This window comes from Rossellomorea yichunensis, assembly GCF_032337515.1.
Classification (GTDB): domain Bacteria; phylum Bacillota; class Bacilli; order Bacillales; family Bacillaceae_B; genus Rossellomorea; species Rossellomorea yichunensis.
The window spans coordinates 2824-60494 of the sequence record NZ_JAVYAD010000011.1 but is presented as its reverse complement, the minus strand read 5'-3'; the positions used below and the strand labels follow the sequence as shown (position 1 = coordinate 60494).

General features: G+C 42.7%; 50 protein-coding genes (1 of these 50 running past the window's edge). 39 read left to right on the top strand and 11 right to left on the bottom strand.

Annotation, left to right across the window (positions count from 1 at the left end; translation table 11 throughout):
- From RSX31_RS21915 to RSX31_RS21830, 18 genes are all read left to right on the top strand, one after another.
- On the top strand, window positions 1-1286 hold the 3' portion of the coding sequence (locus RSX31_RS21915; RefSeq protein ID WP_315636023.1) for an adenine deaminase C-terminal domain-containing protein. It extends 454 nt beyond the left edge of the window; the window shows 1286 of its 1740 coding nt (coding positions 455-1740); its start codon lies off the left edge, out of view; its stop codon occupies window positions 1284-1286.
- Window positions 1287-1339: 53 nt separating this feature from the next.
- Complete coding sequence (locus RSX31_RS21910) at window positions 1340-2377, top strand: DUF3048 domain-containing protein (protein ID WP_315636022.1); 1038 nt, start codon at window positions 1340-1342, stop codon at window positions 2375-2377.
- 19 nt (window positions 2378-2396) lie between these two features.
- A complete protein-coding gene (locus RSX31_RS21905) occupies window positions 2397-2696 on the top strand; it encodes a YerC/YecD family TrpR-related protein (protein WP_148967203.1) in 300 nt (99 codons plus the stop codon).
- 166 nt (window positions 2697-2862) lie between these two features.
- Window positions 2863-3549 (top strand): heptaprenylglyceryl phosphate synthase, encoded by a 687-nt coding sequence (locus tag RSX31_RS21900; protein ID WP_315636021.1) that lies wholly within the window; start codon window positions 2863-2865, stop codon window positions 3547-3549.
- Between the two features lie 83 nt (window positions 3550-3632).
- A complete protein-coding gene (gene pcrA, locus RSX31_RS21895) occupies window positions 3633-5855 on the top strand; it encodes a DNA helicase PcrA (RefSeq protein ID WP_315636020.1) in 2223 nt (740 codons plus the stop codon).
- Between the two features lie 80 nt (window positions 5856-5935).
- Window positions 5936-7942, top strand: coding sequence for an NAD-dependent DNA ligase LigA (ligA, locus tag RSX31_RS21890; protein ID WP_315636019.1), 2007 nt, complete (start codon window positions 5936-5938; stop codon window positions 7940-7942).
- A gap of 15 nt (window positions 7943-7957) precedes the next feature.
- The gene (locus tag RSX31_RS21885; RefSeq protein ID WP_315636018.1) at window positions 7958-9109 is read left to right on the top strand and encodes a CamS family sex pheromone protein; all 1152 of its coding nucleotides are present in this window, start codon (window positions 7958-7960) and stop codon (window positions 9107-9109) included.
- Window positions 9110-10112: 1003 nt separating this feature from the next.
- Entirely contained in the window at window positions 10113-11621 is a 1509-nt protein-coding gene (gene putP / locus RSX31_RS21880; protein ID WP_148995104.1) for a sodium/proline symporter PutP, read from the top strand.
- 263 nt (window positions 11622-11884) lie between these two features.
- Window positions 11885-13477: a malate synthase A gene (gene aceB / locus RSX31_RS21875; RefSeq protein ID WP_315636017.1), complete on the top strand. Its 1593-nt coding sequence runs from the start codon at window positions 11885-11887 to the stop codon at window positions 13475-13477.
- Window positions 13478-13673: 196 nt separating this feature from the next.
- Window positions 13674-14954 (top strand): isocitrate lyase, encoded by a 1281-nt coding sequence (gene aceA, locus RSX31_RS21870; RefSeq protein WP_148967210.1) that lies wholly within the window; start codon window positions 13674-13676, stop codon window positions 14952-14954.
- Between the two features lie 222 nt (window positions 14955-15176).
- Window positions 15177-16211 (top strand): N-acetyl-gamma-glutamyl-phosphate reductase, encoded by a 1035-nt coding sequence (gene argC / locus RSX31_RS21865; protein WP_315636016.1) that lies wholly within the window; start codon window positions 15177-15179, stop codon window positions 16209-16211.
- 14 nt (window positions 16212-16225) lie between these two features.
- Window positions 16226-17455, top strand: coding sequence for a bifunctional ornithine acetyltransferase/N-acetylglutamate synthase (gene argJ / locus RSX31_RS21860; protein WP_315636015.1), 1230 nt, complete (start codon window positions 16226-16228; stop codon window positions 17453-17455).
- On the top strand, window positions 17418-18227 hold the full coding sequence (gene argB / locus RSX31_RS21855) for an acetylglutamate kinase (protein ID WP_315636014.1): 810 nt from the start codon (window positions 17418-17420) through the stop codon (window positions 18225-18227). Before argJ ends, argB begins: the two co-directional genes overlap by 38 nt.
- Window positions 18224-19384: an acetylornithine transaminase gene (locus RSX31_RS21850; protein WP_148995100.1), complete on the top strand. Its 1161-nt coding sequence runs from the start codon at window positions 18224-18226 to the stop codon at window positions 19382-19384. Before argB ends, RSX31_RS21850 begins: the two co-directional genes overlap by 4 nt.
- 75 nt (window positions 19385-19459) lie before the next feature.
- Complete coding sequence (locus tag RSX31_RS21845; RefSeq protein WP_315636013.1) at window positions 19460-20524, top strand: carbamoyl phosphate synthase small subunit; 1065 nt, start codon at window positions 19460-19462, stop codon at window positions 20522-20524.
- Window positions 20517-23594 (top strand): carbamoyl phosphate synthase large subunit, encoded by a 3078-nt coding sequence (locus RSX31_RS21840; RefSeq protein WP_315636012.1) that lies wholly within the window; start codon window positions 20517-20519, stop codon window positions 23592-23594. Before RSX31_RS21845 ends, RSX31_RS21840 begins: the two co-directional genes overlap by 8 nt.
- Complete coding sequence (gene argF / locus RSX31_RS21835) at window positions 23594-24544, top strand: ornithine carbamoyltransferase (protein ID WP_315636032.1); 951 nt, start codon at window positions 23594-23596, stop codon at window positions 24542-24544. Before RSX31_RS21840 ends, argF begins: the two co-directional genes overlap by 1 nt.
- 145 nt (window positions 24545-24689) lie before the next feature.
- Complete coding sequence (locus tag RSX31_RS21830) at window positions 24690-25145, top strand: YueI family protein (RefSeq protein ID WP_397548120.1); 456 nt, start codon at window positions 24690-24692, stop codon at window positions 25143-25145.
- On the opposite strand, the gene RSX31_RS21825 is transcribed toward RSX31_RS21830, so the two are convergent.
- Window positions 25142-26209 (bottom strand): AbrB family transcriptional regulator, encoded by a 1068-nt coding sequence (locus RSX31_RS21825; protein ID WP_315636010.1) that lies wholly within the window; start codon window positions 26207-26209, stop codon window positions 25142-25144. The genes RSX31_RS21830 and RSX31_RS21825 overlap by 4 nt on opposite strands.
- Before the next feature lie 291 nt (window positions 26210-26500).
- Between RSX31_RS21825 and gatC the strand changes: the two genes are divergently transcribed.
- The 4 genes from gatC (at window position 26501) to RSX31_RS21805 (ending at window position 31650) form a co-directional block, all read left to right on the top strand.
- Window positions 26501-26791 (top strand): Asp-tRNA(Asn)/Glu-tRNA(Gln) amidotransferase subunit GatC, encoded by a 291-nt coding sequence (gatC, locus tag RSX31_RS21820; RefSeq protein ID WP_113968770.1) that lies wholly within the window; start codon window positions 26501-26503, stop codon window positions 26789-26791.
- Between the two features lie 12 nt (window positions 26792-26803).
- Complete coding sequence (gatA, locus tag RSX31_RS21815; RefSeq protein WP_148967218.1) at window positions 26804-28264, top strand: Asp-tRNA(Asn)/Glu-tRNA(Gln) amidotransferase subunit GatA; 1461 nt, start codon at window positions 26804-26806, stop codon at window positions 28262-28264.
- A 12-nt stretch (window positions 28265-28276) separates the two neighbouring features.
- Window positions 28277-29707, top strand: a complete 1431-nt coding sequence (gatB, locus tag RSX31_RS21810; protein ID WP_148967219.1) for an Asp-tRNA(Asn)/Glu-tRNA(Gln) amidotransferase subunit GatB — start codon at window positions 28277-28279, stop codon at window positions 29705-29707.
- Window positions 29708-30024: 317 nt separating this feature from the next.
- Window positions 30025-31650 (top strand): M4 family metallopeptidase, encoded by a 1626-nt coding sequence (locus tag RSX31_RS21805; protein ID WP_148995185.1) that lies wholly within the window; start codon window positions 30025-30027, stop codon window positions 31648-31650.
- 133 nt (window positions 31651-31783) lie between these two features.
- On the opposite strand, the gene RSX31_RS21800 is transcribed toward RSX31_RS21805, so the two are convergent.
- Window positions 31784-31939 carry a hypothetical protein gene (locus RSX31_RS21800; RefSeq protein WP_187443599.1) on the bottom strand — a complete coding sequence of 52 codons (156 nt, stop codon included), beginning with the start codon at window positions 31937-31939 and terminating at the stop codon, window positions 31784-31786.
- A 101-nt stretch (window positions 31940-32040) separates the two neighbouring features.
- Here RSX31_RS21800 and RSX31_RS21795 point away from each other — a divergent pair, with 101 nt between their 5' ends.
- From RSX31_RS21795 to RSX31_RS21770, 6 genes are all read left to right on the top strand, one after another.
- Window positions 32041-32469: a DUF4257 domain-containing protein gene (locus tag RSX31_RS21795; RefSeq protein ID WP_148967220.1), complete on the top strand. Its 429-nt coding sequence runs from the start codon at window positions 32041-32043 to the stop codon at window positions 32467-32469.
- On the top strand, window positions 32435-32599 hold the full coding sequence (locus RSX31_RS21790; RefSeq protein ID WP_187443184.1) for a hypothetical protein: 165 nt from the start codon (window positions 32435-32437) through the stop codon (window positions 32597-32599). The genes RSX31_RS21795 and RSX31_RS21790 overlap by 35 nt, the downstream gene beginning before the upstream one ends.
- Before the next feature lie 430 nt (window positions 32600-33029).
- Window positions 33030-33596, top strand: coding sequence for a thioredoxin family protein (locus RSX31_RS21785; RefSeq protein ID WP_315636008.1), 567 nt, complete (start codon window positions 33030-33032; stop codon window positions 33594-33596).
- 182 nt (window positions 33597-33778) lie between these two features.
- Window positions 33779-34159 carry a helix-turn-helix domain-containing protein gene (locus RSX31_RS21780; protein ID WP_148967222.1) on the top strand — a complete coding sequence of 127 codons (381 nt, stop codon included), beginning with the start codon at window positions 33779-33781 and terminating at the stop codon, window positions 34157-34159.
- Between the two features lie 355 nt (window positions 34160-34514).
- A complete protein-coding gene (locus tag RSX31_RS21775) occupies window positions 34515-35294 on the top strand; it encodes a class I SAM-dependent methyltransferase (protein ID WP_315636007.1) in 780 nt (259 codons plus the stop codon).
- A gap of 14 nt (window positions 35295-35308) precedes the next feature.
- Window positions 35309-36106: an arylamine N-acetyltransferase gene (locus RSX31_RS21770; protein ID WP_315636006.1), complete on the top strand. Its 798-nt coding sequence runs from the start codon at window positions 35309-35311 to the stop codon at window positions 36104-36106.
- 176 nt (window positions 36107-36282) lie between these two features.
- Here RSX31_RS21770 and RSX31_RS21765 read toward each other — a convergent pair whose 3' ends face one another.
- The gene (locus RSX31_RS21765) at window positions 36283-36642 is read right to left on the bottom strand and encodes a DUF2269 family protein (RefSeq protein WP_315636005.1); all 360 of its coding nucleotides are present in this window, start codon (window positions 36640-36642) and stop codon (window positions 36283-36285) included.
- A gap of 277 nt (window positions 36643-36919) precedes the next feature.
- Here RSX31_RS21765 and RSX31_RS21760 point away from each other — a divergent pair, with 277 nt between their 5' ends.
- From RSX31_RS21760 to RSX31_RS21735, 6 genes are all read left to right on the top strand, one after another.
- Window positions 36920-37834: a diacylglycerol kinase gene (locus tag RSX31_RS21760; protein WP_148967225.1), complete on the top strand. Its 915-nt coding sequence runs from the start codon at window positions 36920-36922 to the stop codon at window positions 37832-37834.
- 657 nt (window positions 37835-38491) lie between these two features.
- Window positions 38492-38797, top strand: a complete 306-nt coding sequence (locus RSX31_RS21755; RefSeq protein ID WP_148995094.1) for an antibiotic biosynthesis monooxygenase family protein — start codon at window positions 38492-38494, stop codon at window positions 38795-38797.
- The gene (locus RSX31_RS21750; protein ID WP_315636004.1) at window positions 38797-39168 is read left to right on the top strand and encodes a hypothetical protein; all 372 of its coding nucleotides are present in this window, start codon (window positions 38797-38799) and stop codon (window positions 39166-39168) included. Before RSX31_RS21755 ends, RSX31_RS21750 begins: the two co-directional genes overlap by 1 nt.
- Window positions 39169-39843: 675 nt before the next feature.
- On the top strand, window positions 39844-41220 hold the full coding sequence (gene rlmD, locus RSX31_RS21745) for a 23S rRNA (uracil(1939)-C(5))-methyltransferase RlmD (RefSeq protein ID WP_148995092.1): 1377 nt from the start codon (window positions 39844-39846) through the stop codon (window positions 41218-41220).
- A gap of 16 nt (window positions 41221-41236) precedes the next feature.
- Window positions 41237-41467, top strand: a complete 231-nt coding sequence (locus tag RSX31_RS21740) for a helix-turn-helix domain-containing protein (RefSeq protein WP_315636003.1) — start codon at window positions 41237-41239, stop codon at window positions 41465-41467.
- Window positions 41468-41503: 36 nt separating this feature from the next.
- Window positions 41504-41698, top strand: coding sequence for a YwbE family protein (locus RSX31_RS21735; RefSeq protein WP_044339059.1), 195 nt, complete (start codon window positions 41504-41506; stop codon window positions 41696-41698).
- Window positions 41699-41831: 133 nt separating this feature from the next.
- Here RSX31_RS21735 and RSX31_RS21730 read toward each other — a convergent pair whose 3' ends face one another.
- The 3 genes from RSX31_RS21730 to pxpB are packed head-to-tail and all read right to left on the bottom strand — an operon-like array spanning window position 41832 to window position 44775.
- Complete coding sequence (locus RSX31_RS21730; RefSeq protein ID WP_315636002.1) at window positions 41832-43022, bottom strand: NRAMP family divalent metal transporter; 1191 nt, start codon at window positions 43020-43022, stop codon at window positions 41832-41834.
- A 35-nt stretch (window positions 43023-43057) separates the two neighbouring features.
- Window positions 43058-44059, bottom strand: coding sequence for a 5-oxoprolinase subunit C family protein (locus tag RSX31_RS21725; RefSeq protein ID WP_315636001.1), 1002 nt, complete (start codon window positions 44057-44059; stop codon window positions 43058-43060).
- Complete coding sequence (gene pxpB, locus RSX31_RS21720) at window positions 44056-44775, bottom strand: 5-oxoprolinase subunit PxpB (protein WP_315636000.1); 720 nt, start codon at window positions 44773-44775, stop codon at window positions 44056-44058. The genes RSX31_RS21725 and pxpB overlap by 4 nt, the downstream gene beginning before the upstream one ends.
- Before the next feature lie 497 nt (window positions 44776-45272).
- Here pxpB and RSX31_RS21715 point away from each other — a divergent pair, with 497 nt between their 5' ends.
- Window positions 45273-46466, top strand: a complete 1194-nt coding sequence (locus RSX31_RS21715) for an MFS transporter (protein ID WP_262371844.1) — start codon at window positions 45273-45275, stop codon at window positions 46464-46466.
- 247 nt (window positions 46467-46713) lie between these two features.
- Window positions 46714-49458 (top strand): GTP-binding protein, encoded by a 2745-nt coding sequence (locus RSX31_RS21710; RefSeq protein WP_315635999.1) that lies wholly within the window; start codon window positions 46714-46716, stop codon window positions 49456-49458.
- A gap of 543 nt (window positions 49459-50001) precedes the next feature.
- On the opposite strand, the gene RSX31_RS21705 is transcribed toward RSX31_RS21710, so the two are convergent.
- Complete coding sequence (locus RSX31_RS21705; RefSeq protein ID WP_315635998.1) at window positions 50002-50865, bottom strand: STAS domain-containing protein; 864 nt, start codon at window positions 50863-50865, stop codon at window positions 50002-50004.
- A gap of 258 nt (window positions 50866-51123) precedes the next feature.
- Between RSX31_RS21705 and RSX31_RS21700 the strand changes: the two genes are divergently transcribed.
- From RSX31_RS21700 to RSX31_RS21690, 3 genes are all read left to right on the top strand, one after another.
- Window positions 51124-51933, top strand: a complete 810-nt coding sequence (locus RSX31_RS21700) for a basic amino acid ABC transporter substrate-binding protein (protein WP_315635997.1) — start codon at window positions 51124-51126, stop codon at window positions 51931-51933.
- Window positions 51934-52091: 158 nt separating this feature from the next.
- Window positions 52092-52748 (top strand): amino acid ABC transporter permease, encoded by a 657-nt coding sequence (locus RSX31_RS21695; protein ID WP_148968133.1) that lies wholly within the window; start codon window positions 52092-52094, stop codon window positions 52746-52748.
- On the top strand, window positions 52745-53467 hold the full coding sequence (locus RSX31_RS21690) for an amino acid ABC transporter ATP-binding protein (protein ID WP_315635996.1): 723 nt from the start codon (window positions 52745-52747) through the stop codon (window positions 53465-53467). Before RSX31_RS21695 ends, RSX31_RS21690 begins: the two co-directional genes overlap by 4 nt.
- A gap of 43 nt (window positions 53468-53510) precedes the next feature.
- On the opposite strand, the gene RSX31_RS21685 is transcribed toward RSX31_RS21690, so the two are convergent.
- Genes RSX31_RS21685 through RSX31_RS21670 form a run of 4 tightly spaced genes read right to left on the bottom strand, consistent with a single transcriptional unit; the run spans window position 53511 to window position 57296 of the window.
- Window positions 53511-54044, bottom strand: a complete 534-nt coding sequence (locus tag RSX31_RS21685) for an RNA polymerase sigma factor (RefSeq protein WP_148995083.1) — start codon at window positions 54042-54044, stop codon at window positions 53511-53513.
- Between the two features lie 25 nt (window positions 54045-54069).
- Window positions 54070-56040 (bottom strand): DUF6449 domain-containing protein, encoded by a 1971-nt coding sequence (locus RSX31_RS21680; RefSeq protein ID WP_148995082.1) that lies wholly within the window; start codon window positions 56038-56040, stop codon window positions 54070-54072.
- The gene (locus RSX31_RS21675) at window positions 56012-56914 is read right to left on the bottom strand and encodes an ABC transporter ATP-binding protein (RefSeq protein ID WP_148995081.1); all 903 of its coding nucleotides are present in this window, start codon (window positions 56912-56914) and stop codon (window positions 56012-56014) included. Before RSX31_RS21675 ends, RSX31_RS21680 begins: the two co-directional genes overlap by 29 nt.
- Window positions 56901-57296 carry a GntR family transcriptional regulator gene (locus tag RSX31_RS21670; RefSeq protein ID WP_148967241.1) on the bottom strand — a complete coding sequence of 132 codons (396 nt, stop codon included), beginning with the start codon at window positions 57294-57296 and terminating at the stop codon, window positions 56901-56903. Before RSX31_RS21670 ends, RSX31_RS21675 begins: the two co-directional genes overlap by 14 nt.
- Window positions 57297-57671: the final 375 nt, after the last annotated feature.

Below are 57671 nucleotides of genomic sequence, written 5' to 3'. Positions count from 1 at the left end.
TGGAGAATGAAGAGGTAACCTTTTCCAATGGTGAAGTAAAATCATGGCTGGAACATGACTCCGTGCTTCAAGGAGGAGAGTTGACCGCCTGGCCGAGACTGCTTCAAGGAGATGATCTGATTCTCCACTGGATGCAGGAAGCGAAGAGAATGGGCAAGGTCGTTGAAGGACATCTGCCAGGAGCATCTGACAAAACCATTGCCAAGCTTGGCTTACTGGGGATCGATGGTGATCATGAAGCCATGACCGGAGGAGACGTCTATAAGCGGCTTATTCAAGGGCTGACCGTCACATTGCGTCATTCCTCCATCCGGCCGGATTTGCCGGTTCTATTAGACGGGTTAAAAGAAAAGGGCATCGATTCGTATGATTCATTACTGTTTACAACGGACGGATCGACACCAGGCTTTTATGAACAAGGTGTATTGGATTTCATGATAAAAATGGCGATCGATAAGGGCATACCCCCAATCGAAGCATATAATATGGCTAGCTACAACGTCGCCAATTACTATCACATCACTCATTTGCATGGGATGATCGCTACAGGCAGAGTGGCTAATATTAACTTCCTTTCGGCAATAGATGACCCAACTCCTAAGTCCGTCCTCTCAAAAGGGGAGTGGGTACAGAGAGATGGGGAGCAAATAGAAGATTCCACTGAAATAAATTGGGAAACAAACGGATTTAAACCATTATCCCTGAATTGGGAAGTGGGCCACGATGATCTTCAGTTTTCCATGCCCTTTGGAATTGAAATGGTGAACGATGTCATTACCAAGCCTTATTCCATATCCATCAATCCATCTACGGAGGAGCTGGATCTTAATCACGATCAATCGTTCCTCATGCTGCTGGATCGAAAGGGAGAATGGAGAATCAGCACAATGATCAAAGGATTCTCAACGGGTGTCATGGGCTTTGCTTCCTCCTATTCAAATACAGGGGACATCATTCTAATTGGTAAGAACAAGTCTGATATGATAGCTGCCTTTAAACGGATGAAGGAAATCGGAGGCGGAATTGTTTTGACAGAGAAGGGTGAAGTCATTCACGAAATACCACTTCCATTAAGCGGCCTGCTCTCTCATAAAGAGATGCCGGAGCTTATTGAAGAAGAAAAAACACTTAAAGGTTTGTTAAAAGAAAGAGGATATCGATTCTCGGATCCCATTTATACCTTACTGTTCCTTCAGTCGACTCATCTGCCTTATATACGGATGACACAAAAGGGAATCTATGATGTAATGAAGAAAACGGTACTCTTTCCAACGATAATGCGTTAAAATAGTAAAGTATAAGGAAAAAGATTTCTATATAAATAGGGGTGTCTAAAAACATGCTGAAAAGAGCTTTGATCATTGCTTTAAGCTCGTTTACACTTGTCGCATGTAGTTCAGATAAAGAGATAAAGAAAGAATCTGATAAAGAAGCTGCAACTCCAGTTGTGAAAGAAGAGACAGACGTAGAAACGGAAGAGAAAAACCAATCACCGTTAACAGGTGAGGTACAAGAGAAAGAATCCACGGCGCGAGCGGTTGCTGTCATGGTGAATAATCACCCTAAGGCGCGTCCCCAATCAGGCCTTTCAAAAGCAGACATTGTGTATGAAGTCCTGGCAGAAGGGGATGTCACTCGATTCCTGGCCATATATCAAAGCCAAAAGCCTGAAGAAATCGGTCCTGTACGAAGTGCCAGAGATTACTATGTGGAGCTTGCCAAAGGATATGATAGTCTATATGTTGCCCATGGATATAGTCCAGAAGCACAGGAAATGCTGACCAGCGGTTTCATTGACAATATAAACGGCATGAAATATGATGGAACGCTGTTCAAGCGTGCAAGCTTCCGTAAGGCTCCTCATAATTCCTATATCTCCTTTGAGCATATCAAAGAGGGAGCGGAGCAGAACGATTTTGATATGGAACGTCCGCCGGAATCATTAAACTTTAGTGATAAGGGGCCGATAAGCGGAGAAGTATCCCGATCTGTCATGATTTCATATAACAATAATCCGCTGTTTAACGTAGTGTATGATTTCAACGAAGAAGAGGGCAAATACGAGCGTTACTCAAATGGTGAACAGACCATCGATTACGATTCCAAAGACCCTGTTTTAGTAGAAAATCTCTTTATAGTGGAAGCGTCTCATAAAATAGTCGACGATGCAGGCAGACGAAACATTGATTTTGAATCAGGCGGGAATGCGTACCTGATCCAAGAAGGAAAACTCCGGGAAGTTCAGTGGAAGAACGTAGATGGCAGAATCCTTCCTTTTGAAAATAATAAACCTGTCAGTTTGAGAAAAGGATCTACGTGGATCAATATCATTCCAAGTTCTGAAGGCTTGGCCGGGTCTGTATCATTTCAAGAATAGATGAAAAAGGAGTCTTTTTATGCAAATAAATAAACTAAGAGGCAAGGAGCTGGATCAGTTATTCAATGCTGTTCTATCTCTACAAGATCTTGAAGAATGTTATCGTTTCTTCGATGACCTTTGCACAATCAATGAAATTCAATCTCTTGCTCAGCGCCTTGAAGTAGCTCGCATGCTGCAGGATGGGAAAACCTATCATAAGATTGAAACAGAAACTGGTGCAAGCACCGCAACCATTTCTCGTGTGAAGCGTTGCTTAAACTACGGAAATGATGCCTACGAACTGGTATTGGATCGTGTGCATCAGGGGGAAAAATAATAGAAGGGACCGCTGTCATCATGATGAGCGGTCTTTGTTTTTGTGTGGGGATTTCATCTGTCTGCTCCTTCGACTCATACAAACTTTAACAATAGACGAGGTGATGCGGCTCCTTCTTACAAATGATATAATACGTTAGATGGATGTATGAATGGAGGAACAAAGCATGTATGATGTCCAAAAGTGGAGCCATGTATTTAAACTAGATCCGAATAAGACAATCGATGATGGAGATTTAGAAGCTATATGTGAATCAGGGACTGACGCCATTATTGTAGGGGGAACGGACGGTGTAACCCTTGAAAAGGTTCTTGATTTGATGGCACGGGTGAGACGATATACTGTTCCTTGTATTCTGGAGGTATCTAATTTGGAGTCGATTACTCCGGGCTTCGATTTATATTTCATTCCGATGGTGATGAACAGTTCGAACATGAATTGGGTGACAGGATTGCATCACCAGGCTGTAAAGGAATATGGGGAAATCATGAATTGGGATGAAATCCTTGTAGAAGGATATTGTATATTAAACAAAGACTGTAAGGCGGCACAGGTTACGGAGGCCGATACAGATATTTCAAGTGAAGACGCGGCAGCATATGCCATGATGGCAGAAAGAATGTTCAACCTGCCAATCTTTTACTTGGAGTACAGTGGTACATATGGGAATGTTGAAACGGTGAAAGAGGTAAGAGATTCACTGGAAAACACAACATTATTCTACGGTGGCGGTATTAAAACCGTCCAACAGGCGAAGGAAATGGCTGCGGTGTCAGATGTTGTCGTAATAGGAAATGCTGTATATGACAATTTGAAGGAAGCGTTAAAAACAGTAAAAGCAGTGAAGGGATAAGGATTAAACTGGAGGTCCGTCCCTAAGTAGGATATAATGAAATACAAATATAGAACGTACGTTCGTTATGGTGGTGTGAGAATATGCAATTTTTGACTGATCGATTGTTGAATGGAATGAATCCTGAGCAGGCAGAAGCTGTGAAGGCGACAGAAGGGCCGTTACTGATCATGGCAGGGGCAGGCTCCGGTAAGACAAGAGTATTGACGCATCGAATAGCGTATCTGATGGTGGAAAAAGGGGTCAATCCTTATAATATTTTAGCGATTACCTTTACAAATAAAGCAGCGAGAGAGATGAAGGATCGTATTCATAACATACTGGGTGGAGCTTCTGATAACATCTGGATCTCGACCTTCCACAGCATGTGTGTAAGAATCCTGCGACGTGATATTGACCGGATCGGGATGAACCGTAATTTTACGATTCTTGATTCTACCGATCAGCAGTCGGTGATTAAAGCGATTTTAAAAGAAAAAAATATTGATCCGAAAAAATTTGATCCCCGTTCGCTTTTGGGATCCATCAGCTCTGCGAAGAATGAGCTGACGACTCCCGAAGAATTATCCAAACAGGTAGGGGGATATTACGATCAAGTTGTCTCTGATGTGTACACAGAATATCAGAAGCGTTTACGTAAGAATCAGGCGTTGGATTTTGATGATCTCATCATGACGACGATTCAACTGTTTCAGCGTGTACCGGAAGTCCTGGAGTTGTATCAAAGGAAGTTCCAATACATCCATGTCGATGAGTATCAGGATACGAACAGAGCTCAATATATGCTCGTGAAACTGCTGGCTTCCCGCTTTCAGAACTTGTGTGTAGTCGGGGATTCCGATCAATCGATTTATCGCTGGCGCGGTGCGGACATTGCCAATATCCTTTCTTTTGAAAAGGATTATCCAAGAGCAACCGTTATTTTCCTTGAACAAAACTATCGTTCAACGAAGAGGATCCTGCAGGCGGCGAATGAAGTGATCCAAAAGAACTCGAATCGTAAACCGAAGAATCTTTGGACAGAAAATCATGATGGTGAAAAGATTTCGTATTTCAGAGCGGATACCGAGCAGACCGAAGCTCAATTTGTGACAGGTAAAATCAAAGAAATGACGGAAAGCGGTAAGAGGAAATATTCCGATTTCGCCATCCTTTATCGAACAAACGCCCAGTCCCGTGTGATGGAGGAAGTTCTTTTAAAATCAAATATTGAATACTCCATCGTCGGCGGCATCAAGTTCTATGACCGTAAAGAGATCAAAGACATATTAGCTTACCTGAGACTCATCTCGAATCCGGATGATGACATCAGCCTAATACGTGTCATTAATGTTCCGAAGCGGGGCGTAGGGGCAACCTCTGTAGACAAAATTGCCCGTTATGCACAGGATCATGATATTTCCATGTTCAGAGCGTTGGAAGAAGCGGATTTTATCGGGCTCAGTCCGAAAATAACGAAAGCCGTCATAGAATTCAAGGAAATGGTGAAAGGCTATACGGCCATGCAGGAATATCTGTCCGTAACCGAGCTCGTAGAAGAAATACTGGAGAAATCCGGTTACATCGATATGTTAAAAGCAGAAAAGTCGATTGAGTCTCAAAGTCGCTTGGAGAACTTGGACGAGTTCCTGTCTGTAACCAAAAGCTTCGAGCAGTCCAACGATGACAAGAGTCTTGTCGCATTTTTAACGGATCTGGCATTGGTAGCGGACATTGATAAGCTTGATGAAGATGATCAGCCAAAAGACTCGGTCATTCTGATGACCCTTCATGCTGCAAAAGGTCTTGAGTTCCCTATCGTGTTCCTGATGGGGCTGGAGGAAGGGGTTTTCCCACACAGTCGTTCCCTTATGGAAGAAGATGAGATGGAAGAAGAACGCCGTCTGGCTTATGTAGGGATCACCCGTGCAGAAGAACAGCTCTATTTAACAAATGCTCAAATGAGAACACTCTTCGGGCAAACGAAGATGAATCCTGTGTCCCGATTCATTCAGGAGATTCCAGCTGAATTGCTGGATGACGTGATGGCAGAGAAGAAGAGTGCCTTCACACCTTTCGGGAAATCAGCGAAAGCACCAACTCGTCCTGCCCCGCGTAAGCCTGTTTCACGACCGGTTCAAATGACAACCGGTGGTGAGTCTGTTGCATGGCAAGTAGGGGACAAAGCACAGCATAAGAAATGGGGTACAGGGACGGTTGTTAGTGTGAAAGGATCCGGAGACAGCGTAGAGCTCGACATTGCGTTCCCGAGTCCGATGGGAATCAAACGTCTGCTTGCCAAATTCGCTCCTATAGAAAAAGCGTAACAATCTAAAGTCGGGTGGGTAGTTCACTCCCGGCTTAAACTCAATCAATCTGAACACTTTAGCAAGAAAGGGTTGTGGAAATGGATCGACAATCAGCCGGAAAACGAATAAACGAACTACATGAACTGTTAAATCAGTATAACTATGAATATCATGTTCTTGATAAACCATCAGTTCCCGATTCTGAGTATGATCAGCTGCTGAGAGAACTCATCGAACTGGAAGATCAATTTCCTGATCTAAAAACATCCGATTCACCTTCTCAGCGTGTAGGAGGAGCGATATTGGACGCATTTGAAAAAGTGGAACATCGGACGCCGATGCTCAGCTTGGGGAATGCCTTCAATGAAGAGGATCTCCGGGACTTTGATCGTCGTGTCCGTCAAGCCATTGGAGATGATTTTTCCTATGTATGTGAGCTGAAGATCGATGGGCTGGCTGTTTCTCTTCGTTATGAAGACGGCGTCTTCGTTCAAGGGGCGACAAGGGGAGACGGATCGATAGGAGAAGATATTACATCGAACCTAAAGACCATCCGTTCCATTCCATTGAAGATTTCTGAAAAGATTTCCTTTGAAGTTCGTGGAGAAGCCTTTATGCCTAAAGGTTCCTTCGAAGCGTTAAATAAGATCAAAGATGAAAAAGGGGAAGAGCCTTTTGCCAATCCCCGCAATGCAGCGGCAGGTTCCCTCCGTCAGCTCGATCCTAAAATCGCAGCATCAAGAAATCTCGATCTCTTCTTATATGCATTAGCGGATGTTGGAGATACAGGGATCGACTCTCACAGTGAAGGGTTAGATAAATTAGAAAGTCTCGGATTTAAAACGAATCCTGAACGGAAGCAATGTGCGACAATTGAAGAAGTCATTGATTTTGTCGGCAAATGGACCGATCAACGTCCGAATCTGTCATATGACATTGACGGGATCGTGATTAAAGTCAATTCACTGGAGCAGCAGAAACAGCTCGGAACGACTGCGAAAAGTCCACGCTGGGCGATTGCATTCAAGTTCCCTGCTGAAGAAGTGGTAACTGTGTTAAAAGAGATTGAATTAAGCGTAGGCCGTACCGGGGTGGTGACACCGACAGCGATTTTGGAACCGGTCCGTGTCGCTGGTACAACCGTTCAACGCGCGTCCCTTCATAATGAAGATCTTATTAGAGAAAAAGATATTAAAATCGGCGATCATGTCGTTATAAAAAAAGCCGGTGATATCATCCCTGAAGTGGTTAACGTATTAGAAGACAAGAGGACGGGTGACGAACAGGAATTTCATATGCCCACTCATTGTCCTGAATGTGAAAGTGAGCTGGTCAGACTTGAAGGTGAAGTCGCCCTTCGCTGTATCAATCCTAAATGCCCTGCTCAGATCCGGGAAGGTCTGATTCACTTTGTATCCCGAAACGCCATGAACATCGATGGTCTCGGAGAAAAAGTGATCAGTCAGTTATTCAGGGAGAAATTGATTGAAGATGTGGCAGATTTATACCGTTTAGAGCGAGAGCAGCTTCTTCGACTGGAACGAATGGGTGAAAAATCCGCAGATAATCTATTGGATGCCATTCAAGCCTCAAAAGCCAATTCTCTGGAAAAATTGCTCTTTGGACTTGGGATCCGTCATGTTGGAGCAAAAGCGGCGAAAACATTGGCTCAAGAGTTCGGATCAATGGACAAGTTAATGAACTTGGGCAAAGAAGAGCTGACCAATGTAAACGAAATCGGTGATAAAATGGCAGATGCCATTGTGGCCTACTTTGAAAATGATGAAGTGAAAGAACTGATCCAGGAATTGAAGGTTGCCGGTGTCAATCTTGAATACAAAGGACCGAAGCCGGTAGCTGCAAGTGAAGTCGACTCTTATTTTGCAGGGAAAACCATTGTGTTAACCGGAAAAATTGAACGATTAAGCAGAAATGAAGCAAAAGAAAAGATCGAATTGCTAGGTGGGAAAGTCACTGGCAGTGTCAGTAAGAAAACCGATCTTGTCATCGCAGGGGAAGAAGCGGGATCAAAACTTACGAAAGCAAATGAGTTGAACATCGAAGTATGGGATGAGGACAAGCTGATGGAAGAACTTAACCGATAAGAGGTGTAACCAGTAATGAAAAAAGGGATTTCGGTCGCTCTCTCCGCACTATTGATATTAGGGGGCTGTGCTCCGACATTTGAAAAGCAGGATCAGGTCGTTCAGGAAAATCAAGATAGCGAAGCAAAAAAAGCGATCATTCCAAGCTTCCAGATATCCAAGGAATACTACAAGACGATGCTTCCGTATGAAACGAGTAAAACCCGTGGAGTCGTCGTCAATGATTTAGGATCAAGATATGATATCAATGAAATCGAAACGGGCTTGCTAAGGGTAGCCCAAAATCGCTTCTCAACGGATGAATACTTCTTCAAAGAGGGCCAATTCCTCACGAAGAAAACAGTTGATAGCTGGCTTCAACGAAAATATACAAGCGAACAGCTGGAAGAAAAAGGACTTCAAGAATCTGAGAATGTGGGGCTCAACCCTGTCCAGACAAAGGGTGAGAACGCACCAATCTACTTAGCCCATGTGATTGAACATAATTACTTAATGAAAAAAGAAGACAACAAGGTCCATCTGGGTGGAGTAGCAATCGCGCTGTCGTTGAATTCTGTTCAGTATGAAACCAATCTCTCATCTGGCACAAGAACAGTCAAAAACATTAGCAATGAAGTCTTAAAGGAACAAGGAGCGAGAATTGCCGACGAAGTCCTCAAACGTCTTCGTCAGAAAAAAGAACTTCAAAACGTTCCGATCATGATCTCGCTTTATAAACAGGCTCCAAAGGAACAGGTCGTGCCTGGCCATTTCTTCGCCTACACAACCGTTGAAGCAAACGAAAGCAGCATCCAAAACTGGGAAGGAATCAATGAAGATTTCTACTTATTCCCTTCTCCGGAAGCACAGGAGAATCATCCAAACGATTACAAAGTATTTAACGAGCTGAAAACGGATATCGAAAAATATTTTCCTGTTTACACGGGTCTGACGGGACAAGCACTATACCAAAACCAAAAGCTGTCCAATATGAAATTCGAGGTAGCACTGTCCTTCCAAGGAAAAGCTGAAACCATCGGATTTGCACAGCATCTTTCCGGCATGATCAGCAAGCAGACACCAGACACCTGGGATGTGGAACTCCTCGTGTCATCGTCCTATGGACCGGAAGCTCTGATCGTGAAGAAGCCTGGAAGTAAAGAAACGTATTTGCACATTTATGAATAAAAGAGGAAAAGGACTAATCTTATAGGTTAGTTCTTTTTTTGTTGAGGGATAGGACTGTAGAGGTATCACAGAAATTAGTCGGATCCTGTAGAACGGTTCATAAAATGAAAATAAGGTTGGTATATTGAAAATACGGTCGATAAATCTTTTTAAAGGTTGATAAAACTGAATAAAGGTTGATAAATTTCAATAACGGTCGATAAACCTGATCCTCCCATCGTCATGTACTTCACGATATTTACAAAAAACGAAACCAAGTGTGACGGATATACGTAATGCATATATAGATTGAAGACAGGAAAGGGGAAAAGGCTGATGGAAATAATCGCATTTGTTTTAGCCGGAGGGGCTTTCTCGATTGTCATGATCCTTCTTGAACAAAACAAGAAATTAGAAAAGAGAGTGAAGAAATTGGAGGACAAAATGTAATCGGTAAAAAGCTTGGGGAATCTCAGGCTTTTTTGTTTGGCTTTTACAGAGAAATGACCTATCTGCATCAGCGACAATTAACCAGTTTCAAAAAGCCATCCATGAAATTTTCTATTCCCCACCGTCTCATCATGTATATGAATGTATCATTTGTTGCAAAATAATGATGCTAACGTTAGTGAAATAACTGTAATCTCGACGGATTTATGAACGAAAAGTAACTTAATTTTATAAATTTTTATGAATAGATATAGCTAAAAAAGCGCTTTTATAAAAATATATGCACTTAATATGAATAATTATTCATATAGGTAAATGTATTTAGAAAATTCTGTCTGTTAACCTTGTGAATGTATGTTACTATTAATAACGTTGTGAACTTGTTACGGAACGTCGCTTCGCAGAATAAACTTTTTCAAACATTATTGAGTGAATAAGTTTACAACCCGTATGCATGGGGTAAAGAACTGTTGGACTTACAATTCGACATGTCTTTTAGCATGGTTCGAAAGTTAGATTAAGCACCTAACGAAAAGCAATACAAATTTATTGAAAGGAGAATGCTAACTACACAATGGATATAGCTACTTTAGTCACCTTTATCGTATATTTAGTTGGAATGCTCGCAATCGGTATTATTTCTTACAAATTAACAAGTAATTTATCGGATTACGTTCTTGGAGGACGTAGTTTAGGACCGGGGGTAGCAGCATTAAGTGCTGGTGCTTCAGATATGAGTTCATGGTTATTACTGGGACTGCCCGGCCTTGCTTATGCAATTGGTTTAGGGTCGATCTGGTTAAGTATTGGGTTAGTAATTGGTGCTTATTTAAACTGGAGATTCGTTGCTTCAAGACTACGCGCTTACACGGAGGTAGCAAACGATTCTATTACGGTTCCGGATTTCTTTGAAAATCGTTTTAGAGATGGTTCCCGTCTCCTTCGTGTCATTTCAGCAGTTATCATCTTGGTATTCTTTACCTTTTACACATCTTCAGGTCTTGTAGGCGGAGCGCTATTATTCCAGGAAACGTTCGGAATGTCTTACAATCAATCACTTTGGATTGGTGCAGCAGTAATCATTTCTTACACATTCCTTGGAGGATTCTTAGCAGTAAGTTGGACTGACTTCGTACAAGGTATTCTAATGTTCCTTGCATTGATCATTACACCAATCGTTGCGATCGCAGAGTTAGGTGGATGGAATGCTACAGTTGATGCTGTTCGTTCTGTAGACCCGGCGAATCTGGACACAATGAACACGATGACGGTTATGGGAGTCATTTCACTCCTTGCATGGGGACTTGGTTACTTCGGTCAGCCGCATATCATTACCCGCTTTATGGCACTTAAATCCACTAAAGATGTACCAAAGGCACGTTGGATTGGTATGAGCTGGATGACGTTATCAATGATTGGTGCTGTACTGGTCGGTTTCTCTGGTATCGCCTATTTCGCTGATATGCCATTAATCACAGGTGATGTTGATAATTCTGAGAAAGTATTCATCTTCTTTACAGATGTTCTATTTAACCCGTGGGTATCCGGAATTCTGTTAGCAGCGATTCTATCTGCTATCATGAGTACAATTGATTCCCAATTACTCGTTTCTTCCAGTGCACTAGCGGAGGATTTCTATAAAGCGATCATCCGTAAGAATGCTTCTGACAACGAGCTTGTATGGGTAGGTCGTATCGGAGTGCTTCTAATCGCATTCATCGCGATCGTGCTTGCCATTCAAGGTAACCCTGCCAATGGCGGCGGTACGAAGATTCTAGATCTGGTAAGTTACGCTTGGGGCGGATTCGGTGCCGCATTCGGACCAATCATCCTGTTGTCACTTTACTGGAAAGGTATGACACGAAACGGTGCTTTAGCTGGTATGATCACTGGTGCTATAACAGTCGTTGTTTGGAAACAGCTGACTGCAGCGGGAGTTATTCCATTCGAACTGTATGAAATTGTTCCAGGATTCTTCCTTGCTATGCTGGCAATCGTGATCTTCAGTAAGGTTGGACCACAACCAAGTGCTGAGATCCAAGCTGAATTCGACGAAGCAGTTGCCAAAGACATCGTAAAATAATGACAATATCGATAAGAGGTCCGTCCCTCGTCACTTAAAAGTGGCTGAGGGACGGACCTCTTTTTTGTTGTGCTTTATTTTTTTAAAGAAAGGAGAAATTGTGATGAATGTCCTCTTTGATAGTGTTACGAAATTTGTCGAAAGAAAATTATCAGAAAGTTGTTCCAAATTAAAATACTCTGTTATATAATACAAACATGCTAAATAATCTGTATTATAACAATAGTGATTTGTTTAATACTGCTAAGGAGTGATGGTGTTTAATGTCTACAAAAATGGTTGGTATCAAGGTAACTGGTGAACTTCAGCCAGGCTTTGATGAAATTTTATCCCAGAAAGCATTGCAGTTTTTAGAACAACTGGAGCGCCGATTCGGAGCAAAACGGAGAGAGCTGTTACACAACAGAGAGAAACTGCAGGAACGGATCAATGGAGGGGAACTTCCTCGCTTCTTAACTGAAACAGATTCGATTCGACAAAGTGAATGGAAAGTGAGTCCGATTCCTCAAGCCTTACAGGATAGAAGAGTAGAGATCACTGGACCTGTTGACCGGAAAATGGTCATTAACGCATTGAACTCAGGCGCAAAATGTTTCATGGCATGCTTTGAAGATGCCACTTCACCTACATGGACGAACCTCATTGAAGGACATATCAACCTCAGAGATGCAGTACATCAAACAATTGACTTCACGAATCCGAATGGGAAGCGTTATGAATTAAACAAAGAACATGCCGTACTAATTGTTCGGCCCAGAGGATTACATCTGGAAGAGAAACATATCGAATTGGATGGGAAATCGATATCAGCAAGCCTTGTCGACTTTGGATTATTCTTTTTTCATAATGCAACTCATTTAACCTCAACGAACAAAGGCCCTTATTTCTACTTACCTAAATTAGAAAGTCACGAGGAAGCGCGCTTCTGGAATGGCGTGTTTATATTTGCTCAGGAATATATCGGGATTCCTCAAGGAACGATCAAAGCAACGGTCCTGATTGAAACCATCACAGCGGCATTTGAAATGGATGAAATCCTTTATGAATTAAAGGAGCATTCGGCAGGATTGAACTGTGGAAGATGGGATTATATTTTCAGCTATATTAAAAAACTTAGGGAACAAAAAGATGTGATCCTGCCTGACCGTTCAACGGTGACGATGACAGCACCATTCATGAGATCGTATTCTTTGCTCACGATTAAGACCTGTCACAGGAGAGGTGCACCAGCAATTGGAGGAATGGCAGCTCAGATCCCTGTTAAAAATGATCCTGTTAAAAACGAAGAAGCGTTTAACAAGGTGAGAGCAGATAAAGAAAGAGAAGCGCGGGATGGTCATGATGGCACATGGGTAGCTCATCCTGGTCTCGTACCTGTTGCCATGGACGTTTTCAATCAGGAAATGAAACATGATAACCAAATTGCAGAGAAAACATTAGATGATTTGGAAGTGTCTGAGCAGGATCTTCTTGAAGTTCCTCAAGGGACGATAACAGAAGAAGGTGTCCGATTAAACATTAACGTCGGTATTCAATATATTTCTTCCTGGTTGAGCGGGCAAGGGGCAGCACCGATCCACAACTTAATGGAGGACGTGGCAACGGCTGAAATTTCCCGGGCTCAGTTATGGCAATGGATCCGTCATCCGAAAGGAATACTCGACGACGGGCGAAACATCACCATCGATCTCTATGAGCAGCTGAAGCAAGAAGAACTGACCAAACTCAAAAGCCAATTGGGAGAAGAACAGTACAAAAATCGCCGGTTCTCAGAAGCCGTCCAGCTATTCGATCAACTCATCCAGAACGAACAATTCACAGACTTCCTCACGATCCCGGGCTACCGAATCCTTTAGAGGGACGGACCTGCAAAAAGTATCGTCAAAGCAAAATAGGTTGAATACACAAGCCTGATTACTATATTTAATCACCTCTGCAGTGAATAGAGGGACGGACCTCAAACTAACTGCACATCGGATAAATACAACTTCACCAAAGAAATTAGCTTAATGCTTAGAATCAAAACCAAAAAACAAAAGGGAGAGATTATTAATGGTAAAAGCAAATAACGAGCGCGTAAAAGCACTACAGGAGAATTGGGAGATGGATCAAAGATGGCAAGGGGTATCTCGACCTTATTCAGCTGAAGATGTCATCCGTTTAAGAGGTTCAATTGATATAGAGCATACACTTGCCCGGCACGGATCTGAAAAGCTATGGAATCTTCTTCACAAAGAAGATTATATCAATGCACTTGGTGCCTTGACAGGAAACCAGGCTGTCCAACAAGTCAGAGCCGGTTTGAAAGCGATCTACTTAAGCGGATGGCAGGTAGCGGCGGATGCTAACCTTGCCGGGCAAATGTATCCCGATCAAAGTCTGTACCCGGCGAACTCTGTACCATCCGTCGTGAAAAGAATCAACCAGGCTCTTCAGCGTGCTGATCAGGTTCACTATGTTGAAGGTGATGAATCGATCGATTGGTTTGTCCCGATTGTAGCCGATGCAGAAGCTGGCTTTGGAGGACAGCTTAATGTATTTGAACTCATGAAGGGTATGATCGAAGCGGGGGCTTCAGCCGTCCACTTTGAAGATCAGCTTTCTTCTGAGAAGAAGTGCGGACACTTGGGAGGTAAAGTATTACTGCCGACACAAACGTCAGTGAAGAATTTAATTTCAGCACGTCTGGCGGCAGATGTAATGGGTGTACCAACATTAATCGTAGCCCGTACAGATGCGAATGCCGCAGATTTAATTACGAGCGATGTTGATCCGTACGATGCGCAGTTCATTACAGGGGAACGCACTCCTGAAGGGTTCTTCCGTACAAGAGCGGGCTTGGATCAGGCGATTGCAAGAGGTTTGGCTTATGCTCCTTATGCAGATCTTGTGTGGTGTGAAACATCTGAACCGAGTCTTGAAGAAGCCCGCCAATTTGCTGAGGCGATTCATGCTGAACATCCAGGGAAATTATTGGCGTATAACTGCTCACCATCCTTTAACTGGAAGAAGAAACTGGACGATGAAACGATCGCTAAGTTCCAAAAGGAGCTTGGAAAAATGGGCTATAAGTTCCAGTTTGTAACGCTTGCAGGATTCCACGCCCTGAACCATAGCATGTTCGAGCTTGCGAGAGGGTACAAAGAGCGCGGGATGGCTGCTTATTCCCAGCTTCAAGAAGCGGAATTCGCCAGCGAGAAATATGGCTATTCAGCTACGAGACATCAGCGCGAAGTAGGAACAGGCTATTTTGACGAAGTATCGATGGTGATTTCAGGTGGAACATCATCTACAACAGCCCTTAAAGGTTCAACAGAGGCTGCTCAATTCTAAAAATTAAATGGCATAAAAATATAAATGAAGGTCCGTCCCTCGGGGGTTGCTATCCCCTGAGGGACGGACCTTTCTTTAGGTGATCCGCAATGTAGTACTATCGATGCAAATTTGTGAATAGTTTAACTTTATAGAATTTATTTATAAATATACTATTGATTTTATTAATATACATACATATAATTAGAGCTAATTTAAATTTAATCTGTGTGGTGATTAGTTATGAATGTTGGTATTGTTGGTAGTACGGGTTATGGTGGAGTGGAGTTGCATCGATTGTTATCAAATCATCCGAATGTAGATAATTGTATTTTGTATTCATCTTCTTTGGATGGGGAACCATATGCAAATCAATATCCACACCTCTTTAACCTGTCACATGAAGTAGTGAATCCTATTAATATCGAGGAAATGAAGCAGCTTGATTTTGTTTTTTTGGCTGTTCCTTCCGGTGTATCGAAGGAATTATCCCATAAGCTTCTCGGTGAAAAGGCGAAAGTGATCGATCTTTCAGGGGACTTGCGTTTGAAGGAGCCTCAAGAATATGAAGAGTGGTACAAAGGGGAATCTGCATCTACAGATATTCTACAGAAAGCGGTGTATGGCCTCACAGAATGCAATCGACAATCCATTCAAGAGGCGGAACTGATCGCGAACCCAGGCTGCTTTCCGACAGCCACCCTACTGGGATTGGCTCCGCTTTTCCATCATGAGCTTATAGAACCCCATTCCATCATTATCGATGCCAAAACGGGATTATCGGGAGCAGGGAGAAAAGCGACTCAATCCAGTCACTTTTCAGAGACTCAGGAGAATCTACGAATCTATAAGGTTCATCAACACCAACACACTCCTGAAATAGAGCAACAATTGCAGGAATGGAGCAGCGAAGCGGGACCGATTACCTTTACGACACACCTTATTCCCATGACCCGCGGGATTATGGCTACGATGTATACGGAATTGAAAAGCACATACACCACTGCTCAGTTGCACAACATCTACCAGGACTATTACGAGAAACATCCTTTCATCAGGATTCGTCCTGTTGGCCAGTTCCCAAGTACAAAAGAAGTGTTCGGGACGAATTTCTGCGATATCGCGATAAAAGTGGATTCGCGGACGAATCGGGTCACGATTGTGTCTGTGATCGATAACTTGCTAAAAGGAGCTGCCGGCCAGGCGGTTCAAAATATGAATATCATGCTGGGGTTGGACGAAACGACAGGACTCTATCACTATCCAATTTATCCATAAGAGGGGGAGAATCAATGAAACTAGTAAAAGAAAAGGCTATTCAACACATAGCGGGAGGAACGATTCTTTCACCTCTCGGGTATAAGGCAGGGGGGATGCATACCGGTCTTCGATACGCTAAGAAAGACTTCGGGGTCATATACAGTGAAAAGCCTGCACAAGTCGGAGCGGTTTATACGCAAAGTCACTTTCAGGCTGCTCCCCTAAAGGTCACACAAGAAAGCATCTTGAAATCTCACACTCTGCAAGCGATTGTGGTGAACAGTGCGATCGCAAATGCCTGTACGGGTGAACAAGGATTAAAAGATGCATATCAAACAAGGGAGTGGACGGCCAAACGATTTCAAATTCCGGAAGAGTACGTAGCCGTTGCTTCGACAGGTGTCATTGGTGAGTGGCTTCCTATGGAGAAGATTGAAAAGGGCTGCAACGAAATCGAGGTCGATTCAACAGAGGAGAGTGCCCAATCTTTTCAACTGGCGATCCTAACGACGGATCTTATCGAAAAGACTTCATGCTATGAAGTGAAAATAGAGGGAGAAACGGTCACGATCGGAGGATGTGCGAAGGGATCAGGCATGATTCATCCAAATATGGCGACGATGCTTGGATTCATTACAACGGATGCATCGATTTCATCCACCGTCCTGCAAAAAGCACTTAAAACAGCGATCGATCAATCCTTTAATCAAATCACTGTAGATGGAGAAACGTCTACGAATGATATGGTCATTGCGATGGCAAACGGGATGGTAGAGCATGACACATTGCATGAGAACCATCCTGATTGGAATCACTTTCAAGAGGGATTAATTCACGTATGTCAAGATCTGGCCAAACAGATTGCCCGGGATGGTGAAGGAGCAACCAAACTCGTAGAAGTGAACGTCACAGGTGCTCAGTCCAATCAAGACGCCAATATTTTGGCAAAAAAAATCGTCGGATCCAATTTAGTCAAAACGGCACTCTTTGGCAGGGATCCAAACTGGGGAAGGATCGTCGGTGCCATGGGACACAGTGAGGTGACGATTGAGCCCCATCAATGTGACATTTATATTGGAGAGACACTCGTGTTTTCGAATGGTACTCCTCAGCCATTCAATCAAGAAGGTGTAAGTCAGTATATGCAAGCTGAACATGTGATCATATCTGTCGGATTGCATGGAGGAGAAGGAAAAGGAAAAGCCTGGGGGTGCGATCTTACGTATGATTACGTCAAAATCAATGCAAGTTATCGAACATAAGCCAGTGATTGCAATCAAACTGGGAGGAAGTGTCCTTTCTAAGCTCTCATCCCTTTTCTATAAAAGTATAAAAGATCTTCAGCAGCACTACCATGTAGTACTTGTTCACGGAGGAGGTCCTGAGATTACGGCTATGCTGAAAAAACTGGCCATCGAATCCACCTTCATCAATGGCCATCGAAAAACCACCAAAAAGGTTTTTGGAGTCGTTGAACAAGTGCTGAAAGGCAAGGTGAATAGCGAGTTAACCCATCAACTCAATCTGGCAGGGATAAACGCAATCGGATTAAGCGGATACGATGCCCATTTGTTAAAGGCCAGCATCCTGGATGAAGGATCTCTAGGTTATGTAGGCAAAATTGAAGAAGTTAACCTCACCCTGTTAAATAATCTGCTTTCTCTGAACTACGTGCCTGTTATCGCTCCCCTAGCCACTACAAATAATGGTGAAAAGCTGAATGTGAATGCAGACCTGGCTGCATCAGCCATAGCAGAAGCCCTGGAAGTAGAGAAACTGGTCTTTGTCACAGACGTTCCCGGAATTTTAAAAGAAGGGGAAATTGTTTCACGTGTAACAAAGGATGAGATCCTTCATTATATAGAAACCGGAATCATCCATGGCGGAATGATTCCAAAGGTGCAGGCAGCCCTGTCGGTTCTGCAGCTTAACATTAAAGAAGTAATGATCGTCGGGTGTCAGGACACGATCATTCAAGACGGAGAGATGCTGGGCACACGTATAACAGAAGGAGGAGGGGTCAAGGCAGTATGAGTCATTTATTTCCTACTTATAATCGGTTGGATATTGAATTGGTTTCAGGAAAAGGCACGGTTGTTCAAGATCAAAATGGGAAATCCTATTTGGATTTCATTTCAGGTATAGCGGTTTGTAATTTAGGTCACTCTCCTTATGTTGTTAAAGAGGCTCTTGAAAAACAGTTGGATAAACTTTGGCATGTATCCAATCTGTTTCCGATTACGCTGCAGGAAGAAGCAGCTTCACTTCTTGCTTCCGCAAGTGGCTTGGACTCAGTCTTCTTTTGTAACAGTGGAGCTGAAGCGAACGAAGCAGCGATTAAGCTAGCCAAAAAGCATACGGGCAAAACGACGATCCTGACCTTCAAGCAATCATTTCATGGCCGGACCTTTGCGACCATGAGCGCAACGGGGCAGGAAAAGATTCATAGCGGCTTCGGTCCGTTGGTTCCAACCTTTGACTATCTTCCTTATAACGATGAACAGGCTCTATCGAACGTGGAAGGAAAAGACGTTGCGGCCATCATGGTGGAAGTGATTCAAGGGGAAGGAGGGGTGAACCCTGCTACTCTTTCCTTTTTACAGGCAGTAGAAACGTTGTGCAAGGAGATGGATGCTTTACTCATTGTCGATGAAGTCCAAACAGGGATCGGTCGTACGGGAGCTCCATTTGCTTATCAGCATTATTCCCTGCAACCGGATATCGTCACGACGGCTAAAGGACTGGGAAGTGGTTTCCCCGTAGGTGCGATGATTGGTAAAAAAAATCTTGTTTCCTCCTTTTCGCCAGGAACTCACGGGTCGACATTCGGAGGTAATCCATTAGCGATGGCAGCAGTCAAAGCGACTCTTGAAACGATTTTCGATAAAGTGTTCCTGCAAGAAGTGCAAAGTAAATCTGAGTACTTTATGCAGAAGCTGAAGAATCAACTACAGGAATGCCGGAGCGTAAAAGAGGTAAAAGGGATCGGATTTATGATAGGCATCCAATTGGATATGGAAGTAAAAGAAATCATCGATGAGCTGCGGAACAATGGATTATTGACTCTTCCGGCAGGTTCTCAAGTGATCCGTCTATTACCACCTTTAACGGTCACCTATGAAGAGCTGGATCAGGCACTTCACATACTGGGGGAAACGCTAAAACAACATCAATCAGCCCGTGTCTACTAATCTATTTTTCTTTTAGGAATGAATGTATAAAAATACCTTAATATAAATAAAAATTCAATTGTAGGAGGCGATCTCATGACAGGTTACTTATGTTTAGGAAACGGAAAGACCTTTATAGGTGAAATTACAATGGATGAAGAAGATCCCGTTCAGGGTGAGATTGTGTTTTTTACGGGAATGACGGGATACCAGGAAGTGCTGACCGATCCTTCCTACAAAGATCAAATCGTTGTTTTCACGTATCCGCTCATCGGTCAATATGGCGTGAACGAGGATGACTTCGAGAGCTCACAGCCGCAGGTGAAAGGAGTCATCATGCTCCAATCACCGGCGCTGTATTCCCATTATCATGCCTCTTCTTCCCTTAAAGACTATCTCCAAAAGTGGAAGATCCCATTCATGACAGGTGTGGATACGAGGCAGGTAGTGAAGGCGATCCGAGATGTTGGAACTCAAAATGCGTGTATCTCTTATACAGAAGTGCTTCCTTCGAAAGAAAAGCTTACAGGTCAAATCGAAAAGGTAGCCTTTTCTCAGATCCGCAAGATGGGTAGTGGAAACAAGCACATAGCCGTCGTCGATTTCGGTGTGAAGAAATCGATTGTATCCAGTCTGGTAAAGATGGATTGTCTTGTTACCGTCATTCCCTATCATCAGCTTGAGCTTCTGGATCAAATGAATGTTGACGGAATGGTGCTGTCGAACGGCCCGGGAGATCCAAAAGAAATGATGAGTCTTTTACCTAAACTGAAGGAGAAAATCATGGAGCTTCCGACCCTTGGAATTTGTTTAGGGCATCAATTAATCGCTCTGGCACTCGGAGGAAATACCGAACGATTATTATTCGGTCATAGAGGAGCGAATCATCCTGTCATAGACAACCAAACCGGAGAGGTGTTTATCACATCACAAAATCATAATTACGTCGTGAACGGGGCCAGTTTAACAGGAACCGGGTTGGAACCGCGTTTTATGAACGTCAATGACGGTTCCCTTGAAGGGCTTCAACATATAAGCAAGCCTATCCTTTCAGTTCAATTTCACCCTGAAGCGCGTCCGGGTCCGGAAGATGCTTCGTGGATATTCCAACAATTCTATCAAACGATTAAACAACCAGGGAGAGAGAAGATGTATGCCTAAAGATTTCAGTATTCAAAAAATCCTCATAATCGGATCAGGGCCCATCATCATCGGGCAAGCGGCAGAGTTTGATTACTCAGGTACACAAGGGTGCCTTGCCCTGAAGGATGAAGGGTATGAAGTGATTCTCGTGAACCATAACCCGGCGACGATCATGACAGATACGACCTACGCCGACAAAGTGTACTGCGAGCCCTTAACGGTCAAAACATTAACTGCGATTATCGCTAGTGAACGTCCTGATGGAATCGTCGCAAATCTTGGAGGTCAAACCGCTCTGAATCTTGCAGTGGAGCTGGATGAAAGAGGGGTTCTTGAGAAGTATGGAGTGACACTGCTTGGGACCTCTGTGGATTCGATTCAAAAAGGGGAAGACAGAGAGAAATTTCGAACCTTGATGAACACATTGGGACATCCAACGGCAGAAAGTGCTATCGTACATGATCTTCAAGGGGCTATCCTTTTTTCTGAAAAGATTTCCTTCCCGATCATTGTGCGCCCGGCTTATACATTGGGGGGGAGAGGCGGCGGCATAGCTTCTACCATGGAGGAATATAGTAAACTCGTTCAAACCGGATTAAAGGCGAGCCCGATTCATCAAGTACTGGTGGAAAAAAGCATCGCCGGGTTCAAAGAGATTGAGTATGAAGTCATGAGAGATTCGAAAGGAAATTGTATATCCGTCTGTAATATGGAAAATTTCGACCCTGTTGGTGTCCATACGGGTGACTCCATCGTCGTCGCTCCGTCTCAAACTCTGACAGATCAAGAGTTTCATATGCTGCGTACAGCGGCGTTTAATATTATCAGTGCGCTGGAAGTGGTGGGAGGATGCAATATACAATTTGCTTTAGACCCTAACAGTAACCAATACTATGTGATTGAAGTGAACCCAAGGGTGAGCAGGTCTTCTGCTTTGGCATCGAAGGCAACAGGCTATCCCATCGCCAAAATAGCGGTTAAGCTTGCTGTTGGCTATACGTTGAACGAAATTATCAATCCGCTGACGAGAACTACTTTTGCAAGCTTTGAACCGGCTCTTGATTACGTTGTGGTCAAGTTTCCAAGATGGCCATTCGATAAATTTCCAGAGGCGAATCGGGTGCTCGGAACGAAGATGAAAGCAACGGGTGAAGTGATGGCGATTGAGCGTTCGTTAGAGGCTGCTTTTTATAAAGCTCTTCAGTCGTTGGATCTGTCCTTAGAAAACATATATAACGAACTGGCCGGCTTATCTCATGAAGAGCTGGAAAAAAGGATCGGAATACCAACGGATCTTCGCTTTTTTGAACTGCTGGAATTGTTGAAACGAGGCCATTCGATTTACACACTTCATGAAAAGACAGGAATCGATAAGCTGTTCTTGTCTATCATGAATAACTTAGTTTTCATGGAAAATAAGCTGAGAACATCCGACTTCACTTCTGATCTTTTGAAAGAAGCAAAGCAATTCCGGTTTGAGGATAAAACCATTGCCGGATTAATGGGGAAACCGGAAGCGACAATAGAAAAAATGAGAATGGAGGAAGGAATTGTGCCCGCCTTTAAAATGGTGGATACATGTGCAGGTGAATTCGAAGCGATCACCAATTATGCCTACTCTACTTATTATGGAGACAATGAGATTCAACCGTTACAAGGAGAGAAGAAGGTCCTGATTGTTGGAGCGGGGCCGATTCGAATCGGTCAGGGGGTCGAGTTCGACTACAGTTCCGTTAAGGCGATCCACCGATTGAAAGAGCATGGATACACGACCATCATGGTGAATAATAACCCGGAAACCGTGAGCACGGATTATGAGACGGCAGATCGATTGTACTTTGAACCTATTACGGAAGAATCGGTTCTTTCCATTATCCAGCACGAGAAAGTCGATACCGTACTGGTTCAATTCGGCGGACAAACGGCCTTAAACCTGGCTTCTTTTTTAGAGAAGAAGGGCATCCAATTATTTGGCACATCTTCAGATACCATTGACCGTGTAGAGGATCGCGAATGTTTTTATCAACTGCTGGATGAACTGGAGATACCACGTGTGAAGGGGGATATCTGCCACAGTAAGGAGGAAGCTTTACAAGTAGCACAGCATTTAACCTTTCCACTTCTTTGCCGTCCATCCTATGTGATTGGAGGGAAAGGGATGGTGAAAGTAACGACACAACCCGAAATGCAGAAGTTCATACAGGAAGCGGATGCAGAGTACTTTCCTATTTTAATGGATGAATTCAAAGAAGGTCAGGAAATCGAAGTTGACTTGGTGGGTGACGGGGATGGAGTGTACGTTCCCGGAGTCATGGAACATGTTGAACGGGCAGGCGTCCATTCAGGGGACAGCATGTCTATTTTCCCTTCTGAATCCCTGTCAGATGAAATCAAGAGAAAGATTGAAGGATACGCAGGGGAAATTGTGTCTTCCCTACATTACAAAGGGATCATAAATATTCAATTTTTGCTGCAGGATGAAGAAGTATTCATGTTGGAAGTGAACCCGAGAGCAAGCCGGACGGTTCCGGTGGTCAGCAAGGTTCTTGGATACTCATTAATCGATATGGCCACAGACATCATGTGCGATGAGACGTTGAAGATAGACGCCTTTAGCCCTCCTTCAGAAATAGACGTTGTAGGAGTGAAATATCCTGTATTTTCATCACATGCCCTGCCGGAGATCGATCAAACACTCGGGGCCAATATGAAATCAACGGGAGAAGGATTATGTCTTGGTAAGACGGTTGAAGAAGCCCTGTATAAAGTATTTGAAGGGCTGCATGAAGCTGTAGAAACTGGTGGGACGGTTTATATCGATAGTGACCAGAAAGAATTAAAACAGTATCAAACTTCTACGGAATCGTCGTTTAGTGACTGGATTAAAACAAGCGATGCTTCTGTATATTTCAGTCATGAAGAAACGGACGAAATGAAGAATAGAAGAATTGCTGCTTTAGAAGCAGGGATCACCGTTTTAACAGAAGCAGAGACCCTGTTGGCTTTTATTCGAAGTATGAAAGTGAATAAAGTGAACCCCATTCCATTGACACAATCAAAATCCATACAGGGAGTGAGCAGAGTATGATGAATTCAATTGTTTCGACGTCGCCGGTAAAGGTTTCCTTGAAAGGGAGAGATCTTGTCACGTGGTTGGATTACTCAACGGAAGAAGTACATGAGCTTTTATCACTTGCTCAGTACTTGAAGAAAAATCCTTATTCAAAGGTGTTGGAAGGAAAGACACTTGGGATGATTTTTGAAAAGTCGTCCACAAGAACACGGGTCTCATTTGAAGCGGGAATGCTCCAGATGGGAGGTCATGCCATCTACTTGAATGCACGTGATATACAACTGGGAAGAGGAGAGTCGATCGCAGATACGGCACGGGTCCTTTCTTCTTATGTGGATGGAATCATGATCCGTACGTTTGAAACTGAGAAGGTTACAGAACTTGCCAAGTACGCGAGTGTGCCAGTGATCAACGGGCTTTGCGATACGTACCATCCTTGTCAGGCATTGGCGGATGTTCTCACGATTTTGGAGCTTGCGGGAACGCTGAAAGGATTGAAGGTTGTGTATATAGGGGACGGGAATAATGTGGCACACTCCTTTATGATTCTATGTGCGAAGCTTGGTATGGATGTCGTCGTTTCTTGTCCTGAAGGATATGAACCCGATAAAGAAATTGTCGGGAAGACGGTGGAGCTTGCCGGAATGAACGGCGGAAGCTTTACTCTTTCTTACGATCAGGTTGAAGCGGTTAAGAACGCGGATATCGTATATACCGATGTATGGGCAAGTATGGGGCAGGAGGAAGAAGCGGTTAAGCGTCTTAAAGACTTCAAACCATATCAAGTGAATGAACAGCTGCTTCAGCATGCTGCACCACAAGTGAAATTTCTCCATTGTCTTCCGGCACATCGTGAAGAAGAGGTGACAGCGGCTGTCATTGACGGGCCATGTTCTGCCGTATTTCAGCAAGCGGAAAATCGACTACATGTACAGAAGGCTATATTGCAATCACTGTTTGTATAAAGTTAAAAAGGTCCGCTTCTGGATGGAGGCGGACCTTTTAGTTGCCTGAAAGCATTTCCATAAGAGAAAATAAGACTGAACCAAACAAACACATGTAAACATATAGTGTAGGAGAAACTGTAATTAGACCGTTTTGGAGGTGCTTGTGGTTTTGAGTAAACCAACGATTGATGACTACCTGGATAATGGAATATATGGCCAGAAGCAAACGAAGCCTGATGAAAGAAGAAAGTTTCTAGGGAGCCTGCGGGAACGAATCGTCATTGCCCTGACTCAGAGTCAGGTAAGGGAAAAGGGAGTATACAAGGAAGTTCAGGAATGTCTGAAGAAGCATCCTGAGGCGAAGCTTTTATTAAATGGTAATATGAGCTATTCCTTCTTATCTAAATACATCAAGCTCGCTGATACGTATCATGTCTCGTTTTCAATGGTGACCAATAAGGAGATCGAAACCGATATAGGTCTCGTCCTCGCTTATGATTATGCCATTGATAAAGAGGAAATTTATGTGAAGAAAAAAAATGAAAAGAACTCTGAAGCCAAAACGAAACAAAAGCCAAAGAAAAGCCTTTTTTCATCGATTAAAAACAAGCTTTTTTAATACTGTGTGCCTTTTTTGAAAAATGAGAGTTTGAACAGCCCTTTCAAAATCGCTGGGATGATAAACAGAATAAATAATATCCGAAATAAGTGATATCCGGTAATGATGGAAAGGTCCGCGTTGACGGCTTGTCCCACTAAGGCCATTTCTGCCATTCCCCCGGGAGCCAAGCTAATAAAGGCAGTAAGAAATGTTATGTCATGCCAGCGACTTAATACAAGGCTTAGGCCTGCGCAGCATAATAGCAGGCAGACGGAAGTAAACAAAGACCAAAGGATGAACTTGGACAACTCTCTAGATGAAGAGAAATTCATCATGAAACTAAAGTAGATTCCGAGGGATAATTGAGCAAGAATTATTAACGGATCGGGCATTTGGGGTACAGAAAACCCAGCCACCATGAAGCCGCCAATGACTAAAATCGGTCCCAGCATTGCAGGGGTGGGTAAATGGATTCTTTTAGCCACAATCCCAGATAGAATGGCAATGATGAGGAATAAGATGAAGACCCACTGGAATGAGGGTGTTTCGAATGGTAGTGAAGCATTCCCGGAACTGGATCCACCACCGCCTTTTAAAAGGGGACTGAACACCAGAAACGGTACAACGAAGATGACCGATAATAAGCGTATCACCTGCAGGACTGTCACAACCGTTAAGTCTATATTCTTCATTTCTTCTCCAAGAGCCACCATTTGCGAAAGTCCGCCCGGTATACTCCCTGTAATGGTTGAGGAAAGACCGATCCCCGTCATTTTCGATGTGATATAGGCGAGCACCATGCTAAAGATAATGATGGCTATTGTCATCGTCAGCATGGACGGGAGCTGATTGAAGATTTCAATCATAGTTTCCTGACTAAAGGTTTGGCCAATGGCATAGCCTACAATGATCAATCCAAGATCTCTGAAGTAAGAGGGCCATGCTAAATCGAGCTTCGACCATTTATTGATGAAGAAGACTGAAGTCATAGAACCGAGAAGCCAGGACAGGGGGAGGTGTAGAAGTGTAAATACTCCACCGCCGGCAACTCCAACGACAAAGGCTAATAAAATAGGATGCATTCTAAAAATCCTCTCATTATAAGTACTCTACTTAAAGGTAATCAATTGGAGGAGAGGAAGCAAATGGAATGCGTTAACTATAATTTGACCACGTGATACCCCCACCCAAGGTCCGTCCCTCACAAAATGGCACATCCTAGCCCTAATTCGTGGTAGAATGAATGGAGGTATGGACAAGAATCAGCCATACTCCTAACAATCGTTATCTCTTATCATAGTTGCTTTAATGAAGCGAATTTTGGTATTATCAATAGTATTGTGAGTGTTCGAACATATACGGAGGTGAAGAAGATGACTAGAATTTCTGAAGAGCAAGTAAAGCATGTTGCCCACCTTGCACGACTAGCCATCACAGAGGATGAAGCGAAAAAGTTTACAACTCAATTAGATGCGATCATCGGGTTTGCCGAGCAGCTGAATGAATTGGATACTTCAAATGTGGAAGCGACGAGTCATGTGTTGGATATGAAGAACGTTATGCGTGAAGATAAGCCTGTTGAAGGACTGCCACGTGAAGAAGTATTAAAGAACGCACCAGACAAACAAGATGGACAAGTACGCGTTCCATCGATCTTGGACTAAGGAGGGGACCTCATGTCATTATTTGACCATAAATTATCAGAGCTTCATGAGCTTTTACATAAGAAAGAAGTATCTGTCACAGATCTAGTCGACGAATCATACAAACGTATTGATGCCGTTGAGGATAAAGTGAAAGCATTTTTAACATTAGATGAAGAAAATGCCCGCAATAAAGCGAAAGAAATGGATGCAAAGCTCGGTACAGACGAAAGCAAAGGCCTTCTATTCGGAATGCCGATCGGGATTAAGGATAATATCGTCACAAAAGGACTCCGTACAACATGTGCCAGTAAAATCCTTGAAAACTTCAATCCGATTTATGATGCTACGGTCATCAATAAATTACATAGTGCCGATACGATTACGATCGGAAAACTGAATATGGATGAGTTCGCAATGGGTTCATCTACTGAGAACTCCGGTTTCCAGAAAACGAGCAACCCTTGGAATCTTGAAACGGTTCCCGGGGGATCTTCAGGTGGTTCAGCAGCATCTGTTGCAGCTGGAGAAGTACCTTTCTCACTGGGGTCAGATACAGGTGGATCGATTCGCCAGCCAGCAGCATTCACAGGTACTGTCGGTTTAAAACCTACGTACGGACGTGTATCCCGTTTCGGTCTTGTAGCATTCGCTTCTTCACTGGATCAAATCGGACCGATCACTCGTAACGTAGAAGATAATGCATACTTACTGCAAGCGATCGCCGGTCTTGACCCGAATGATTCCACTTCAGCAAATGTTGAGGTTCCGAACTACGCGGCAGCTCTGACAGGTGATGTGAAAGGCTTGAAGATTGCTGTGCCAAAAGAGTATTTAGGTGAAGGTGTCGGGGAGGAAGCCCGTCAAGCAGTGCTCGCTTCATTGAAAGTGTTGGAAGGCATGGGAGCTACATGGGAAGAGGTTTCACTCCCTCACTCTAAATTTGGCGTTTCAACGTACTACCTATTAGCATCGTCTGAAGCATCTGCCAACCTTGCACGTTTCGATGGTGTCCGTTACGGTTACCGCACTCCGAACGCAGAGAACCTTCTTGATCTTTACAAGAAAACCCGTGCAGAAGGATTCGGGGACGAAGTGAAGCGTCGTATTATGCTTGGAACATTTGCGTTAAGTTCTGGATACTATGATGCCTACTACAAAAAAGCACAACAGGCCCGAACACTGATCAAAAAAGACTTTGAAGATGTGTTTGCGAAGTATGATGTCATTATTGGGCCAACAACACCAACTCCGGCTTTCAAAATCGGAGAGAAAATTGATGATCCATTAACGATGTATGCCAATGATATTTTAACGATCCCAGTAAACCTTGCAGGAGTACCGGGAATTTCTGTTCCTTGTGGATTCTCTTCAACTGGACTACCGCTTGGACTGCAAATCATCGGGAAGCATTTTGACGAAAGTACGATTTATCGCGTAGCGCATGCGTATGAGCAAGCTACAGACTTCCATACAAAAAGACCACAACTGTAAGGGGTGAAATCAATGAACTTTGAACCAGTAATCGGACTAGAAGTCCACGTAGAATTAAAAACGGACAGTAAGATGTTTTCTCCGGCACCGAACCATTTCGGAGCAGAGCCAAACACAAACACGAACGTAATCGACCTTGGGTATCCTGGTGTACTTCCAGTGGTAAACAAGCGTGCCATTGAATTCGGGATGAAAGCTGCGATCGCATTGAACTGTGAAATCGCAACGGATACGAAGTTTGACCGTAAAAACTATTTCTATCCGGATAACCCGAAAGCGTACCAGATTTCTCAATTTGACAAGCCGATCGGTGAAAACGGGTGGATCGAAATTGAAGTTAATGGTGAGAAGAAACGTATTGGAATCACTCGCCTTCACCTGGAAGAAGATGCTGGAAAGCTGACGCACTCAGGCGACGGTTATTCCCTTGTCGACTATAACCGCCAAGGTACTCCTCTTATTGAGATTGTATCTGAGCCGGACATCCGCACACCGGAAGAAGCGTATGCGTATCTTGAGAAACTGAAATCCATCATTCAATATACGGGGGTTTCTGATTGTAAGATGGAAGAAGGGTCGCTTCGTTGTGACGCTAACATTTCCCTACGTCCAATCGGCCAGGAAAAGTTCGGAACGAAAGCTGAACTTAAAAACCTGAACTCCTTTAATTTTGTTAAAAAAGGATTGGAGTATGAAATCGTCCGTCAGGAGAAGGTTCTCTTATCCGGAGGAATGATCCAACAGGAAACGCTTCGTTTCGATGAATCAACAGGTAAAACGATTCTCATGCGTGTAAAAGAGGGATCGGATGATTACCGCTACTTCCCTGAACCTGATTTATTAAACCTTCACATCGATCAAGAGTGGATGGACCGCATCCGTGCAGAGATTCCTGAGCTTCCGGATGAGCGTAAAAAGCGCTATGTAGAAGATCTAGGCTTACCTGCGTACGATGCCATGGTTCTGACATTAACGAAAGAAATGTCTGATTTCTTCCAGGAAACCGTTGAGGCTGGAGCGGATGCGAAGCTAGCATCAAACTGGCTGATGGGGGAAGTTTCAGCTTACTTAAATGCAGGGCAAAAAGAACTTGAAGATGTTAAATTGACTCCTCAAGGACTGGCAGGCATGATCGAGTTAATCGAGAAAGGGACGATTTCTTCCAAGATTGCGAAGAAAGTGTTCAAAGAACTAGTGGAAAACGGTGGAGATCCGGAACAAATCGTAAAAGATAAGGGTCTTGTTCAAATTTCTGACGAAGGTGCCTTACTCAAAATCGTGACGGAGACGCTGGATGCCAATCCACAATCCATCGAAGATTACAAAAACGGGAAAGACCGTGCCATCGGTTTCCTCGTTGGTCAAATCATGAAAGCAACAAAAGGACAGGCCAACCCGCCGCTTGTTAACAAGCTGCTGCTTCAAGAAATTCAAAAACGTTAATAAAAAAAGCATAGCCCCTGGGAACCTTATATTCCCAGGGGCTATTTTTATATGCAAGAGGGACGGACCTTATACTAAATTCAAGGTCCGTCCCTCTTTTTAGTTCAAGTTTTCCTGAAGAGTATGCTTTCCCTGTGTTTTGTGTAGGTATTTTAACCTTATGTTGAAAAAGAAAAGATGCAGGTCTTTTAACTCATTCGTTGTGGATAGGGCTTGTACTATAGTGAATCTAATGTTTTTAATAGTTAGAAAATTCTTATAAAGAGGTGTTGTAATTGAAGAAAAAAGTCGTTGCATTAGGGTTAACAGCAGGATTAATGATGAGTCCGGTATTTTCTCCTGAAGCATTGGGTGCTCCGAATGTGAGTGAAAAGGTAAACTTCAGTGAGAAGACGGGGACTCCTCAGTTTATATCGGGGAAATTAACCAAAGCATCCACCAATGACCCGGAAACGATTGTGTACGATTACTTAATGGAAAAACAAAAAGCGTTCAAGTTCAAAGGAGACTCAAAGCTTTCCTTCAAAGTCACAGAAAAACGTAAAGATGATTTAGGATTTACATATCTCCGTATCCAGCAGGTGTATAAAGGAACGCCTGTATACGGAGCTGTTCTAACAGCGCATGTGAATAAGGAGGGTGTCCTGACTGCATTATCTGGAGCACCGGCTACGAACCTGGATCAAAAACGAAATCTGAAACAAACAAAAAAATTATCCAAAAAAGAAGCAGTTTCGGCAGGGGAAAAGGACTTAGTGGCACATGTAGGCAGCCAGCCCGACTATGAATATGCACCGAAATCCGATTCAGTGATCTATATGAAGGATGGGGAAGGACATTACGCTTATCTCGTAAACTATAATTTCCTTGCTCCGGAACCAGGAAACTGGAATTATTTCGTTGATGCTGTGACAGGTGACATACTGGGAAAAGTAAATGAGCTTCATGAAGCGAAAGGTGGAAAGCCTGGCGGCGGTGGAGGTCCGGGAAGTGGTGGAACCGATGCAGTCGGATCGGGAACAGGAGTACTGGGAGACACGAAATCGTTAAATACCTACCTCTCATCGTCTACGTATTATCTACAAGACCGTACAAGAGGCGGTGGAGTCTTCACCTATGACGCAGGGAATCGTACCCGTCTGCCAGGTTCACTGTGGGCAGACAGCGATAATCTATTCAATGCAAGCTATGATGCAGCTGCGGTAGATGCCCACTATTATGCAGGCCAAACTTATGATTATTACGCCGATACACATAATCGAAACAGTTATGATGGAAATGGCGCAGCTCTCAATTCAACGGTTCACTATGGACGAAACTACAATAATGCATTCTGGAATGGCCAGCAAATGGTATACGGTGATGGGGACGGCTCAACATTTGTTGCTCTTTCAGGAGGATTGGATGTTGTAGCACATGAGCTTACACATGCCGTAACTGATACAACAGCTGATCTGATTTACCAAAATGAGTCCGGGGCTATCAACGAATCCATGTCGGATATCTTTGGAACATTGGTAGAATACGATACAAATAATAATCCGGATTGGGAGATCGGGGAAGACATCTACACACCTAATCAAGGCGGAGACGCTCTTCGCTCCATGTCAGATCCTGCAAAATACGGGGATCCGGATCACTATTCTGTAAGATACACAGGGACGCAGGACAACGGTGGGGTTCATATCAATAGTGGAATAGGAAATAAAGCGGCCTATCTGCTAAGTCAGGGTGGTACTCACTATGGTGTGAAGGTGACGGGAATCGGTACAGATAAAACCGGGGCGATCTATTACCGTGCGTTAACTCAATACTTGACACCATCTTCAAACTTTAGCCAGCTTCGTTCAGCAGCGGTTCAATCGGCTACAGATCTATACGGTGCAGGAAGTGCCGAGGTGGCGAGTGTAAACGCGGCGTACAATGCAGTAGGAGTCAATTAAATAGACTGATTGAATAGAAGGGCTGTAATGGCTCTTCTTTTCGTTGTTATATAAAAGTTGTCTGATCCTTATTTTAGGTACAGTGGGACGTACATGAGCAGAAGGCATTTTTTCGGCACTCCCGCATTGAAAGCTACATTTGTTTCTTCTTTGCTCTCTCCAAAATCTGTTTGGCCAGGCGGTAATACGTATCCGCTTCTACTTTTGATTCAGCTCTCTTAAGCTGCATCATATAGTTTTGGAATCGAAGTTTGTCGACTGACGAGACTTTCATCACAATTTTCCTCATTTTGGCACTCCTTTAGTGGACAAAATTGCGTCCAATTATCTATTCTGAATTTTCTGTAAATAATGTATAATAATAGTAAATGATTCCAGAGGGTGGATAGAATGTCCTTATTCGAAGTGATCTTGTTGCCAATGTTAATGGGTGGTATTGGAGGCTTAGGACATATTCTGGTTTTCAAAAATGGTCATTTCACTTTTCCGCGAAAATTTATCGATGACCAAGGTGAGAAGCACTATCTTTTTGGCTCAACAAAGGATATTATCATAGGCATTCTAGCAGGGTATCTGTCAGTATTACCGGTTGTTGAAACGGTCCCGATCTGGTATGTCATCTATATTAGTTTATTATCAGGTATCGGGGGAAGTTCCGTCATCACACGAAAAATCGAACAAAATTTAGCAAGCACCAAAGCGTCTTATATCCAAGAGCTATCTCATTATCAGCTCGAACCGACCTCTAAGGGAGGATCTCCAAACCATAATGAGGTGAAACCTGTTGGCGAAGTGGAAGAAAAAAAGAATCAAGGTTGAACTGCCACCAGAAGACTATGAAAAAGCAAATCAGTATCTAAAAAGACTGAAGGAGGCAGATAGCCTAGTCGAGCTGAACTACTACTATAATAAAGTGGCAAAAATAATTGAGAAATCACAAGATGTTTAAGATGAGTCAATTGAAGAGTAGTCCTATACCTATCTAATTTAACCAAAAAGTGTAAGGATGAAACTGACAATTGAGTCAGCTTTTTTTCTGTAAAGGAAAGATGTATGAAAGATACTTCTCTTCGCATACTTATTTGTTTTCCATCCCCCTCTGGAAAAATAATAGTCCGGGAGTAGCAGTATGCTATTCCTTTTTTTAGATTAAAGGATAAAAACAAAAGGAAGTTCATAAGAACCTGTAAACCTGTCCATTACGGTGCTTTTCTTATATTATATTCCTACAGGCATAATCGTACAATTGAAATTTTGAATAGAATGAAAAGTATATTTTCCTTGTGGAATACGACAAACATGAATATGCTATAAAGAGAATTTAAGAGAAAAGTTGTTTGTGCTTCACTGGAATGTGTGGCGCTGGAGGAGGAAGAAATATGAACTTGGAACAATGGTTCACTAAAGGGATGACACCTGAAGATTACTTGGAATATATGAGTGTACATAAAGAAAATACGGAAGCAATCAAGAGAAACTTTACGATTCCACAGGATGACATAGAGGTATTGAATAAACTTGGAGACCACTCTTTACGGGTAATTGCCATCACGGAGGATTGGTGTGGAGACGCAATGCTGAATATCCCCATTCTGTTAAAAGTCGCAAAATCCGCTGACATGGAGGTTCGCATGATTTTACGGGATGAAAACCTTGATCTGATGGATCAATACTTAACGAATGGTATATCGAGAGCGATTCCCATTTTCATTTTCATCGATCGTGATGGGAATGAAAAGCTGGTATGGGGGCCAAGAGCTCCAATGGTAAAGAAGATCGTGGACGACGAACGGGCGAAGCTGCCACCGAAGGATCATGAGCTTTTCCCGGAAAAGCAGAAGGAAATGATACAACGCTTAACCTCTCAATATACGACAGATAAAGAAATATGGCAGGAAGTGTATGAAAGCTTGAAAACGAGTCTTGTCCAGAATGTACTGATGTAAAACGAAACGAATAGTAGAAGACATCCGGTCGGTTACTGGAGTCTTCTTTTCTTTAGGGCATGATGGCTTCTTACTCACTCAAAATTGAATGGTAAAAAGTACCCGTGGGCATGGGATTTTTTGCCGGTTCACGAATGACGGAATTCGCGTTAATATGGTATAGGATGAGGAGTTGAAGCATCATGATTCACCAAAAGACAAATACAATTGTTATAGAAGCGCTAAATAAATTTCCCCATAAAATTCACATTAAACTGGGAGAAATCCTGCGTGAACGAGGATTGACACAAGGCGATCTTCATCGCTTAACCGGGCTAAGAGTGGCTACGATCAATGAGCTAGTGAATTTCAAGAAGAAATCCTTAACGGTGGCTCATCTTGTTTCCATTATGATCGCCCTTAGAATTACAGACATTCGTGATCTCATCGAAATAGAATTTGATCAAGAAGTTCAAGACTATTTCAATGAAGAAAACCAACGAATGAAAAATGGATTTACTCCAGACCTGACAAAAACCGCTGAAACAAACGTAAAGCGAATCGCAGCTGGAGCAAACAACTAAACACCATTCCACCTCAAACGGTCATTCCTGATGACCGTTTTTTTTAGGTTAGGGACGGACCTCTATTTCTTATCCATATTCCCCTATCAAATGTTAGAAATATAATATAAACTCAAGGTTTACAACGAGGCAAAACAGGATAATTCCATAAAGTAAGAGTTTATTTAGAAGATTTTTAATTATTACGATATAAAAATCGTCAAGGTCCGTCCCTGCAGTGTCCCTGGCAGGAGTTTTGGCAGAGGGTACAGAATGTAGTAGGTATGGTGTTGTTGGCAGGGTTTTGTGATGGAGTTGACATGAAATCGTAATGCTCATTTGAGGGAAATTCAATTATGATAGGGGAAGAGAGTAAATGGAAGTTAATTTTGGTCATGTGACCTCTCGTTATGCTGCGTCTTGTGATGATATTCCGCATCAATTTTTTGATACGTTAAAGGTTAGGGGAATTGTGTGGGAGGGAAGAAAAGTAGCTGAAATTGGTTCGGGTACCGGTGCTTTGACACGAAAGCTGCACAAGCGTGGGGCAGAAGTGATCGGGGTCGAGCCGTCCATTGAGCTTAGGAAAGCTGCGAAGGCATTAGAGAGTAAGCAATACTTGGACATCCCATATCTTACAGGTACAGCTGAATCTACGAATCTGCCAGATCAGTACTATGATATCACGATGATTCACAGAAGCTGGCATTTATTCGACCGTCCAAAAGCGATCAGTGAAATGAAGCGGATATTGAAGGAAAAAGGGACGTTCATTGTGAGTGATTCAAGCTTCGTTCCTGATCATGAAGTGGCAAAGGATACGATGACGTTTATAAATGAATATATAGATATGACCCCACCGGGATTAAAAGCCGATTCAGAGAATCAATTGAATGGAATTCCTGTGGAATGGCTGTTAGAATGGCAGGAAGCTGACTTTAACTTGAAAGATTTTTACACATTTTATTATGCAGTCGACTTTACGTTACTGTCCTGGTGTGAGCGAGTAGGTTCCTTGTCCTGGCTCACTCATTTAGAAGATAGTGAGAAAGAGGGACTACTGCAATCATTACATACGTTCCTGTCCGGGCGTTACGATGCTCTTCATGAGTTTACTCTTCAGCACCAGTTTACAGTCTGCCTGATGAAAAAGTAGAAAGAGTGATCGGATTGGAAGCAGTAAAAAAATATGTAAACTATTTAAATATGGATATAGAGCCGCCTACATTAAACTATTTGCAACGACTTATCGGGCAGCACTTGATCAGGATCCCGTATGAGACCTTTAGTAAATTCTATTACTTTTCTCAAGGTGATTCCTTTGTGCCTTCCTTGTGCACTTTCGCAGAAAACCTCCACTCTAAAGGGTGGGGAGGCACCTGTTTCACATTAAACATCAACTTTGGAAGACTGCTGAAACAGTTAGGCTTCCATTGTCAGTTTGTCAGAGTGCAACCGGGTCATCTTGGTTTAATGATTACCATTGATAATCGTAAGCTTTATGTGGATGTTGGATATGGATCCCCGATCATGAAGCCTGTTGAGCTTGAGGCGAGGCAGAAGCACCTTCTTCACGGTTTCGGGGAAGAAATCATTTTTACCCAGAAAGACATTCGTGAATTTGAAGTGGATCGACGTTCAAATGGCAAATCCTTTGTAAAAAAAACCATAGAGTGGATCCCGTTAGAGGAAGAAGAATTAGAGTCCGATATAGAAGCATCTTACTTGGATTCTGATGACAACATTACAATGAGAAGAATCACGGCAGTCCGCTTCCAGGGCAATCAATGCTACTTCCTCCGCAATCGGACCTTGAAAGTGATGACCTACCGAAACATCCGTGAATATCAAATGAAAGATTTTGATAAGTGGAAAGATATCGTCGGGGAAGTTTACCACTTTGATGCGACATCCCTGCAGGAGTCCATCCGGTTTTTACAACAACGGAATATCAAGCTGTTCCCATAGGCCGTCTGGAATATCGTGTTGATATTCTGGATGTTTTTTTTTTGTATATACGTGAAATCATTCATTCGGACTACTTTATTTAAGGCTTCATGATCATAAAAATAAATAAGAGCACACCTAAAGAGGATGCAAGATAAAAGTAACGATCCATGGTCACCAGATGTCGTTGGATTTCTTCAGGGGGGGGCTCCTGTGAGATGTTCATTTTCCGGTAAGGATATCCATGCGTTGATTTTTTTAGAGACAGGTGTGATGAAGCCGACGAAAATGATTTGAATGAAAATATAAAGTAGGACAGACCCCAGAATCCACAACTGTGAAAAGCTGCCATAGTCCCCTGTATAAAAAAGGATTAACCCCGTTAACACGGCAATGCTTCCGCCGATTTTAGGGAAGTATTCCAATCGTTTATTCAATTCCGTCGTAACCTTTAATTGTTCAATGCTTTTGTCAGGCCTGTTCAAAACATGAGCAAAGAAAGTAGGCCCAACCCCAATAATGGCAGACAGCACATGTAAAAGAATCAACCATTCCATCTGAGCACCTCCATGATGAGTAATCTATAAAGATTACGAAGGGGAGTGCCGATTTATGTATTATTTATAACAACAATACGAGGGATGTGCTTGACAATTTTCATTTTTCATTAGATTTTTCCAGCGAAAAGAGTTATGATATTGACCGGTAGACGCTTTATAATAAATAACCTGCAGAATAAAAATTGCATGAATAAAAATAATAAGTATATGATGTTAAAAGATGGAATATAAAAGGACGAGTCTTTGGAATTAATACAGATTAGGATGATGGGGTATGAAACGAGCAAGAATTATTTATAATCCTACTTCTGGTCGAGAGCTATTCAAAAAGCACCTTGCAGAAGTATTAATCAGATTAGAACAAGCGGGATATGAAACCTCCGTTCACGCAACCATTTGCGAAGGAGATGCAACAGAAGCGGCACGGATTGCTGTAGAACGTAAATACGATATCGTTGTCGCTGCTGGTGGAGATGGTACGTTAAATGAGGTAGTCAACGGATTAGCCGAACAGGATTACCGACCTAAGCTTGGAATCGTTCCAATGGGGACAACGAATGACTTCGCACGGGCGCTTCATATTCCAAAGGATATTGGATCAGCCATTGATGTCATCACAAAGGGTGAATCCATTCCTGTCGATATCGGGCGCATGAATGAACGATACTTCATTAACATTGCCGGTGGAGGAAGAATAACCGAATTAACCTATGAAGTGCCAAGCAAGCTAAAAACGATGATGGGGCAGCTTGCCTACTATTTAAAAGGAATTGAAATGCTTCCATCCATCAAGCCGACGGACGTTTCCATCGAGTATGATGGAAAGCTGTTTGAAGGGGAAGCAATGCTATTCCTGATCGGTTTAACCAACTCAGTTGGAGGATTTGAAAGGCTGGCTCCGGATGCCTCAATCAATGATGGCTTATTCTCGCTTTTAATTTTAAAGAAAACAAATTTGGCCGAGTTTATCCGCATTGCGACATTGGCCGTTCGAGGTGAGCATGTAAATGATCCCAACGTCATTTACACACAGGCCAATCGAATCAAAATCAAAGCAAAAGAAAAGGTACAACTGAATGTAGATGGTGAGCTGGGAGGAGTCCTTCCTGCAGAATTCGAAAACCTTTACCGCCATTTGCAGGTCTTTGTCCCTCTTGATAAGATTCGCCCTGAAGATAAAGCTGAATAATGATAAAAAGGAATGCCGTGGTGGCATTCCTTTTTGTATATTTGATTCTCTAGTTAACTAACAAATACACACTAAAAGTCAATGGGAAACCAATTAGAAAACCCCATCCGATCTGTTGTTTATGACGGAAAGGAACTTTTCTCACAATCCAGGACAGGATGTGGGCCACAATCACAAATATAAAGACCCAGATGAGTTGTCCCACCACAAACACAAATAAATAAGCTAGGATGGATTCTTTATTTAGTAAGAGGGAAATCCCAAAACCAAAGGTCAAGGTTAAAAAAGTGACTGCAATAAAGATGTAGGGTAGCCACCACCTTCTTGACTTGAGAGCGAATAACACTCCAAGAAAAACATTTCCTACGAGGATAAGGTTTACTAAGAAGTCTGGGTTCATATTTATCTACCTTCTCTTTCTAGATTTGTTGCACATACCATTGTACCCTTTGTTCATCTTCTGAAACGAGGTAAGTTTTAACAACCCACCTATAAAATGTATAATATTCATATAAATGGGTTGGGAGAGAATCGCTTAGAAAATAATGCAGGGAAGTATCCCCCTGTTAAATTTTGTATTCCCCACCACTCCACGACTATGATACAGTGGATAAAAAGCATGTCGGACAAACAGTGCCACTGGAAGGGTGAATTCAAGTGTATATCGTACATTCAACATTTGTAGTTCCTGATGAGAAGGCTGATGAAGTGATTTCAATTTACCATTCCCGTTCAGGAATAGTCGACAAGGCGGAAGGGTTTCAACGATTCCTCCTCTTGCAAAATGAGAAAAAGCCGGGAGAAATCACTGTTCATATGGAATGGGATTCGAAGGAGTACTTCATGACATGGGTGCAAGGTGACGACTATAAACGGATTCACGAACTGGAGAAGAAATATCCGGACCAGGAGCTCGCATCCATTATTCCATCAATTGATCGCTTTAAGGTGGTGGCTTACTGATGGAAAATAAGTATAAGAGTGTCATAGATGAAGCAGTTGAAAGATTGTACGAACGATACCCTGAATTAGATGTTAAGTACGGTGAGGCCGGACGAAAGAAATGCTATGAAGACAATGTTCACCACTTTAGCTATCTGGAATCGGCATCTGATGTCGGGGAATCAAACGTTTTTTCCGACTATGCCCTTTGGTTGAACAGCGTGTTGGTGAGCAGGGGCATGAAATCAGATCACCTCATTGATAATTTCAGATGTATCATCGAATCTCTTGAAATGAGCGGTGTTGAAAAGGGTGAAGACTTCAAACTTTACCTGAATGAAGCAATCGAGTCCATTCAAAAGGCAGATCGCGAAAACATGCAGGCAAACTAAACGTCAAAGCATCGATCCACATGGGGCGATGCTTTTTTTATATGGCTCTTTTCGTAAAGTTTGTTGCTTATTGTAGAAGAGAAAGTAATAGTTGATTTCCGCTACAGGATGCTCGCTTTCCGCGGGGCTGGCGGTGAGCCTCCTCGGCTGCGCCTCCGGGGTCTCACCTGTCCAGCTATTCCCGCAGGAGTCGAGCATCCTTCCGCTCCGATCAACTTTCTGAGGAAGAATCCTTAATGGAAAACAATTAAAACAAGATTTTTAGCAAACAATCTCATTTAAGGTAAGTAGAGATTGATTTTCTTTTTCAGAAAAAAGAATTATTTTTTTAGTTACTTTATTTTCTTGCACACCTTGAAGCTCTGTCAAGAAAATTCTGTTAAAGATGGTGAGGGGAACTGCGCAGACTCCTGCGGAAGTACGGGCGTGCCGAGACCCCGGAAGCGAAGCTGAGGAGGCTCGGCCGAACGTCCGCGGAAAGCGGAGCAGTTCCCCTCACCATCCAGCATAGGCTGGTTGACAGAGCCCTGGCAGATTCTATGGTAGAAAACAACAATATTTGCGAAAAGAGCCTTTTATATAGAGAGGGACGGACCTCCATTCATTTCATTCTCCAACTCCATTTATGGTACAATCAGTAGAGTCTTAAAAAGGAATTCGTAAAGGAAGATATACGTGAGTAAAAAAGCACCAGTTCAAAAAAATGATTATATAGATGAAGCAGTATTTGAAGACTTAACCCATGATGGGAATGGCGTGATGAAGGTTGATGGTTATCCGTTATTCGTCCCCAATGCCCTACCTGGTGAGGAAGGGAAGGTTAAAGTCGTGAAACCGGGTAAAGGCTATGGATTTGGTCGTCTGACAGAGCGAACCAAGGAAAGCCCGTTTCGCCAGGAGCCTCCATGCCCGATCTACAAAGAATGCGGTGGCTGCCAAATTCAGCACATGACCTATGAAGGACAGCTGCAGGCAAAAGAAAAAAATGTCCATGATGTCTTGCAACGCATCGGAAAGCTCCATGACGTAAGCGTTCACCCGGTTCTCGGAATGGAAGAACCATGGCGCTACCGCAACAAAGCCCAAGTGCCTGTAGGGGAAAAAGACGGACGCTTTGTAGCTGGCTTCTATCAAAAACGAAGCCACGAAATCATCGATATGGATAAATGTATCATCCAGTATGAAAAAAATGATGAAGTGATTCAGCATGTGAAGGATATATGCGAGAAACTGGAGGTCCGTCCCTATGATGAGAAAAATCATAAGGGGACTCTTCGTCATATTATGACCCGGACGGCGTATACGACGGGAGAAGTGATGGTCGTATTGGTCACTCGTACGCCGGAACTTCCTCATAAGAATGCAATCACCGAAGCGCTTGTCGAGAATATTGAAGGATTAAAATCGATTGTTCATAACGTGAATCCTAAAAAAACAAATGTCATCATGGGAGATTCTACACGCGTCCTGTGGGGGGAAGAAGTGATCCATGACTATATCGGGGACGTGAAGTTTGCGATTTCGGCAAGATCCTTCTATCAGGTTAACCCTGAGCAGACGAAGGTACTTTATGAAAAAGCTTTGGAGTATGCCGATTTACAAGGAGAAGAAACGGTCATTGATGCGTATTGCGGGATTGGAACGATATCCTTATTCCTTGCCCAAAAGGCTAAGAAGGTATATGGAGTTGAAATCGTCCCACAGGCGATTGAAGATGCGAAGAAGAATGCCGAGTTAAATGACATGACCAATGTAGAGTTTGAAGCAGGACCTGCAGAAGTCGTCATTCCCACATGGTATAAAGATGGAATCAGAGCCGACGTCCTGGTAGTGGATCCTCCACGAAAGGGCTGCGATGAAGCGCTTCTGAATACCATACTGGCAATGAAACCAAAACGGGTGGTTTATGTATCCTGTAACCCTGCAACACTTGCCCGTGATCTTAGAATTTTAGAGGATGGCGGGTACAAGACAATCGAGGTCCAGCCTGTTGATATGTTTCCGCAAACGATGCACTGTGAAGCCGTTGCGAAGATTGAGTTAGTAGAATAAGCGAGGAAGAAAGCCGATGTATCTCACAATTAAAGAAACAGCCGAATATCTGGCACTGCCGGAATCGTATATTGAAAGCCTCATTCAGCAAAATAGAATACGGGCGGTCCACGACGGAGATCAATATTTAATATACCGGGACCAATTCAATCAGCATCTGGAGCAAATGGAAAAAATGAAGCGTCAGCTTGCTGAATACTTAAGTGAACCGATTCCGGAAGATATCGATGTGAAGGATGAAGACTAGCCTTCCGGAAAACACCTAATGAAACGGGGAAATACAATGAGCGGACAACAACGATCCAATATCAAACAGGGTCTTGAAGTGGATATCGTCCTGAAAAAAGACCAAAGAACAAACAAGCTTACACGTGGGATTGTTAAAGATATTTTAACCAATTCACCGAATCATCCCCACGGCATCAAAGTCCGGTTAGAAGATGGACAAGTTGGGCGAGTGAAGAATATTATTCAGTAGTGTAAGGAGAGAGGCCTTTAGGGGTCTCTTTTTTTATTTAGTTTTCTATTGATGGAGGTACTAAGGGCGTATCCACAACATGGGTTAAGAAAAAGACCTCGACCCAAAACGGATCGAGGTCCTTCCTTTACACTTAACTAAACAATTGTGGAATGCCTTTAATTAATGAGTATACACCCATGTAAGACATGGCCACGACAATCAATCCACCGAAAATGGTCATCCAGATCGGGTGCTTGTAATCACCGACGATTTTGGTTTTATGAGCGGCGATAAGCATAACTCCTAGTGCTATTGGCAAAATCAATCCATTAAGTGCACCCACAAGGATTAAAATCGCAACAGGCTTACCTACAATGACGAATACTAGTGTTGAAACGGTAATGAACCCCACAATTAGCCACTTATGATATTTCTCCAATAGTGGGCTGAACGTTCGAATGAAGGATACCGATGTATATGCAGCGCCCACAACGGATGAAACAGCAGCTGACCACATGACAATCCCGAACATCTTGTACCCTATATCACCTGCAGCCAGTTGGAATACAGAGGCTGGCGGGTTGGAAGAGTCCAATTGCAGACCTTGTGACACAATTCCTAAAGCAGCAAGGAAAAGGAAGATACGCATGATGGATGCGATACCGATGGCGGATACTGAGCTTTTCGTGATCTCAGGAAGTGCCTGTTTCCCTGTTATTCCGGCTTCTAGTAACCGGTGACCACCGGCGAATGTGATATATCCACCAACGGTTCCGCCTACGAGCGTAATGATGGCTAGAAAATCAATGGTGTCTGGTGCAAATGTTTTCGTAACAGCTTCTCCTACAGGAGGATTTGCTGTAAACATCACGTACACTGTAAGGATAATCATGAGTAACCCGAGGATCTGGGCGAACTTGTCCATTAATCTACCGGCTTCTTTCACCAGGAAGATTCCTACTGCGACAATTCCACTGAATAATGCGCCCACTTCAGGTGAAATACCAAACAGGACATTCGTACCTAGTCCAGCTCCGGCAATATTTCCAATATTAAAGGCCAATCCGCCCAGCACAATTAGGATGGCAAGGAAGTAGCCTAATCCCGGCAAGACATCGTTGGCAATATCCTGAGCCCTTTTTTCAGAAATGGCAATGATGCGCCATATATTAAGCTGGGCACCAATGTCAATGAGGATTGAAACAAGAATGACGAAACCAAAGCTTGCCGCCAGGGTTTGGGTAAATACGGTTGTTTGAGTCAGGAAGCCTGGTCCGATGGCGGATGTAGCCATTAAGAACGCAGCTCCCAACAATACGCTGAAATTTGATTTTTTCTTCAAGAAATTCGCTCCTTTGCTGTCATGTGAATTGCTGCTTAGTTGAATTTCAAGGAGATCCCTTGATTTAAATGCCTTAGTTGCCGTTCGCGATCTATGTAGAGTTCCTGGGCTTTTTCATGAGAAATCATCGTAAAGGTCAACTCTTCTCCAGGCTTTGCCTGAGCAATCAAAGGAAGATCCACTGACGCAATCTGACCGATTCTTGGGTAGCCTCCAGTTGTTTGCCGATCCGCTAACAGAACAATCGGCTTCCCATTCGAAGGAACCTGAATCGTCCCAAAGGCAACCGCCTCTGAAATCATATCAAAATCCTTCTCAAGATGGAGGGACGGACCTTCCAAACGGTAGCCCATGCGATCTGATTGAGCAGACACTTTAAAGGGTTCATTGAAAAAGTGTTCCCGGCTTTCTGCTGAAAATGAATCGTACTCGGACCCGGTCATCACTCGAATCGTTTTCTTCTGTTGATAAGCCGAGATGAATTCAGAAGAAATCGACCAATCAATTTCCGTGAAATCATTGTTCTCTAAATAGGGAAGTAAATAGTCGATCATATTTTCAGATTCCTTCGAAAGCCTTCCGGATTTCAGTTTGTCACCTTCTTTTAAAGAACGACCATTCAATCCTCCAATCCCTGCTCTTACGTAAGTTGACTTGCTGTTCATCACCGTTGCTACATTGAATCCACCTGCAATTGCAAGGTAACTGCGGCAGCCGCTCTTGCATGCCCCGAATTTAAGAATGCTTCCAGCTTTGATCAATAGTGATCTCCTTAAAGGAACCGGCTTCCCGTCAATGGTTGGGGATAAGTCCCCTCCACAAATCGATATAAGGCAGGTTTCCTGGAACTCAAGCATTGGACCCATAAGTGTCATTTCAAGAGTGGCATCGTTTTCATCATTCCCTACCAGCAGGTTAGAGATTTTATGGGCAAGTGGATCCATACTTCCACTCACGATGACGCCATATTTTTGATAGCCATACCTTCCAAGGTCCTGAATCGTTGAAAGGAGGCCCGGTTTCATTACATTAATCATTGTTCCTCCTCCAATGCTTTATATTCTTCAAATGAAATGGGAGTGAAACGAATTCGATCACCTGCTTTTAGTAAGCTTGGTGAGTCGTCGTTATTTGGTTTGAATAATTTTAAGGGGGTTCGACCAATCAGCTGCCACCCTCCTGGTGTTTCGATCGGGTATACGCCTGTTTGTTCTCCGGCAATTCCAACTGAGCCAGCCGGGATCTTGAGGCGGGGTGATTCCCTTCTCGGTGTCGCAATATCCGGGGACATGCCTCCGATATAAGGGAATCCCGGGGCGAATCCAATCATGTATACGAGGTAGTCACCATTGGAATGTTTCGCGATGACTTCTTCGATAGACATGTGATTGTGGTTCGCGACATCTTCAAGGTCTGGTCCGAATTCTCCACCGTAGCAGACGGGAATGTCGACGATTCGGGAATTTGATTGTTCTAAGATTGTAAGTTGGGAAAGCATATGGTCAATTTCTGAACAGACAATTTTGTACGGTAATGTACTCTGAAAAGGTTTGTAAGATTCTATGATTCTGATTGGGTCGTAATAAAGTGTGACGGTTGTAAATGCCGGTATGTATTCAACAAGCCAGTCGATTGTCCGGGTTTCAAAAAAGGTGGTGACGGCTTTAACCTTTTCGTGTGTTTCTTGCTGAATTGAATTTCCTAATTGTATAACGACGGCATGATCGCCCAATGGTCGTAACGTATAATTCAAAGAACTACCTCCATTCTAATTGTATGATTATAAAAAATATAAAATAATTATGTATGAGTAGGCGTGCAAATAAGATTATTCAGAAATTTAAGCCATGTTGTTATTATAGTATAATTCTTTGTCTTTTCAATAAAAGGTTGGGAATTAGATGGTTATTCCAAGAATTATGGTGTGTGAGGGGCTGGTTATTCTGCATTTGTTTTTTTGGCTCGTTCGAGTGAAACATTCGTTTCACTCGCCTTTCAGCTAGCGCCTGTCCTTCTCTACCCGGAATGAGCCAAAAAAACAGTCAGTATTACTTTCCCTATATTCACTTAAATTCAATCATAAAAAAATCACGCGTTTCATTGTGCAATATTTGTAAAAAACTAGCATGTTTTCACGGTTGTAAATCGTATCGCAATTGTGTTTTATGTGCTATTATTTAGTAATGCGAAATATTATCCTCCTTAATGTATTGGGAGGATTATTGATAGATGGTGAAAGGGGGTTTTCTTATGGATAAGGTAAAGGATCCTTTATGGACGAGGTCTTTTATTATGTTGATGGTAGGAAACTTGTTTGTGTTTATGTCGTTTCAAATGCTGATACCGACGCTTCCGCCTTATATAAAGTCGATCGGGGCTTCAGGTTTGGAAATTGGATTAGTGACGACGTTATTTTCGATAGGTGCAGTGTTAAGCAGGCCGTTCATTGGGTTTATGCTTGAATACAGGGACAGGAAACCTCTTGTTTTAATAGGTGGAATCTCGTTATTATTGATCACGGTGATTTATCCATTGTCCAGTGTGGTATTCATCTTTCTTTTATTCAGGTTTGTACACGGGTTGGCATGGGGATGGTCTACAACTGTGAATGGGACGGCAGCCGTGGATGTGGTGCCGAAATCACGTTTAGGTGAAGGAATGGGATATTACGGATTGTCGATTACGATTGGAATGATTATAGCTCCAAGTCTCGGGATATATTTATTTCAGGTAACGACCTTCACAAATCTGATCATTACTTCCAGTGCACTGGGTGTTATCGCGGTTATCTTGTTAGGTGTCGTTCATTACCGTACACCTCAAGTCGTCAAAGAAACGAAAAAGGAAGACTTGAAGTTTTCCTATCTGGGTTCATTAGTTGAAAAATCCAGCTGGTTTCCAGCGTTCATTACGATCATGGTGACCTTTGGTTACGGGTCGATCGTTACCTTTATCGTCATCTTTGGGGAAGAACGTGGAATCCAGCATATCTTCTTATTCTATTTATGTAATGCAATCATGGCGTCCCTATCACGACCGATTGCCGGGAAATGGTTTGATGAACGCGGACCTAAGGGGCTTGTTCTCTTTTGTATCGTGATTACCTTTATCGGTATGTGGGTATTATCCTATGCTCATTCTGATTTCCTCATCATCGTATCAGGTATTTTGTTTGGAGTTGGATTTGGATCTCTTATTCCAACACTCCAATCCTGGACTTTGTCATTAACTCCTGACAATAGAAGGGGAGTGGCCAATGGGATGTTCTTCTCGTCCATTGATCTTGGAATCGGCTTAAGCGGCTTAGTATTCGGAGTGCTTGCACAATATGTGGAGACGGGTGTTTTATTCCAGATCTCAAGCTTATTCCTGCTCATTGCTTTAGTTGTAGCGATACTGGAAGGACGCAAACAAAAAAAGTTTGTTCACCAGACATCCGCCTAGTTTGATGGCTGAACAATGGTGGTAAGTAAAAAGGACTATCTGTTTTTGAGGGCGCATGCCGCCTTTAGTAACGGGTAGTCCTTTCTTCTGTAATGGAAGTGATCCCTAAGCATCACGGCAGAAAGTATCAATCGGAAATTGAAAAGGAAATGAAATTTTATCCCAAGGAAATTCTGTTAGAATGATAGAAATAGACTAGTCTGTGAGGTTCCTTGAACAGGGGGATCCACATATAACGGAGGACATTATGACAGAAGAAAAATTACTAATGGAAAAGTCATTCTATGGAACTTTTTTAGTAGACTATGACACGAACCGTCATCCAATTGAAGTGCTTGGTCAAGCTTTTGTAGAAGAGCAGCAAAATGAACCGTATGATTTAACGTTCATACGCTATGCACAGGGTGAGGTCTATTTTCATAGCAAGGACTATGAAGCGGCTATTTTCAAATGGGAAAGCATCCAGAACGAATTAGAACCTTGGGCAAAGAAGAATATCGCGGATTCTTACTATGAGCTTGGGTTGTTATCGTCAGCTGAGGATGTCTATACAGCTATCCAAACGGAAAGCACGATTTTAACGCTGGAAGTATCCCTGCAGCTATTCTCACTTTATATCGAACGAAATAAGATCCAGTCAGCATATCGTACCATCGACAAAGCATTGACGATCGATCCGGACTATCCCAACGTAACTGAACTCGCCCGGACTTTTTATGAAGAACAAGAGGACTGGAATAAAGCCGTGGAACTGGCGGTTCAGGAATCGATCCGGACCCAGGATCCCGCTTGGTTCAAGATTCTGAGGGAATACGGGGATCAAGGTTATACAACATCCTTTGCGCCTACCTATTTCTACGATTTATTGATTGCGGTTTATGAAAAGGATCGTAAACAATTCAAGGATCTCGTGTCTTCTCTATGGACAAGTTACAGAAGCAATCCGGTCGCCCATATTGAATGGATGCTGACGGTAAATACAATCTTTGAATATGTAGAAATACTCCCGAACGAATCATGGGAGGACATCCTATCCCAATTCCAGGAAGCATACGTAGGATTCCTTGAAGGCAACTACTTAGTGAAAGACCTGGAAGGCTTTATGCCAAGCATGCTGAGCAATTGGCTCAAAGTGAGCAGGGATCATCAACCACTTTTCCCGGCAGCTGCCGTTTTAGCCTGGAACGATGTCTTTTCGTACAGCATTGAACAGATGGTGACGGATGAAGCGGAAATGATCCTGCTTGAAGGAGATTCCTATCAAGCCCGCTTTGAAGACATTATCCTGTTCTTAAATAAAATTATTGATTGGTCAGAACGAAATGATGCTTCTGTAGGGTATAAAACTAAATGGATTGCGGAGCAGTTAATGGATCTGAGTGAACACCATTTATTAATCGCAGGGAGTGGCTCAAGCGGAAAGTCTTCCTTCGTTCAATCCGTTTTAGGTGAGAGCGTCGGTGAGGCTGAAGACTCCACCATCATTTATAGCTATCATGATCAGCAGGTAGAAGTGAAGGAGATTCACGATCATGGAGTTCACAAAGTAGAGAGCATCGCTGATTTTGAAGAACTGATGCAAAGAGAAGCATTCGTGGAATATAAACTCCCGTCTGAGTTCCTTAAGAAAAACAGAAGTGCCATCATTGACGTTCAAACCGGCCAAAGGCATCTGGATGATCTGACAGCCTTTTATCCTGTAGCTGATGGATTACTGTATGTATTGAATGCCGATGCCCCGTTTAATGCAGAGGACAGACAAACCTTAAGAAAATTAACGGAGATCGGACAGCCTGTGAACGTACATTTCTTATTAAATAAGATGGACAAGGTATCTCACTCTGACCGTACAGAAGAGATTATTGAATCAGCACGAAACAAAGCCCGGGAATGGTTCCCGGACGCAGAGGTGCTACCATATTCATCCCTGGAAGCCGTTCATTTGCAGCGACAGGATGTTCAGTCCTTCCTGAAGAAACAGTATATGGTGAATGGAAACGTGCTCAAAGGGGAACGTGGGGCCAAGTTATTTTATCTGGTCAGAAAAACTTTAAGAGATCTTTACTCAAAACGTAAGAATCGTGAAAATGAACTGAAAGAGACTATCGAGAAGAATGAAGATATCCTGACACGTTTGAACGGCTTTGAAAACTACTTAAGTGACATGCAAAGCGATAAGGTATCAGTCATTAAGGATTCTTTCCATAAGAAGAAAGAAGCGATGAAGAAGGAAATCTCTGAGAAAATCCCCGGTATCCTTAGCGGCTGTTCTGATCTGATCAGTGAAGAAAGTGATTTCAAACAGATCCATACAGAGTTAAATGAAGCGATGAATACGCGGATTCAAGGGTATATCCAAGATGATCTCATGCCCCGTTATGTCAAATCCCTTGAGGAGTGGCTTGGCTTTTCAAAGCAGGAGCTTCAAGACAGTCAGAACTATTTAAATGAGATGAGTGAAACCTTCAACGAGTTATTCGGGAAGGATAAAGTCATTTTACAATGTGATTTCCAAGTAATGGACGACTGGCGCCGGGATGTAAACCGAATGGGAACGAGAGCCCAGATTGATAAAGAGAATATTCTCTTGCGCTTTAAACCGGCTCAGTTCCTATTAAAAAGTGCCGGAAAGCTCTTAGGTGTATTGCCTCAGAATAAGTCGTTACTCTACAATCAATACAAGCGCTACCTGGAGAACGAAGATTACCAGGATATCACGGCATCTGTCGTCAATAAATTTTTCCTTCAGTTTGATTTGTTCGAAAAATCACTGCAGCAGGATGTTCACTCTTTCTTCGCAGAGCCATTTAAACAATTGGGCGTCACGATTAAAGATACAGAAACAGATATTGCAAGCGACAAAGAAACGTTAAAGAAAATGAAAGCAAATCCGGAGCGATATTTCGACCCGATCACTTTATTCGAAGTGAAACTGCTTCAACATGAATATATGGTGAAAGCGAGTTATAAAGCTTCACATCATTATTCATAATAAAAAAAGACTGATTCTGAAGGGGGTGCCCTGCGAGAATCAGTCTTTTTATATTGCCCTTTTCGCAATGATTGTTGTTTTTTAACATAAGCTCTGCAAGGCTCTGTCTATTAGTGTGTGCTCGATGGTGAGGGGAACTGCTCCGCTTGCAGCTAGCGTTCGGCCGAGCCTCCTCAGCTTAGCCGAACGGGGTCTCGGCACGCCCAAAATCCGCCGGAGTCTGCGCAGTTCCCCTCACCATATTTAACAGAATTTTCTTGACAGAGCTTCGAGGTGTGCAAGAAAACAAAGAAGCCAAAAAAATTCTTCTTTCTTAAAAGGTAAATCAATCTCTACTTACCTTAAATGAGATTGTTTGCTAAAATTCTTGTTTTTATTGTTTTCCATTAAGGATACATGCTCAGAAAGTTGATTGGAGCGGAAGGAGGCTCACCGCCAGCCCCGCGGAAAGCGAGCATCCTGTAGCGGAAATCAACTATTACTTTCTCTTCTACAATAGCAACATACATTATGAAATGAGCCTTTTATTTTGCGTCCATCTTCCTACACATGCAAAAATTCGCTATTTTCCTGAATTACATCTGCAATGATTCGCTCGAGGGAATTTTCAGTATGGATATTGGAAAAATCCAATCCTAAATGGATGGCTGTCTGAGCTACTTCCGGACGAATCCCGGTGATGACGCTCTTCACTCCAAGTAGATTTAAGGCATCGATGAGATGGAAGATTTGCTGGGCGACCATGGTATCAACCAATACCACTCCGGATAAGTCGATGATCAACATGGATAAATGGGCATCGGCACTTTGTTGAAGGGTTGATTCTAATATCGTACGGGCACGTGTCGTATCAATATCTCCAATGATAGGCAGAAGTCCTACCTCTGAAGTTAAAGAAATGACCGGTGTACTTAATTCCTTAATCAGGGTAGACTGTGCCTGGAGTCGATTCATTAATATGTTCAAGAACGTGGAAGTGAACGTTTCTAACACATAATCCAATGCGAAATTGATCTTTCGTTCCCACTCAAATACTTCTTTCAACGGGATGTTTACGTTCGATTCTTCCACAAACTTTTCAACATACGTCCAATACACTCTTCTGAACACACCAGAGTTACGAACAACCTCATCCAAGGTCGTATTGGATTTACTGCGATGGGCAGCGGTTTCCCGGGTCCAGTTATAGATCACTTCCTTTGACTCTTCTTGAGAAAGTAACAGACACATGGCGATGATCTTCACATAATTAGAGTTTTGTTCTTTTATTTTGTTGAGTACCTCTGTCGGAGAATCAGGAGAATAGTGAGATCCGGATTTTAAATTCTGGAACTTCAACCAGTCTTCAGTGAAATCTAAGGCATGATCAACTAAGTATTTATATAAATCAGACGAATGTGTATCCATAAACTCTCCCTTTAAACTTGGCTTATACTCTTATTTTGAAACCTATAGTGGAGACTGTCAATGTTAAAGATAGAAATGACGAAAAAACATATAAATTAAATACTTCTTTTGATATGCAAAAAATACACAAAAAAATTGTTACTAGTAGATAAGGATTAGTCTGAATACTGTAAATCTTCTAAAATTTATTGGTTTTCTAGTAAAATATATGTATAATTATAATTATTAGAAAATACAAACTATTTTAGGGGGCCAATGATGAAGAAGAAAGTAAGAGGATTAATTCTAGTATTAATGATTGGAATGGCAGCAATCATGACTGCCTGTGGAAGTGAAGAAGCAAGCGGAGATAAAAAAGAAAAGCTTGTAGTGGGCACCGATGCAGCCTTTGCTCCATTTGAATATATGGATAAAGGGGAAATCGTCGGTTTTGATATCGACTTTTTAGAGGCCGTCATGAAAGAAGCCGGCTATGAGTACGAAGTAAAGAACATTGGATGGGATCCGTTATTTGCAGCAGTTCAAGGTGGAAAGGAAGTCGATATGGGGATTTCCGGGATCACCATCAATGATGACCGCAAAGAAACGTTTGATTTTTCCAATCCTTACTTTGAATCCACTCACATGATCATGTTTGGTGAAGGTGTGGATATCAAAAGTGCAGAGGACCTGAAAGGGCTGAAGATCGGTGTCCAAAATGGAACGACCGGTCAAGCGGCAGCAGAGAAAATAGTTGGGCAGAACAGCCCTGATATCTCTAAATACGAAAACAATGTAGTTGCCATTACAGCATTGAAGCAAGGTCAAGTCGATGCGGTTGTAACGGATAATACGGTTGTAAATGAATATGTGAAAAATAATCCGGATGACAATTTCAATACAGTTGAAGACCCTGAAAACTTCGAATCTGAATTTTATGGCTTAATGTTCCCTAAAGACAGCGAGCTGAAAGCTGATATCGATAAAGCGGTTAAAGAAGTGATTGAAAATGGTACTTATGCTGGGATTTACAAAGAATGGTTTGGTACAGAACCGAACACTGACGCTTTATTAGAGCAAGCAGAATAAGGGAACAAGGGGCGTAGTGAAAGTTTGGATGATCTTCTTTATCGATTTTAAAGAGGATGGTTCATTCTTCACCTGCCCCTTTTATATGAGTCTATTTACTACTATTGAGAAGGGAAGCGGCCTCACGCCGTTACCGGGACAAAAGGAGTCATGATATGCTGGATTTCAGATGGGACATTATTGGGGAATACTTACCTTTTTTTCTAAAGGGAGCACTATTAACAATCGGTTTATCGGTGGGAGCCATCTTTTTAGGCTTAATCTTCGGACTGCTGATGGGGATATTCAGAATTTCCCCTTACCTTCTCGTTCGAACACCTTTCATTTGGTACATAAACTTTTTTAGAGGTACGCCATTATTCGTACAGATCCTGCTCATTCACTTTGGTGTGATGCCAATGATCATGTCGGAAATTAATCCGGCTGTGTCTGCATTAGTGGCTCTATCGTTGAATGCCACTGCGTATATCGCCGAAATCTTCCGTGGGGGCATTCAATCCATTGACCGGGGGCAGATGGAAGCAGCCAGATCTTTGGGGATGACCAATATCCAGGCTATGAGGTACATCATCATCCCTCAGGCATTTAAGCGAATGATCCCACCACTTGGAAATGAATTTATCGTATTATTGAAAGACTCTTCCCTGGCAGCGGTCATTGCCGCTCCAGAGTTAATGTACTGGGGACGGGCCATGCAGGGGCAATATTATCGTGTATGGGAACCGTACCTGGCAGTCGCTATCATCTATTTAATCCTTACTCTATCTCTTACGTATCTACTAAACTATATTGAGCGGAGGATGGCAACCGAATGATTAAAGCAGTGAATCTTAAGAAGTCCTTTGGAGAATTAGAAGTATTGAAAGATATTAACGTCAATATCGAACCTCAAGAAGTAGTTGTAGTAATAGGGCCATCGGGTTCAGGGAAGTCAACGTTTCTGCGTTGCTTGAACCTTTTAGAATCGATTACCGATGGTCATGTCTATATTAAAGACCGGGATATAACGGCCAAACAAACAGATATCAATAAAGTAAGAACGGATGTGGGAATGGTTTTTCAACAATTTAACCTTTTCCCTCATAAAACCGTGATCCAGAACATTATGCTATCACCGATGAAGGTAAGAAAGTGGCAAAAGGATAAGGCGGAGAAGAAGGCATTAGAGTTACTTGATAAGGTGGGCCTCAAAGAAAAAGCGTACGTGTACCCTGACTCCTTATCAGGCGGGCAGAAGCAGCGCGTCGCCATTGCGAGGGCACTTGCCATGGAGCCTGAAATCATGCTCTTCGATGAGCCGACTTCAGCCCTGGATCCCGAAATGGTGGGAGAGGTGCTGGAAGTAATGAAACAACTGGCGAAGGAAGGCATGACCATGGTGGTCGTAACCCATGAAATGGGATTCGCCAGAGAAGTCGGGGACCGGGTCATCTTTATGGACGGCGGATATATCGTGGAGGAGAACAGACCGTCTGAGCTTTTTGGTAATCCAAAACATGAACGAACCCAGGCGTTTTTAAGTAAGGTACTATAATAGGTGAACAATTAAAGGAGCCTCTTAATCAAGGCTCCTTTTCCTATGCGGTATGTTTTGCATAAACGATCGAGTACAACTGCTTTCTTGCCCGGTGAAAACGGGTTTTGACGGTAGAAGGAGAGAGGTTCAGCTTTAAAGCAATCTCCCCATCACTAAGATCCTGTGCCACTTTCAATGACATGACTTCCTGCTGAGAAAGTGGTAGCCTCTTAATATTTTCCTGGATGCTGCTCTTAAGAAACTGTGCCTCAATTTCCATTTCCAGAGGGTTATCGCCCTGTATGGAATGAACCTGTTCATCATCTTCCATGCAGACTTCATTGCGTTTCGATTCTTTTCGGATAAAATCGATTGCTGTACATCTTGCGATTGAAGTTAGCCAGGGCTTCGTTTTCGTCACATCGAGTAAAGTATCCATCTTGATGTAGGCCTTAAGAAAGGTTTCTTGAACGATATCCTGTGATAGGTGAGCGTCCTTTGTAATCGTATAAGCGATATGATAGATCAGTGTATGAAATTGTTCATACATCTCCTCTAATGTGAGAGGAGATGATTGCATTTTTAATGTGTCCATATGGCTTCACCTCGACTTTCCATTGTCAATTTTTCGTTTTACTCTTCAGGAATGAAGGGGTATCTTCAGACTTTAACCCTCGCACTTCGACATTTCCGTGGGTTTTATACTTGATGAGCACCATATATTCATTGGTCATCTGGTTGTATACGAGTTGATCCATGATGGCTTCAACGTGTGTGGGATCCTCTATTTCAATTCCTTTGTTTTCTTTCTTTAACTCCAGGGCTTCGGTATCTGGATCCATGACGTTGAACAGACGGTTACGGTAACGCTCTTGATCGATCACGTACATCCACTCAACATCAGATGCAGCCATCCTTATATCTTCCAGGTAACCATTCTCCTGTAGCCAGGATTCGAATTTCTTATCGTTATTACGTACCCCGACATGGATCCATTGATTCTCTGAAAGAAGTAATTCAACGTTATAGAGGTTCACTCTGTCACGGTCATCAAACGTATCATTATAGGTTTCTTCTTTTAAAATCCCGATGGCTTCATTGATTTGTTCCGGATCGACAATGCTAATACTCTGTCTATTTCCCATATCAGAATATATCGATAGTTTGTCTACCTTGCTTGAATTAACTGAGAAGATCTGCTCCGTCGTTTCTTTATAATTTTTCATTTCATAAAGTGAAGCATACTGGGGTTTGAATTTGTCTATATTCACTTGATAGTTCCTCACCAGCTTACTGCCATCTTTCATTTTGTAATAGAAAAAGATTTGCTCGCTATCCTCAGGAGTTGCTTTGTTCTGATCTTGGTTGTTAACGATTTCTTCATGAAGATTCAGAACCGCTTCAATTGTTTTAGGTTTGCTTATAAATGGTTCTTCAATGAGTGATTCTGGATTGTCCGTCAAGGAATAATAGCTTGGGCTCACATGAACTTTTCCTATATCTTCCAGTTCAGGAATCTTCTTTTCATATTGAAATAAATCGAACTGAATGAATAAACCGATAAGAGAGATGGCCACGGCAAACCCGGCAAAGCCCTTCCAATGGCGGAACACTCTCCAATGTTTTTGTAAAACCATTTCTGCAAGATAATAGCCAATGAATGATCCTATAAAATAGCCGAATATGGTCCATCCCGTCTCTTGATAGATTCCATTAAAGTACATGCCGCCGACCAGCATGAAACAGAAAGCGACTCCATATTTGAACAGGGGGCGGAGGACAGGAAATACAATGGCAAGTGACGCTGCTTCTACTTTTCTCGTTTTATACAATACATACGATAAAACATAGAGTAGGAGAGTGATAGCTATGAACAGTGTCACATCTAATCCGGCAAAGATTTTATTCTCAAGATATACGGCCTTGATGACAGGGGAATATTGTTCAATTTTGATATTGAAAAAATAATCCTCTGGAAAACCGTATAAAAGATTTTTCAGGCTAAAGCATACGAGCATAAACATTCCAGCTGGTAATAAGAGCAGGATGTAAGTCATAGCTCCCTGTACAGCTGTCAGTCCTGTTATCATGGCTACAAAGGTAGCGGCTGTGAACAGAAGGATGTTCATTAGGATCGTGATGCCGCACCAGATGAAAATATCTTGAACATCAATAAATTGCTGAAGATCCGTAAATGAATAAAGGGAAAGTAAAATCGCTGTATTCAGTACAATTGGCAGGATGAGAATGACGAATCCTGTAACGGTAAAATGAAAAAATAATTTGCTGCGTGTCAGTGGAAGGCTATGCATGAAGTCTGCAGCCTGCTTTACATGTAAATATCGGAAAAGGAAAAGAGATAGAATGACTGGAACGAACAGCATCAAACCCATTTGGATCGGGTATTGCATTTTAAACAGGTTTTCATAAATGGCAACCGGATAGGGCTGATTGTCGTTAGATAGTTTACCGATAACGTCAACTGGCAAAGAAAAGAGAAGTCCGATAAAGTAAACGATCCCTACCCACCCAACATTCCGAAGGCTTTGAATGATGACTTCCTTATTGATCCATGATGTTTTGGATGGCATATCCGACGTCCTCCATTTCATAAACAAATATTTCCTCAAGGGTCAACGGTAACATATCGAAAATCACCGGATGATAAGGCTGGATCATGCTTCTCACATGTTGTTCGTCACCTCTTACGATGCAGAGGGACACGCTTCCCCTGGTCTCTTCGTGCAGAAGGTCAAGCTCAGTAAAGATCTTTTGAGGCATCTCGCCTTTGAAGGCCAACTGAATCTTATGAATCCCGGATTTCAAATCATCAAGCTCTTTCTCCAGTAAAAATCTTCCTTGATGCAAAATTCCGATATGATCACAAATATCTTCCACTTCACGCAGGTTATGAGAGGAGATAAGTAAAGTCATCTCCCGGTTTGCAACTTCTGTGATCAGTACGCTTTTTACCTTCTTACGAACGACAGGGTCTAATCCGTCTAGGGGTTCGTCCATAATGAGCACATCCGGCTGAGTTGATAATGCAAGAATGAAAGCTGCTTGACGTTGGACGCCTTTCGAAAATTTATGCAGCTTTTTGTGAGGATCTACCCCAAATAGGCCGGTTAGTGATTTATATTGATGCTCATCCCAACGGCTATAGGAGTTTTGATAAAATTTTGCCATTTGATTTAAGGTATAGTGAGCAAAGAAAAATGGTTGATCAGGAATGAATACCAAGGTTTCTTTCGTTGGGACATTCTCAAAGACCGGTTGATCTTTTAAATAAATGTCACCGCTTTCGGGCTTGAGAACCCCGGAAATGGATTTGAGTAGTGTCGTTTTTCCTGCACCATTCGATCCGAGCAATCCATAGATCGATCCTTTTTGAACAGAGAAGGAAACGTCATGAATGATTTTAGTACCTTCAAAGGATTTACTTAATGATTTAATCTCTATCATCAGCTTGATTCCCTCCTACCGATGCCTCGATGTCAGCAATCATCTGCTTTAAATCTTCAGGCGTGATTCCTAAATACAGTGCTTCAGACAATAGTTTAGACAACTCTTCTTTTACTTTCATGATTTTCTCCGCGTTTCGAATGTGACTTGATGGATTAACAAAGCTCCCCCGTCCTTTCACAGAATAAATGTACCCTTGGGTTTCAAGTTCCCTATAAGCTTTTTGGATTGTGTTTGGATTTATGGTCAGCTGCTGAGCCAAGGCACGAACGGAAGGCAATTGTTCGTCAGGCTTCAACACCTCATTAATGATTAACTCTTTTAATTTCTCGACTAATTGTTCATAAATGGGCTTTCGACTTCTTAAATCAAGCTCAAACATATCCACCCTCCCAACTGTATACAGTGTACTATGTGTCTTAATACAGTTAAAGTATATAACAACTTCTGGCAATTTGGGAAGAGGGGAAATGAAAAATATTTGATATGGGATGCAGTGCAAAAATTAAGATAAATGGCCAAGAAGGCAAAGGCCGCCTTCCAGGCCCATCCATCTTATGCTTGTCGGGGCTGAACGAGCCGCCTCCGCTTTTGGGTTCATCCAGCTCCGGCGGCTAGCCCCTCGAGGTCATAAGATAAATGGACCAAGAAGGCAAAGGGCGCCTTCCAGGCCCATTCACCTTATGCTTGTCGGGGCTGAACGAGCCGCCTCCGCTTTTGGGTTCATCCAGCTCCGGCGGCTAGCCCCTCGAGGTCA

Excerpts from the sequence above, each read along its gene's own strand:
- RSX31_RS21910 (WP_315636022.1), top strand. The coding sequence starts at position 1,340 with ATGCTGAAAAGAGCTTTGATCATTGCTTTAAGCTCGTTTACACTTGTC.
- RSX31_RS21905 (WP_148967203.1), top strand. The coding sequence starts at position 2,397 with ATGCAAATAAATAAACTAAGAGGCAAGGAGCTGGATCAGTTATTCAAT.
- RSX31_RS21900 (WP_315636021.1), top strand. The coding sequence starts at position 2,863 with ATGTATGATGTCCAAAAGTGGAGCCATGTATTTAAACTAGATCCGAAT.
- pcrA (WP_315636020.1), top strand. The coding sequence starts at position 3,633 with ATGCAATTTTTGACTGATCGATTGTTGAATGGAATGAATCCTGAGCAG.
- ligA (WP_315636019.1), top strand. The coding sequence starts at position 5,936 with ATGGATCGACAATCAGCCGGAAAACGAATAAACGAACTACATGAACTG.
- RSX31_RS21885 (WP_315636018.1), top strand. The coding sequence starts at position 7,958 with ATGAAAAAAGGGATTTCGGTCGCTCTCTCCGCACTATTGATATTAGGG.
- putP (WP_148995104.1), top strand. The coding sequence starts at position 10,113 with ATGGATATAGCTACTTTAGTCACCTTTATCGTATATTTAGTTGGAATG.
- aceB (WP_315636017.1), top strand. The coding sequence starts at position 11,885 with ATGTCTACAAAAATGGTTGGTATCAAGGTAACTGGTGAACTTCAGCCA.
- aceA (WP_148967210.1), top strand. The coding sequence starts at position 13,674 with ATGGTAAAAGCAAATAACGAGCGCGTAAAAGCACTACAGGAGAATTGG.
- argC (WP_315636016.1), top strand. The coding sequence starts at position 15,177 with ATGAATGTTGGTATTGTTGGTAGTACGGGTTATGGTGGAGTGGAGTTG.
- argJ (WP_315636015.1), top strand. The coding sequence starts at position 16,226 with ATGAAACTAGTAAAAGAAAAGGCTATTCAACACATAGCGGGAGGAACG.
- argB (WP_315636014.1), top strand. The coding sequence starts at position 17,418 with ATGATTACGTCAAAATCAATGCAAGTTATCGAACATAAGCCAGTGATT.
- RSX31_RS21850 (WP_148995100.1), top strand. The coding sequence starts at position 18,224 with ATGAGTCATTTATTTCCTACTTATAATCGGTTGGATATTGAATTGGTT.
- RSX31_RS21845 (WP_315636013.1), top strand. The coding sequence starts at position 19,460 with ATGACAGGTTACTTATGTTTAGGAAACGGAAAGACCTTTATAGGTGAA.
- RSX31_RS21840 (WP_315636012.1), top strand. The coding sequence starts at position 20,517 with ATGCCTAAAGATTTCAGTATTCAAAAAATCCTCATAATCGGATCAGGG.
- argF (WP_315636032.1), top strand. The coding sequence starts at position 23,594 with ATGAATTCAATTGTTTCGACGTCGCCGGTAAAGGTTTCCTTGAAAGGG.
- RSX31_RS21825 (WP_315636010.1), bottom strand. The coding sequence starts at position 26,209 with ATGCATCCTATTTTATTAGCCTTTGTCGTTGGAGTTGCCGGCGGTGGA.
- gatC (WP_113968770.1), top strand. The coding sequence starts at position 26,501 with ATGACTAGAATTTCTGAAGAGCAAGTAAAGCATGTTGCCCACCTTGCA.
- gatA (WP_148967218.1), top strand. The coding sequence starts at position 26,804 with ATGTCATTATTTGACCATAAATTATCAGAGCTTCATGAGCTTTTACAT.
- gatB (WP_148967219.1), top strand. The coding sequence starts at position 28,277 with ATGAACTTTGAACCAGTAATCGGACTAGAAGTCCACGTAGAATTAAAA.
- RSX31_RS21805 (WP_148995185.1), top strand. The coding sequence starts at position 30,025 with ATGATGAGTCCGGTATTTTCTCCTGAAGCATTGGGTGCTCCGAATGTG.
- RSX31_RS21800 (WP_187443599.1), bottom strand. The coding sequence starts at position 31,939 with ATGAGGAAAATTGTGATGAAAGTCTCGTCAGTCGACAAACTTCGATTC.
- RSX31_RS21795 (WP_148967220.1), top strand. The coding sequence starts at position 32,041 with ATGTCCTTATTCGAAGTGATCTTGTTGCCAATGTTAATGGGTGGTATT.
- RSX31_RS21785 (WP_315636008.1), top strand. The coding sequence starts at position 33,030 with ATGAACTTGGAACAATGGTTCACTAAAGGGATGACACCTGAAGATTAC.
- RSX31_RS21780 (WP_148967222.1), top strand. The coding sequence starts at position 33,779 with ATGATTCACCAAAAGACAAATACAATTGTTATAGAAGCGCTAAATAAA.
- RSX31_RS21775 (WP_315636007.1), top strand. The coding sequence starts at position 34,515 with ATGGAAGTTAATTTTGGTCATGTGACCTCTCGTTATGCTGCGTCTTGT.
- RSX31_RS21765 (WP_315636005.1), bottom strand. The coding sequence starts at position 36,642 with ATGGAATGGTTGATTCTTTTACATGTGCTGTCTGCCATTATTGGGGTT.
- RSX31_RS21760 (WP_148967225.1), top strand. The coding sequence starts at position 36,920 with ATGAAACGAGCAAGAATTATTTATAATCCTACTTCTGGTCGAGAGCTA.
- RSX31_RS21750 (WP_315636004.1), top strand. The coding sequence starts at position 38,797 with ATGGAAAATAAGTATAAGAGTGTCATAGATGAAGCAGTTGAAAGATTG.
- RSX31_RS21740 (WP_315636003.1), top strand. The coding sequence starts at position 41,237 with ATGTATCTCACAATTAAAGAAACAGCCGAATATCTGGCACTGCCGGAA.
- RSX31_RS21735 (WP_044339059.1), top strand. The coding sequence starts at position 41,504 with ATGAGCGGACAACAACGATCCAATATCAAACAGGGTCTTGAAGTGGAT.
- RSX31_RS21725 (WP_315636001.1), bottom strand. The coding sequence starts at position 44,059 with ATGATTAATGTAATGAAACCGGGCCTCCTTTCAACGATTCAGGACCTT.
- RSX31_RS21715 (WP_262371844.1), top strand. The coding sequence starts at position 45,273 with ATGGATAAGGTAAAGGATCCTTTATGGACGAGGTCTTTTATTATGTTG.
- RSX31_RS21710 (WP_315635999.1), top strand. The coding sequence starts at position 46,714 with ATGACAGAAGAAAAATTACTAATGGAAAAGTCATTCTATGGAACTTTT.
- RSX31_RS21705 (WP_315635998.1), bottom strand. The coding sequence starts at position 50,865 with ATGGATACACATTCGTCTGATTTATATAAATACTTAGTTGATCATGCC.
- RSX31_RS21700 (WP_315635997.1), top strand. The coding sequence starts at position 51,124 with ATGAAGAAGAAAGTAAGAGGATTAATTCTAGTATTAATGATTGGAATG.
- RSX31_RS21690 (WP_315635996.1), top strand. The coding sequence starts at position 52,745 with ATGATTAAAGCAGTGAATCTTAAGAAGTCCTTTGGAGAATTAGAAGTA.
- RSX31_RS21685 (WP_148995083.1), bottom strand. The coding sequence starts at position 54,044 with ATGGACACATTAAAAATGCAATCATCTCCTCTCACATTAGAGGAGATG.
- RSX31_RS21680 (WP_148995082.1), bottom strand. The coding sequence starts at position 56,040 with ATGCCATCCAAAACATCATGGATCAATAAGGAAGTCATCATTCAAAGC.
- RSX31_RS21675 (WP_148995081.1), bottom strand. The coding sequence starts at position 56,914 with ATGATAGAGATTAAATCATTAAGTAAATCCTTTGAAGGTACTAAAATC.
- RSX31_RS21670 (WP_148967241.1), bottom strand. The coding sequence starts at position 57,296 with ATGTTTGAGCTTGATTTAAGAAGTCGAAAGCCCATTTATGAACAATTA.